Annotated in this window: 52 protein-coding genes (2 of these 52 cut by a window edge); 30 read left to right on the forward strand and 22 right to left on the reverse strand. The window is 72.5% G+C overall.

Translation table 11 applies throughout. The features are described 5' to 3' along the window. Positions 1-100: the start of an oxygenase MpaB family protein gene (locus AB0I82_RS03025; RefSeq protein WP_363255279.1), read on the reverse strand. 803 nt of this gene lie to the left of the window's left edge; only the first 100 of its 903 coding nucleotides appear in the window; it begins with the start codon at positions 98-100; the stop codon falls past the left edge of the window. A gap of 95 nt (positions 101-195) precedes the next feature. On the opposite strand from AB0I82_RS03025, the gene AB0I82_RS03030 reads away from it, so the two are divergent. Then, the gene (locus AB0I82_RS03030) at positions 196-507 is read left to right on the forward strand and encodes a hypothetical protein (RefSeq protein ID WP_363255280.1); all 312 of its coding nucleotides are present in this window, start codon (positions 196-198) and stop codon (positions 505-507) included. 128 nt (positions 508-635) lie between these two features. Further along, positions 636-1,448 carry a hypothetical protein gene (locus AB0I82_RS03035; RefSeq protein WP_363255281.1) on the forward strand — a complete coding sequence of 271 codons (813 nt, stop codon included), beginning with the start codon at positions 636-638 and terminating at the stop codon, positions 1,446-1,448. A 105-nt stretch (positions 1,449-1,553) separates the two neighbouring features. On the opposite strand, the gene AB0I82_RS03040 is transcribed toward AB0I82_RS03035, so the two are convergent. Beyond that, positions 1,554-1,736 (reverse strand): hypothetical protein, encoded by a 183-nt coding sequence (locus AB0I82_RS03040; RefSeq protein ID WP_103834392.1) that lies wholly within the window; start codon positions 1,734-1,736, stop codon positions 1,554-1,556. Positions 1,737-1,883: 147 nt separating this feature from the next. On the opposite strand from AB0I82_RS03040, the gene AB0I82_RS03045 reads away from it, so the two are divergent. From AB0I82_RS03045 to AB0I82_RS03135, 19 genes are all read left to right on the forward strand, one after another. Beyond that, positions 1,884-4,817, forward strand: coding sequence for a DEAD/DEAH box helicase (locus tag AB0I82_RS03045; RefSeq protein ID WP_363255282.1), 2,934 nt, complete (start codon positions 1,884-1,886; stop codon positions 4,815-4,817). Continuing rightward, entirely contained in the window at positions 4,814-6,190 is a 1,377-nt protein-coding gene (locus AB0I82_RS03050; RefSeq protein ID WP_363255283.1) for an SWF or SNF family helicase, read from the forward strand. The genes AB0I82_RS03045 and AB0I82_RS03050 overlap by 4 nt, the downstream gene beginning before the upstream one ends. A gap of 113 nt (positions 6,191-6,303) precedes the next feature. Then, a complete protein-coding gene (locus AB0I82_RS03055) occupies positions 6,304-7,272 on the forward strand; it encodes an aminoglycoside phosphotransferase family protein (protein ID WP_363255284.1) in 969 nt (322 codons plus the stop codon). Between the two features lie 258 nt (positions 7,273-7,530). Further along, positions 7,531-7,638, forward strand: a complete 108-nt coding sequence (locus AB0I82_RS03060; RefSeq protein WP_363256053.1) for a putative leader peptide — start codon at positions 7,531-7,533, stop codon at positions 7,636-7,638. Between the two features lie 190 nt (positions 7,639-7,828). Further along, complete coding sequence (sfnG, locus tag AB0I82_RS03065) at positions 7,829-8,968, forward strand: dimethylsulfone monooxygenase SfnG (RefSeq protein WP_363255285.1); 1,140 nt, start codon at positions 7,829-7,831, stop codon at positions 8,966-8,968. Next, positions 8,965-10,203 (forward strand): acyl-CoA dehydrogenase family protein, encoded by a 1,239-nt coding sequence (locus AB0I82_RS03070; protein ID WP_363255286.1) that lies wholly within the window; start codon positions 8,965-8,967, stop codon positions 10,201-10,203. Before sfnG ends, AB0I82_RS03070 begins: the two co-directional genes overlap by 4 nt. Positions 10,204-10,313: 110 nt before the next feature. Continuing rightward, positions 10,314-10,865, forward strand: coding sequence for an NADPH-dependent FMN reductase (gene ssuE, locus AB0I82_RS03075; protein WP_363255287.1), 552 nt, complete (start codon positions 10,314-10,316; stop codon positions 10,863-10,865). Further along, entirely contained in the window at positions 10,862-12,055 is a 1,194-nt protein-coding gene (locus AB0I82_RS03080; protein ID WP_363255288.1) for an SfnB family sulfur acquisition oxidoreductase, read from the forward strand. Before ssuE ends, AB0I82_RS03080 begins: the two co-directional genes overlap by 4 nt. 92 nt (positions 12,056-12,147) lie before the next feature. Further along, complete coding sequence (locus AB0I82_RS03085; protein ID WP_363255289.1) at positions 12,148-15,069, forward strand: glycoside hydrolase family 2 TIM barrel-domain containing protein; 2,922 nt, start codon at positions 12,148-12,150, stop codon at positions 15,067-15,069. Positions 15,070-15,082: 13 nt separating this feature from the next. Beyond that, positions 15,083-16,003: a homocysteine S-methyltransferase gene (mmuM, locus tag AB0I82_RS03090; protein WP_363255290.1), complete on the forward strand. Its 921-nt coding sequence runs from the start codon at positions 15,083-15,085 to the stop codon at positions 16,001-16,003. A 186-nt stretch (positions 16,004-16,189) separates the two neighbouring features. Then, on the forward strand, positions 16,190-16,987 hold the full coding sequence (locus AB0I82_RS03095) for a basic amino acid ABC transporter substrate-binding protein (protein WP_363255291.1): 798 nt from the start codon (positions 16,190-16,192) through the stop codon (positions 16,985-16,987). A gap of 52 nt (positions 16,988-17,039) precedes the next feature. Beyond that, positions 17,040-17,825: an amino acid ABC transporter permease gene (locus tag AB0I82_RS03100; protein ID WP_363255292.1), complete on the forward strand. Its 786-nt coding sequence runs from the start codon at positions 17,040-17,042 to the stop codon at positions 17,823-17,825. A gap of 5 nt (positions 17,826-17,830) precedes the next feature. Next, positions 17,831-18,655 (forward strand): amino acid ABC transporter ATP-binding protein, encoded by an 825-nt coding sequence (locus AB0I82_RS03105; protein ID WP_363255293.1) that lies wholly within the window; start codon positions 17,831-17,833, stop codon positions 18,653-18,655. Positions 18,656-18,744: 89 nt separating this feature from the next. Then, positions 18,745-19,710, forward strand: a complete 966-nt coding sequence (locus AB0I82_RS03110) for an acetylxylan esterase (protein ID WP_363255294.1) — start codon at positions 18,745-18,747, stop codon at positions 19,708-19,710. Positions 19,711-19,765: 55 nt separating this feature from the next. After that, a complete protein-coding gene (gene xylB / locus AB0I82_RS03115) occupies positions 19,766-21,196 on the forward strand; it encodes a xylulokinase (protein ID WP_363255295.1) in 1,431 nt (476 codons plus the stop codon). 353 nt (positions 21,197-21,549) lie between these two features. Next, positions 21,550-22,983: a family 2B encapsulin nanocompartment shell protein gene (locus AB0I82_RS03120; protein WP_363255296.1), complete on the forward strand. Its 1,434-nt coding sequence runs from the start codon at positions 21,550-21,552 to the stop codon at positions 22,981-22,983. 146 nt (positions 22,984-23,129) lie between these two features. Next, positions 23,130-24,545 carry a family 2B encapsulin nanocompartment shell protein gene (locus AB0I82_RS03125; protein WP_363255297.1) on the forward strand — a complete coding sequence of 472 codons (1,416 nt, stop codon included), beginning with the start codon at positions 23,130-23,132 and terminating at the stop codon, positions 24,543-24,545. A 357-nt stretch (positions 24,546-24,902) separates the two neighbouring features. Then, the gene (locus tag AB0I82_RS03130) at positions 24,903-25,511 is read left to right on the forward strand and encodes a peptidoglycan recognition family protein (protein WP_363255298.1); all 609 of its coding nucleotides are present in this window, start codon (positions 24,903-24,905) and stop codon (positions 25,509-25,511) included. A 148-nt stretch (positions 25,512-25,659) separates the two neighbouring features. Continuing rightward, positions 25,660-26,910 (forward strand): phosphodiester glycosidase family protein, encoded by a 1,251-nt coding sequence (locus tag AB0I82_RS03135; protein ID WP_363256054.1) that lies wholly within the window; start codon positions 25,660-25,662, stop codon positions 26,908-26,910. Between the two features lie 92 nt (positions 26,911-27,002). On the opposite strand, the gene AB0I82_RS03140 is transcribed toward AB0I82_RS03135, so the two are convergent. The 13 genes from AB0I82_RS03140 to AB0I82_RS03200 all read right to left on the reverse strand — a co-directional run bounded on the left by AB0I82_RS03140 (position 27,003) and on the right by AB0I82_RS03200 (position 39,600). Continuing rightward, the gene (locus tag AB0I82_RS03140; RefSeq protein WP_363255299.1) at positions 27,003-27,197 is read right to left on the reverse strand and encodes a hypothetical protein; all 195 of its coding nucleotides are present in this window, start codon (positions 27,195-27,197) and stop codon (positions 27,003-27,005) included. Positions 27,198-27,262: 65 nt separating this feature from the next. After that, positions 27,263-28,030, reverse strand: a complete 768-nt coding sequence (locus AB0I82_RS03145; protein ID WP_363255300.1) for an ATP-binding cassette domain-containing protein — start codon at positions 28,028-28,030, stop codon at positions 27,263-27,265. After that, positions 28,023-29,048 (reverse strand): ABC transporter ATP-binding protein, encoded by a 1,026-nt coding sequence (locus tag AB0I82_RS03150; RefSeq protein ID WP_363256055.1) that lies wholly within the window; start codon positions 29,046-29,048, stop codon positions 28,023-28,025. Before AB0I82_RS03150 ends, AB0I82_RS03145 begins: the two co-directional genes overlap by 8 nt. Further along, complete coding sequence (locus AB0I82_RS03155; RefSeq protein WP_363255301.1) at positions 29,030-29,899, reverse strand: ABC transporter permease; 870 nt, start codon at positions 29,897-29,899, stop codon at positions 29,030-29,032. Before AB0I82_RS03155 ends, AB0I82_RS03150 begins: the two co-directional genes overlap by 19 nt. Next, positions 29,892-30,872, reverse strand: a complete 981-nt coding sequence (locus AB0I82_RS03160; protein ID WP_363256056.1) for an ABC transporter permease — start codon at positions 30,870-30,872, stop codon at positions 29,892-29,894. The genes AB0I82_RS03155 and AB0I82_RS03160 overlap by 8 nt, the downstream gene beginning before the upstream one ends. A 14-nt stretch (positions 30,873-30,886) precedes the next feature. Continuing rightward, complete coding sequence (locus tag AB0I82_RS03165; protein ID WP_363255302.1) at positions 30,887-32,497, reverse strand: ABC transporter substrate-binding protein; 1,611 nt, start codon at positions 32,495-32,497, stop codon at positions 30,887-30,889. 134 nt (positions 32,498-32,631) lie between these two features. Continuing rightward, positions 32,632-34,059: a hypothetical protein gene (locus tag AB0I82_RS03170; protein WP_363255303.1), complete on the reverse strand. Its 1,428-nt coding sequence runs from the start codon at positions 34,057-34,059 to the stop codon at positions 32,632-32,634. A 118-nt stretch (positions 34,060-34,177) separates the two neighbouring features. Beyond that, positions 34,178-35,350, reverse strand: coding sequence for an acyl-CoA dehydrogenase family protein (locus AB0I82_RS03175; protein WP_363255304.1), 1,173 nt, complete (start codon positions 35,348-35,350; stop codon positions 34,178-34,180). Next, positions 35,347-36,564 (reverse strand): acyl-CoA dehydrogenase family protein, encoded by a 1,218-nt coding sequence (locus AB0I82_RS03180; protein WP_363255305.1) that lies wholly within the window; start codon positions 36,562-36,564, stop codon positions 35,347-35,349. The genes AB0I82_RS03175 and AB0I82_RS03180 overlap by 4 nt, the downstream gene beginning before the upstream one ends. Beyond that, positions 36,561-37,559: an NADPH:quinone oxidoreductase family protein gene (locus AB0I82_RS03185; protein ID WP_363255307.1), complete on the reverse strand. Its 999-nt coding sequence runs from the start codon at positions 37,557-37,559 to the stop codon at positions 36,561-36,563. The genes AB0I82_RS03180 and AB0I82_RS03185 overlap by 4 nt, the downstream gene beginning before the upstream one ends. Before the next feature lie 102 nt (positions 37,560-37,661). Next, positions 37,662-38,297: a class I SAM-dependent methyltransferase gene (locus AB0I82_RS03190; RefSeq protein WP_363255308.1), complete on the reverse strand. Its 636-nt coding sequence runs from the start codon at positions 38,295-38,297 to the stop codon at positions 37,662-37,664. Positions 38,298-38,430: 133 nt separating this feature from the next. After that, complete coding sequence (locus AB0I82_RS03195; protein ID WP_363255309.1) at positions 38,431-38,913, reverse strand: hypothetical protein; 483 nt, start codon at positions 38,911-38,913, stop codon at positions 38,431-38,433. A 3-nt stretch (positions 38,914-38,916) separates the two neighbouring features. Continuing rightward, positions 38,917-39,600 (reverse strand): helix-turn-helix domain-containing protein, encoded by a 684-nt coding sequence (locus AB0I82_RS03200; RefSeq protein ID WP_363255310.1) that lies wholly within the window; start codon positions 39,598-39,600, stop codon positions 38,917-38,919. A gap of 110 nt (positions 39,601-39,710) precedes the next feature. On the opposite strand from AB0I82_RS03200, the gene AB0I82_RS03205 reads away from it, so the two are divergent. The 5 genes from AB0I82_RS03205 to egtD all read left to right on the forward strand — a co-directional run bounded on the left by AB0I82_RS03205 (position 39,711) and on the right by egtD (position 45,544). After that, entirely contained in the window at positions 39,711-40,922 is a 1,212-nt protein-coding gene (locus tag AB0I82_RS03205) for a pyridoxal phosphate-dependent aminotransferase (protein ID WP_363255311.1), read from the forward strand. Positions 40,923-41,090: 168 nt separating this feature from the next. Further along, positions 41,091-42,455 carry an ergothioneine biosynthesis glutamate--cysteine ligase EgtA gene (egtA, locus tag AB0I82_RS03210; protein WP_363255312.1) on the forward strand — a complete coding sequence of 455 codons (1,365 nt, stop codon included), beginning with the start codon at positions 41,091-41,093 and terminating at the stop codon, positions 42,453-42,455. Further along, a complete protein-coding gene (egtB, locus tag AB0I82_RS03215) occupies positions 42,452-43,768 on the forward strand; it encodes an ergothioneine biosynthesis protein EgtB (RefSeq protein ID WP_363255313.1) in 1,317 nt (438 codons plus the stop codon). The genes egtA and egtB overlap by 4 nt, the downstream gene beginning before the upstream one ends. Positions 43,769-43,823: 55 nt before the next feature. Continuing rightward, positions 43,824-44,585, forward strand: coding sequence for an ergothioneine biosynthesis protein EgtC (gene egtC, locus AB0I82_RS03220; protein ID WP_363255314.1), 762 nt, complete (start codon positions 43,824-43,826; stop codon positions 44,583-44,585). After that, on the forward strand, positions 44,582-45,544 hold the full coding sequence (gene egtD / locus AB0I82_RS03225; protein ID WP_363255315.1) for an L-histidine N(alpha)-methyltransferase: 963 nt from the start codon (positions 44,582-44,584) through the stop codon (positions 45,542-45,544). The genes egtC and egtD overlap by 4 nt, the downstream gene beginning before the upstream one ends. A gap of 19 nt (positions 45,545-45,563) precedes the next feature. Here egtD and AB0I82_RS03230 read toward each other — a convergent pair whose 3' ends face one another. Both AB0I82_RS03230 and AB0I82_RS03235 read right to left on the reverse strand, forming a co-directional pair. Then, positions 45,564-46,841, reverse strand: coding sequence for a cytochrome P450 (locus AB0I82_RS03230; protein ID WP_363255316.1), 1,278 nt, complete (start codon positions 46,839-46,841; stop codon positions 45,564-45,566). A gap of 188 nt (positions 46,842-47,029) precedes the next feature. Next, complete coding sequence (locus tag AB0I82_RS03235) at positions 47,030-47,515, reverse strand: hypothetical protein (protein ID WP_363255317.1); 486 nt, start codon at positions 47,513-47,515, stop codon at positions 47,030-47,032. Here AB0I82_RS03235 and AB0I82_RS03240 point away from each other — a divergent pair. Then, entirely contained in the window at positions 47,514-48,278 is a 765-nt protein-coding gene (locus AB0I82_RS03240; protein WP_363255318.1) for a hypothetical protein, read from the forward strand. The two genes, AB0I82_RS03235 and AB0I82_RS03240, sit on opposite strands and share 2 nt — an antisense overlap. A gap of 8 nt (positions 48,279-48,286) precedes the next feature. Here AB0I82_RS03240 and AB0I82_RS03245 read toward each other — a convergent pair whose 3' ends face one another. From AB0I82_RS03245 to AB0I82_RS03255, 3 genes are all read right to left on the reverse strand, one after another. Beyond that, positions 48,287-48,790, reverse strand: a complete 504-nt coding sequence (locus tag AB0I82_RS03245) for a VOC family protein (RefSeq protein WP_363255319.1) — start codon at positions 48,788-48,790, stop codon at positions 48,287-48,289. Positions 48,791-48,834: 44 nt separating this feature from the next. Next, positions 48,835-49,377, reverse strand: a complete 543-nt coding sequence (locus AB0I82_RS03250; RefSeq protein ID WP_363255321.1) for a DoxX family protein — start codon at positions 49,375-49,377, stop codon at positions 48,835-48,837. 134 nt (positions 49,378-49,511) lie between these two features. Continuing rightward, the gene (locus AB0I82_RS03255; protein ID WP_363255322.1) at positions 49,512-50,561 is read right to left on the reverse strand and encodes a phosphatidylinositol-specific phospholipase C domain-containing protein; all 1,050 of its coding nucleotides are present in this window, start codon (positions 50,559-50,561) and stop codon (positions 49,512-49,514) included. 136 nt (positions 50,562-50,697) lie between these two features. On the opposite strand from AB0I82_RS03255, the gene AB0I82_RS03260 reads away from it, so the two are divergent. After that, positions 50,698-51,201, forward strand: coding sequence for a DUF2165 domain-containing protein (locus AB0I82_RS03260; RefSeq protein WP_363255323.1), 504 nt, complete (start codon positions 50,698-50,700; stop codon positions 51,199-51,201). A gap of 13 nt (positions 51,202-51,214) precedes the next feature. On the opposite strand, the gene AB0I82_RS03265 is transcribed toward AB0I82_RS03260, so the two are convergent. Together AB0I82_RS03265 and AB0I82_RS03270 are read right to left on the reverse strand one after the other, a co-directional pair. Beyond that, positions 51,215-52,411, reverse strand: coding sequence for an FAD-dependent monooxygenase (locus AB0I82_RS03265; protein ID WP_363255324.1), 1,197 nt, complete (start codon positions 52,409-52,411; stop codon positions 51,215-51,217). Positions 52,412-52,637: 226 nt separating this feature from the next. Further along, positions 52,638-55,805, reverse strand: coding sequence for a cytochrome P450 (locus AB0I82_RS03270; RefSeq protein ID WP_363255325.1), 3,168 nt, complete (start codon positions 55,803-55,805; stop codon positions 52,638-52,640). A gap of 112 nt (positions 55,806-55,917) precedes the next feature. On the opposite strand from AB0I82_RS03270, the gene AB0I82_RS03275 reads away from it, so the two are divergent. Both AB0I82_RS03275 and AB0I82_RS03280 read left to right on the forward strand, forming a co-directional pair. Beyond that, on the forward strand, positions 55,918-56,601 hold the full coding sequence (locus AB0I82_RS03275) for a LuxR C-terminal-related transcriptional regulator (RefSeq protein ID WP_363255326.1): 684 nt from the start codon (positions 55,918-55,920) through the stop codon (positions 56,599-56,601). Positions 56,602-56,786: 185 nt separating this feature from the next. After that, on the forward strand, positions 56,787-56,989 hold the start of the coding sequence (locus AB0I82_RS03280; RefSeq protein ID WP_363255328.1) for a peroxidase family protein. The gene runs 2,659 nt beyond the window's last position; 203 of the gene's 2,862 nt are visible here — the first part of the coding sequence; its start codon is at positions 56,787-56,789; its stop codon lies beyond the right edge, outside the window.

Genomic DNA, 56,989 nt, shown 5'->3' on the forward strand with positions numbered 1-56,989 from the left:
CCCATGGGAACTCATGCGTCACTGTGATGCGGAAGATCCGCAAGAAGTCGCGCTCAGGATCCAGCCGCTGAATCTCCTTGAGGTAGTCGTAACGCCTCATGAGAACACCGTCCCTTTCGTCGCCGAAGGTCCAACCCTACGGGGAGAGTGGAGACTTGAAAGGCTCCATACGCTTCTCTACGGCATGGGGGAATGATGACCGACCTCCTTCGCAGACTCCGGCTCCGTCTCGCCCATGGCCTGTTCGCACGGAGGCCGCCACGTCCGGAGCGGGAGCCGGCCAGGAAGGGCGCGCACAACCTCTTCGAGGCGGCGGCCACACATGTGGCGGCCTGCGCCGAAGGGGACGAGGACCGCAGCGCCGAGGCCGCGGACTGGGTATCTCCGGAGGCGCTCGCCTTCGGCATCAACGAACTGGCGTGCCGGGCGCTGATCGCGCTGGCGCGGGAGCGCCGCCAGTCGCCGCAGGAAGTGGCCAGGGACCTGCTGAGCCTGCCGGCTGCCTGAGCCGCGCCGGATTCGCCAGGAGCGGGCACACGAGCCGTGACAATCGCCTGTCCGGCCAATTAAGGTGCGCCGACGACGTGATCTGTGCGGTCGGCACCTGCCCGGGCCGCGAACAAGTGGGAGGCCCAGTGTCCGCGACGGAGGGCGCCGTCGGCGACGGCAGCGACATCGGCGAGGTCGATGACGACCAGCTGTTCGTACTGACCGCGGTGCTGCTGACGCCCGGACAGTTCCCGAGCGTGCTCGGTGACGACTATCCCGAGGTCTGCGCCAAGCTGCGCCTGGAGCCGTACGAGGAGGGCTACGGGCTGGTGCTCGGCCAGGACGGCCGGGGCGCGCGCTGGACCGTCGCGACGGAGGACGTCTCGCTCGTCGCCTGCGCGATAGCCGCCTGGGACTGCGGTATGGAGTACGACCTCTCCCCCGACGAGAACAGCATCGTCGCGGCGCTGCCGGGCTGGCCGCTCGCGCTCGCGGTGGCGGCGCCCGGGGTGCCGGCGCCGCACGACCCGGCGCCCGAGGAGGGCGATCCGGAGCCGCTGACGCCTCCGGACGCGCTGGAGTGGGGGCCGGCCCAACGGCGCCTCGGAGCGGACGAGATCGCGCTGCAGTGGGCCGCGTGGCGCGAGCAGGTCGAGGGCGAGGTCACGTTCGTCGATCCCGGGACCAAGCCCCACGCAGGGGTGCGGCGGGTGCTGGACGAGGCGCGTGAGTACGTACGGCAGCCTCCTCCGCCGGGACGGGTGCGTTCGTCCTTCGCCGCCGGTGAGGCGCGCACCCTGCGCGTGGACGGGCCGGGCTGGAGCATGGTCGCCCGGACCGACGACATCGCCTTCGTCCTCCTCGACGACGAACCGGGCGAGGTCCTTCCCGTGGGCCGCGGCCCGGAGCTTCCCGGACTGCTGGAGTCGCTGGACGCGATGGCGGCCCGGCCAGCCTGAGGCAGCACAGCGCGCGCGGCGGCGTCACGGCCGTGCCGCGGGCCGCGGTGGCCCCGCGCACGGGTCACCCGGGCGCCGACCGCACCGTCGCGGCGTCCGGGGTGCTCAGCGGCCCAGCTCCTTGCGGGTGACGCGGCGCAGCCGCCGCCGTTGCGAGGGGTCCAGCGTCAGATACGCGACCGCGGGCACCCCGATCATGACCAGCAGCGCCGCCCAGAACGGCAGCAGCCACAGCAGGATCACGCCTGCCGCCACGCCGCCGACGGCGACCTTCGCACGTGTGGACATCCTTCACGCCCTTTCCGCGGCGGATGCCGCGTTCGTTGTCTTCCATTGAACGCCGGATCGGCCCCGGAGGTTCCACGCAGGCGCGGATCGTGCTGTACCCTCGGCCGCTCCGAAGGCAAGTAGTCAAACTTGAGGTGTCGTCGGCACGTGCCAGCACTTCCTGCGCTCACCCTCGATCGGCTCTCCGGCCTCTCCCGGTGCGCCGCCGTGTACGTGCCAGGTGATCCGCCACGTAGGGGACGGCTCGCCTTCTGGCGGCCCGACGGCGAGCCGCTGCTCGACGGTTTCGACGCGGGTGCCGCGTCCGCCGAGAGGCTGACCGTCGCCCTGCCCTCCGATGAGGGCCAGGTCGTCACCCGGGAGGTGCCGGCCCTCTTCTTGCCGGTTGCCGCCGCGCTCCCCGTACTGACCCGAGCGCGCGCGTCCCTTACCGCGCACCCCGCCGCGGCCTTCTGGGGCGCCGCTTCGGTGGTCGCGCTGCACCTCGTGGCGCGGGGCAGGCTGCTGCCCGGGCTGAGCGCCGCGGAGTACGACGCCTGGCGCTGCGGCCCACTGGACCCAGAGGACAGCGCCCGCATACGGGAGCTGGCCACCGCGATGCCTCCGTATGCACACGCCACACCGCTCCCGGGGACCTACCCGGTACGGCTGCCCGCACCGGAGCGGCTGCTGCGCTCCTTCCTGGACGCCGTGGCCGACGGGCTGACACGCTCCCCCGCCGCCGTGACGGCCATCGGCAGTCCTGCCTACGCGGCAGAGGCGCCGCAGCACATCCCCGAGCAGCGGGCCTGGGCGGCCGATGTGGCGGCGGGGCACGACGCCGGCGTGCGCCTGTCCCTCCGTATCGAGATCGCCGGGCTGGACGGCCACGACGGCGCGCTCGGCTCCGACGGCGGCCCCGCCCCTGCGCGCTTCTCCGCCGTGCTCCAGCTGCACAGCCTCACCGACCCGGCTCTCGTCGCCGATGTCTCCGACGTGTGGGCGGGCGACTCACCGGCGGGGCGTGCCTTCGGTGCGCGCGCCCGCACGGACACCTTGCTGACGCTGCGGCGGGCGGCCGCCGCCTGGGCACCGCTGGAGCCGCTGCTCTCCGCCGCCGTACCGGACGCTCTTGAGCTCGCCGAGGAGGAGATCGGCGAGCTGCTGGGCCCCGGCGCACGGGCGCTCGCAGCCGCCGGTGTACAGGTCCACTGGCCCAAGCAGCTCGCCCGCAGCCTCACCACGCGTGCCGTCGTGGGCCCACCGGAGGCGACGGATCCTTCGGAGGCGGCGCCGGACCGTACGGAGTCCGCTCTGCCGTCGCTGCTGTCCGCCGATGCGCTGCTGTCGTTCAGCTGGCGGTTCGCCATCGGGGAGCACGAGCTGAGCCGGGCGGAGCTGGACCGGTTGGCGGAGGCCGGGCGGCCACTGGTGCGGCTGCGCGACCAGTGGGTGCTCGTCGCCCCCGAAGCGCTGCGCACCGCACACGAGCGCAGGGACCGGAAGGTCACGCCCATGGAGGCTCTCGGGGCAGCGCTCACGGGAGCGGTCGAGAGCGGCAGCGGCGAGCGCGTGGAGGTACAGGCGTCCGGCCCGCTGCGGCAGTTGCGCGACCGGCTCGCCGATCCGGAGCGTCCGGGGGACGACGCGCCTGACCAGCCGGCCGCGCTCACCGCGACGCTGCGCGACTATCAGTTGCGCGGCCTCGGTTGGCTGCACCGTATGACGTCGCTCGGCCTCGGGTGCTGTCTGGCCGACGACATGGGACTGGGCAAGACGATCACGCTGATCGCGCTCCATCTGCATCGCCAGGCCGCACCCGAGACCGCGGGCCCGACTCTCGTGGTCTGCCCGACCTCACTGATGGGCAACTGGCAGCGGGAGATCGAGAAGTTCGCGCCGGGCACCCCTGTACGCCGGTTCCACGCGGAGCGGCGCAGTCTCGCGGATCTCGCGGCCGGCGAGGTCGTGCTGACGACGTACGGGACGATGCGGGTGGACGCCGAGAAGCTGGCCGGAGTGGGCTGGGGCATGGTCGTGGCCGACGAGGCCCAGCACGTGAAGAACCCGTTCTCCGCGACCGCCCGGCAGCTGCGGACGCTGCCGGCCGGTGCCCGTGTGGCGCTGACCGGCACCCCGGTGGAGAACAACCTCTCCGAGCTGTGGGCGATCCTCGACTGGACCACGCCGGGGCTCCTGGGCCCCCTGGGCCGCTTCCGCACGCGCTACGCGCAGGCCGTCGAGGGCGGCGCCGATCCGGCCGCAGCGGAGCGGCTGGCGCGGCTCGTACGGCCGTTCCTGCTGCGCCGCCGCAAGTCGGACCCGGGCATCGCGCCCGAGCTGCCGCCGAAGACGGAGACCGACCGCGCGGTGGGCCTCACCGGGGAGCAGGCCGCGCTGTACGAGGCGGTGGTGCGTGAGGGGCTCGCCGGCATCGCCGGCACGGACGGCTTCGCCCGCCGCGGCCTCGTGGTCAAGCTGCTGACCTCGCTCAAGCAGATCTGCAACCACCCCGCGCAGTACCTGAAGGAGGACGGCGTCGAGCAGGGCCGTGGGCGGCGCTTCGCGGAGCGCTCGGGGAAGGTGGAGCTCCTGGACGAGCTGCTGGACACGCTGCTCTCCGAGGGGGCCGGGGTGCTCGTGTTCACCCAGTACGTGCGGATGGCGCGGCTTCTGGAAGCGCACTTGGTGGCGCGCGGCGTGCCGAGCCAACTGCTGCACGGCGGTACGCCCGTCGCGCGCCGGGAGGAACTGGTGCGCCGCTTCCAGGACGGCGACGTGCCGGTCTTCCTGCTGTCTCTGAAGGCGGCGGGCACCGGGCTGAACCTGACCCGTGCCTCGCACGTCGTGCACTTCGACCGGTGGTGGAACCCGGCCGTCGAGGCGCAGGCCACCGACCGCGCGTACCGCATCGGCCAGACCCAGCCGGTGCAGGTGCACCGCATGATCACCGAAGGCACGGTGGAGGACCGGATCGCCGACATGCTCGCCCGCAAGCAGCGGCTGGCGGACTCCGTACTGGGCTCGGGAGAGGCCGCGCTCACCGAGCTGACCGACGCGGAACTGGCGGACCTGGTGGAGCTTCGAGGGGGCGAACGATGAGCGTTTTCCACGGCGCCGAGGGCGCGTTCAACGACGAGACCGATGGCACGTACGGCGACGAGCACACGGGGCGGCCCGAGCGGACGTTCGCTGCGCTGCCGCCCGTCCGTGGGGGCGGCTTCGCGCGCACATGGTGGGGGCAGGCATGGCTGAAGGCGCTGGAGGACACGGCGCTGGACGTCGCGCAGCTGAAGCTGGGGCGCCGGCACGCCCGTGCGGGGGCGGTGGGCGCGGTGTCCGTAAGGCCGGGACGGATCACCGCCGTCGTTCAGGACCGCGACCGCACCGCGCACCGTTCGGATGTGCTGCTTCAGGAGCTGGGCGCGGCGGACTGGGACCGGTTCCTGGACATGGTCGCCGACCGGGCGGGGCATATCGCCGCGCTGTTGGACCGTGACATGCCGCCGCAGCTCGTCGAGGACGCGGCGGCGGCCGGCGTCGAACTGCTGCCGGGAATCGGCGATCTGGAGCCGTCCTGCGGCTGCGAGGCATGGGACCACTGCGCCCATACGGCCGCGCTCTGCTATCAGATGGCGCGCCTGCTGGACCAGGATCCGTTCGTACTGCTCCTGTTGCGCGGGCGCGGTGAGGAGGAGCTGCTGGGCGAGCTCCAGGCGCGCAGTGCGGCGCGTGCACAGGCGTACGCGCCGCATCAGAACGACGAGGGCACCGCCACGCCAGGTGGTGCGCCGGACGCCGATGCCGGTGTGCCGGCGGCGGAGGCGTTCGCGGCCCAAGAGGGCTTGCCGCCGGTGCCGCCGCCTCCGCCCCCGGTGAGCGAGGCCGGCGCCGCTCCCGCGCTGGGCGGCGGCACCCCGCCGGCCCTCGGAGTCGACGTACCGGCCCTGGAGTTCCTCATCGGGGACACCGCGGAGCGGGCCAGGAGGCTGCTCGGCGAGGCGCTGTCCGCCTGGCACGCGGACACTCCGCCGGCGAGCGGACCGACGCCCGCCGAGGACCTCGTACGGCTCGCTGCGGCCGGCCCGCCCGCACCGGTCGCCGAACGGCTCGCGGCGGCCTCGGGGCGGGACGCCAGGGGCCTGGCGGCGGCCGTACGGGCATGGCGGCAGGGCGGTCCGGCCGGACTCGCGGTCCTGGAGGAGGAGTGGGCACCGGCCCCCGAGGCGCTGGCCCGCGCCACCACGGGGCTGGCCGCCGCCTGGGCGGACGAGGCGGACCGGCCCCGGTTCCGGGTCACCCGCAACCGGTGGACGGTCGTCGGCGGCGACGCGCAACTGCGGCTGGGGCAGGACGGCCGCTGGTGGCCGTACCGAAAGGAGCAGGGCCGCTGGCTGCCTTCGGGGCCGCCGGACGAGGACCCGGCAGCGGCGCTCGCGTCCCTTGCGGCAGAGGAAGGGACGTACACGGGGTAGGCAGTACGCGGCCCAAAGCTCGGTCTACGCAACTCCGAGGGGCCGGCTCCTCAAGGCCCGCCCCTCCCCAAAAATGCGTCGACATCGCCCACATCGGTCGTCATGATCGAACCATGGCGAATCCGAGCTCGGACTCCTCCGGCGGCCCCCTCAGCGAACGCGCCGAGCGCGCCGTGCGCATCGCGGTCAGAGCGGCGCGACGGCTGGGTCTGCGGGCGGACGAACCACGGGTCCTGCACGACGTGTTCAACGTACTGGTGCATCTCGCGCCGGACCCGGTGGTCGTCCGCGTACCGTCGCTCGCCCTGGTGTCCGCCGAGGAGCAGGCGGTCAAGCAGCGGCGTGAGCTGGACGTGGTGGGCTGGCTGGCCGACGCGGGAGCGCCGGTCGTACGGCCCAGCCCGCTGGTGCCCCGGGAGCCCGTCGCGTGCGACGGGCGATCGCTGACCTTCTGGGAGTTCGTCGACGAGAAGGATCCATTGCGCGAGGCCCTCGCGGCCGGTCCGGAGGCGCTGGAGGACCGCTTCGTCGAGCAGACGGGCTGGACGGCACACCTGCACGACTTCCTGGCCCGGTATCCGGGCGAGCTGCCCGCGCTGTCCCCTGTTGTGCCCACCGTCGGGCCGCTGCTGGCCGCGCTGCGGAAGGAGCCGCAGGGGCTGACGACCGCCGAGCTGGACCGGGCGGAGCAGGAGTACGCGGTCCTCGAAGCGCTCGCGGCCGACCTGCCCGGCCACTTTCCCGGGGCCCGCATACAGCCGCTGCACGGGGACGGGCCGTCGTACAATCTCCTGCGAACCTCCGAGGGGCATCTCTTCAGCGACTTCGAGGATGTCACCCGCGGCCCCGTGGAGTGGGACCTGGCCATGGTGGCGCCGCGAGCGACAGCGGAGTACGAGCGCGCGAGCGGCCGCCGCCTGGACCGCTCGCTGCTGAACGTCATGGAGCGAGCGCGGCTGCTGCAGGTGGTGGGGGCGCTGGCGGTCGTGCCCGCGATGCCGGAACTGGGCCCGATGATGGCCCCCATGATCGATCAGTGGCGTGAACGCGCTCCGCTCGGCCCGGACATCCTCACTCGGTAACGAAGACCTGCGCCCTCCGGAGTTCGGCCGCCTACCACAGCAGGCGGCTTTCCTTTCGGTGGACCGGGAGCATTCCCACATACCCGACAGCCGGTGCCGAACTACCGCTGGATATTGACGCGGCACCACTTCACGGGGGAACCTGTCACCACCTAAAAGGACGCCGAATCGACCGACCCGGCGACTTGACGGTAAACTCGCCCCGGAGGCTGTTCGCAGCCTGTTCCGGAAGAAATGTTGCAGGGAGGTGACGTGTTGATGAAGCCGCGAGCGAGTCTGCCGCATCGCCTGGCAGAGCGCCTGACGGAGCGGCGCCACGTCGACCTCGTCCGGGTCTCCAGCGCCCTGTGTCGCCCCTCGGCCTGAGCGCCGCCTTCTCTTTCCACGGACACTCACCGGTCCGGTAATTCCGCGTACGCGCGCCGCACTTCCCCAACGGTTCACGCCTGTTCGCGCACGCCGCGGCCTCTTTTCCCGCTGCCTTTCCGCGGGCTTTCCGCGCATTTCCCCTACCGGTGATTCCGCCTGCCCATTTTCAGCGATCCGGAGTTCTTCCATGTCCGCATCCGCTCATGTTCCACAACCCGCCGGCGGCCCGGCGCGGTTCGCCTACTGGGTGCCCAATGTCAGCGGTGGCCTGGTCACCAGCACCATCGAGCAGCGCACCGACTGGGGCTACGAGTACAACCGCAAGCTCGCCCGGCTCGCCGAGGAAAACGGCTTCGAGTACGCGCTGAGCCAGGTCCGTTACATGGCCAGTTACGGCGCCGAGAACCAGCACGAGTCGACCTCGTTCAGCCTGGCACTGCTGCTCGCCACCGAGCGCCTGAAGGTCATCGCCGCCGTCCACCCCGGGCTATGGCACCCAGGTGTGCTCGCCAAGTTCGGGGCCACCGCCGACCACCTCTCCGGCGGCCGGTTCGCCGTCAACGTGGTCAGCGGCTGGTTCAAGCAGGAGTTCACCGCGCTCGGCGAACCGTGGCTGGAGCACGACGAACGCTACCGGCGCGCCGAGGAGTTCATCCGCGCCCTGCGGGCGGTGTGGACCGAGGACCACGCCGAACTGGCCGGCGACTTCTACCGGATCCGGGACTTCTCGCTGAAGCCGAAGCCGCTGAACACCGAGGAGCGCCCGCACCCGGAGATCTTCCAGGGCGGCAACTCCACGGCGGCCCGCGCGATGGCCGGCCGGGTCTCCGATTGGTACTTCAGCAACGGCAAGGACTTCGACGGGGTCACCGAGCAGCTCACCGACGTCCGGGCGGCCGCCGCGGCCGCCGGCCGTACGCCGCCGAAATTCGGCCTCAACGGCTTCCTGATCGCCCGGGACACCGAGAAGGAGGCCCGGGAGGTCCTGCGCGAGATCGTCGCTCAGGCGGACGCTCAGGCGGTCCGCGGGTTCGGTCAGGCGGTCCAGCAGGCGGGCAACTCCACCGCCGACGGCAAGGGCATGTGGCAGGACTCCTCGTTCGAGGACCTGGTGCAGTACAACGACGGGTTCCGTACCGGACTGATCGGGACACCGGAGCAGATCGCCGAGCGCATCGTCGCCTACAAGCGGCTCGGCGTCGATCTCTTCCTGCTCGGCTTTCTGCACTACCTGGAAGAGGTCGAGTACTTCGGCGAGCGGGTGCTGCCGCTCGTACGCGAACTGGAAGCCCAGGACGAGAACCTTTCCGAAGGAGCACTGGTATGAGCACCGCCGCGCACACCGACTGGCAGCACCGCCCCGCACCCGCCACCTCCGACGCCTGGGTCGACCGCGCCGCCGAGGTCGCCGCCGTCCTCGCGACGGACGCCGCCGCCCGGGACCGGGCCGGCGCCACCCCGTACGACGAGGTCCGGCTGCTCAAGGACTCCGGACTGGTCACCCTGCTGGGCCCGGTCGAGCACGGCGGGGGCGGTCAGGACTGGCCGACCGCGTACCGGGTGGTGCGCGAGGTCGCCAAGGCCGACGGGTCGATCGGCCAGCTGCTCGGCTACCACTACCTGTGGAACTGGGCGGCCCGGCTGGTCGGCACTCAGGAGCAGTGGGAGCACGTGGAGGCCGAGGCCGCCCGCAACCGCTGGTTCTTCGGGGGCGCCGTGAACCCGCGCGATCAAGACGTCGTCGTACGGGACGAGGGCGACACCTTGACGTTCACCGGGCGGAAATCCTTCTCCACCGGGAGCAGGGTCTCCGACGTCACCGTGCTGGAGGGCGTCCTGGAGGGCAGCGTGGGGCCCGACAACCCCGAGGGCGACCATGTCTTCGCCATCGTGCCGTCCGACAGCGCGGGCCTGACCTTCCACGACGACTGGGACAACATCGGGCAGCGGCTCACGGAGAGCGGCAGTGTGACGATCGACGGGGTGCGTGTCCCGTGGAGCGCGGCGGCGGGCTACATCGACAAGTCGTTCCAGCGACGTGTCTACAACACGCTCAACGTGCCCACCATCCAGCTGGTGTTCGCGCACTTCTACCTGGGGATCGCGGCCGGCGCACTGGAGACCGCAGGGACCTACACCCGTACCAAGGCCCGCTCGTGGCTGCACGGCGGTCACGAGCGGGCCGTCGACGAGCCGTACGTCATCGACACGTACGGGGATCTGACGGCGAAGCTGTGGGCCGCCGAGGCGCTGGCCGACCAGGTGGCCGAGGAGGGCTGGGCGCTGCATGCCGACCCCGATGCGGTGACCGAGCGGGACCGCGGTGAGCACGAGGTGCGGGTGGCGGCCGTGAAGGCGCGGGCCACGGACGTGGCCCTGGAAGTGGCGAACCGGATCTTCGAGGTGACCGGCGCGCGGTCCACGGCGACCGCCGAGGGCCTGGACCGCTTCTGGCGCAACATCCGCACGCACACCCTGCACGACCCCGTCGCCTACAAGCGCCGCGAGGTCGGCCGCTTCGTGCTCACGGGCGAGCTGCCGCAGCCCACCTGGTACTCGTAAGCCGCCCGCCACCCGGTACTCGTAGGCACACCGCGGCGGGCCCGAACCGGGCGGGCCCGCCGCTCCTCTCATACGTGTTCGCACCACCACACACCCCGAGGTGAATCTCCATGGCCACCGTGCTGTCCCTCTCCGGAAGCCCCTCCCCCACGTCCCGTACGGCGCGACTGTTGCGCCATCTGGATGCCACGCTCACCGCACAGGGACACGAGGTGATCCCGCTGGACGTCCGGACGCTGCCTGCCGAGGCCCTGTTGCGTGCCGACTTCGGGCATCCGGCGATCGTCCGGGCCACCCGGCTCGTCGAACAGGCCGACGGCGTCGTCATCGGCACGCCCGTCTACAAGGCGGCCTACTCCGGCCTGCTGAAGTCCCTGCTCGACCTCTTGCCGCAGTACGCGCTGGCCGGCAAGACCGTGCTCCCGCTGGCCACCGGCGGGTCCACGGCGCATGTCCTCGCGATCGATTACGCGCTGCGGCCCGTGCTGTCCTCGATGGGCGCCTCGCACATTGTGCAGGGCTGGTTCGTTTTGGACCGTGACATCACTGTCCAGGAGGGCGGCGGCGTCCATGTGGCATCGGGGACGCGCGAGGCGCTGGACGGTGTGCTCGGCCAGTTCGCGGCGGCGCTGGACCGCGCACCCCTGAGGGTCGCGGCGTGACCGGTCCCGTCGCCCATGTGATCGCCGACGACGCGGAGGCGCTGGCGGTCGCGGCCGCACTGGCGGCGGAGTTCCGCACCGGCGCGGCGCGGCGGGACGCCGAGCGCCGGCTGCCGCGCCTCGAGCTGGACCGGCTCTCCGACAGCGGCCTGCTCGGCATCACGGTGCCGCACGCACACGGCGGCGCGGACGTGCCGGCCGAAACGCTCGCCGGGGTCTTCCGGCTGTTGGCGAGCGCCGACGCGAGCCTGGCGCAGATTCCGCAGAGCCACTTCGTGTACGTGGCGGTGCTGCGCCGCCAGGGGAGCGCGGAGCAGCAGAAGTTCTTCTTCGAAGAGGTGCTGGCCGGGCGGCGGCTGGGCAACGCACAGTCGGAGGCGGGCACCCAGCACGTCCAGGACATTCGCACGCGGCTCGTACCGCAGCCGGACGGCTCGTACGTCCTGGAGGGCACCAAGCACTACTCCACGGGCGCCCTGTTCGCCGACTGGATCCCGGTGCTGGCACGCGGCGCCGACGAGGAGCTGCACGTCGCCTACGTACCGCGCCACGCGCCCGGCGTGACGGTCCTGGACGACTGGGACGGCATGGGCCAGCGCACCACCGCCAGCGGCACGGTGCGCCTGGAGTCCGTCCTGGTCCCGCGCGACCGTGTGGTGCCGCACCACCTCACCTTCCGGGGCCCGCAGCTGCACGGCGCTCTTGCCCAGTTGCTGCACGCGGCCATCGACACCGGGATCGCCGAGGGTGCGCTCACAGAGGCGGCGGAGTTCGTCCGGGCCAAGAGCCGGCCGTGGTTCGAGAGCGGGCTGGAGACCGCGGCCGAGGACCCGCTGCTGATCCAGCAGTTCGGCGAGCTGGCGCTGACCGTACGGGCCGCGGGCGCGCTGCTGTCCGAGGCGGCACGTACGGTCGACGCCGCGGCCGGTGGCCTCACCGACGACACGGCAGCCGAGGCGTCCATCGCGGTGGCCGCCGCCAAGGTGCAGGCCGCGCGGGCGGCGGTGGAGGCCGGCAGCGCGCTCTTCGAAGTGGCCGGTACCCGCGCGGCGCTGAACGGCCTGAACCTGCACCGGCACTGGCGTGACGCGCGTACTCATACGCTGCACGACCCCGTGCGGTGGAAGGTGCAGCACCTCGGGCGGTACGTGCTGAACGGCACCCGGCCGCTGCGCCACGGCCTCCTCTGAACGGCGGGGGCACATCCGGTGAACAGCCGGATGTGGTCGCAATCGGGAGGCGTGCGTGCTTCGCTGGCGGCATGGTGTCGTACGAGGAAGACGTGCCGCATTCCGAAGAAGACGTGCCGTACTACGAAGACGTGACGCCGGGCAGCGGCTGTCTGCCGCCCGGTGCCTGGCTGCCCGGGACGGACGCCGCCCGGCTGTCTCTCGGCGGGACCTGGCGGTTCCGGCTGTCGCCGGCCGCGACCACCGAGGACGAGACGTTCGCCCGCCCCGAGTACGACGACTCGGCATGGGAGGAGCTGCGGGTGCCGGGCCACTGGGTACTCCAGGGGCACGGCGCCCCGGCGTACACCAACACCGGGTATCCGTTCCCCGTCGACCCGCCCCGGGTGCCCGACGAGAATCCCACCGGCGACCACCGGTACGCGTTCGACCTTCCGGCCGACTGGCCGGCGGGCTCCGCCGTGCTCCACTTCGGGGGCGTCGAGTCCTGTGCCCGGGTGTGGCTGAACGGCAGCGAGCTGGGTCACTTCAAGGGCAGCAGGCTGCCGCACGAGTTCGAGGCGGGACCCTTGCTGCGGCCCGGGCGCAACGTCCTGGCCGTCCGCGTCCACCAGTGGTCGTCCGGCAGTTACCTGGAGGACCAGGACCAGTGGTGGCTGCCGGGCGTCTTCCGCGAGGTGGAGCTGCGGCACCGCCCCGAGGGCGCCGTGCGGGACGCCTTCGTGCACGCCGAGTACGACCACCGCACCGGGCAGGGCACGCTGCGCGTGGACAGCGCCCCCGCGGGGCGGGTGACCGTACCGGAGCTGGGCCTGGATCTGGCGACCGGGGAGAGCTTGACGGTGCCGGTCGAGCCGTGGACGGCGGAGACGCCCCGGCTGTACGACGCGGAGCTGGCCACCTCCGGGGTGCGGGTGCCGCTGCGCATCGGGTTCCGCACTGTCGTCGTCGAGGACGGGTTGCTGAAGGTCAACGGGCGGCCGATTCTGCTGCGCGGTGTCAACCGGCACGAGTTCGACCCGGCGCACGGGCGCGCGGTGGGGGCGGACCTCATGCGGCGCGATCTGCTGCTGATGAAGCAGCACAACATCAACGCCGTGCGCACCAGCCACTATCCGCCCGCCCCGGCCTTCCTGGCGCTCTGCGACGAGCTGGGGCTGTGGGTGGTCGACGAGTGCGATCTGGAGACGCACGGCTTCGCGCAGCAGGGCTGGCGGGCCAATCCCGTCGACGACGAGCGCTGGACGCCGGCGCTGCTGGACCGGGCCCGCCGGATGGTCGAGCGCGACAAGAACCACCCGTCCGTCATCATGTGGTCCCTCGGCAACGAGTGCGGCACCGGGCGCGGGCTGTCCTCGATGGCCGCGTGGATGCGGGAGCGCGACCCCTCCCGACCGCTGCACTACGAGGGCGACGCCAGTTGCGCCGACACCGACGTCTACTCCCGGATGTACGCGGACCACGCCGAGGTCGAACGGATCGGGCGGCGTACGGAGGAGCCGCTCCCGGACGCCGCTCTGGATGCCCGGCGCCGCGGCCTGCCCTTCGTGCTGTGCGAGTACGCGCACGCCATGGGGAACGGCCCCGGCGGGCTGAGCGAGTACCAGCGGCTGTTCGAGAACTACGAGCGCTGCCAGGGCGGCTTCGTGTGGGAGTGGATCGACCACGGGCTGCGGCAGTACACCGCGAACGGCGTCCGGTACCACGCGTACGGCGGGGACTTCGGTGAGGAGTTGCACGACGGCAACTTCGTGTGCGACGGGCTGGTCTTCCCGGAGCGCGAGCCCTCCCCCGGGCTGATCGAGTACAAGAAGGTCATCGAGCCGGTCCGCTTCGAGGCGATCGGTCCGGACGGCGCACCCGGGGCGGTGCGCGTCACCAACCTGCAGGACTTCGCCGACCTCTCCGCGCTCGCCTTCCCCTGGAGTTACGAGGTGGAGGGCCGGCCGGTCGCGGAGGGGAAGCTCGCGGTGCCGCCGCTGCTGCCCGGCGAGAGCGCCGAAGTGAAGCTCCCCGCGCCGCCCGAGGACGCCCCACGGGACGGCGAGGCGCTGTGGACGGTACGGGCGGTGCTGGCCGAGGACGCCGCCTGGGCCGAGGCCGGGCACGAGGTCGCGTGGGGACAACTGTCGGCCGCGCCGCTTCCGGTGCCGCGGCCGTGGGAGCCGAGCGCGGCTCCGTCGCGGGGCGCGGACCGGTCCTTCGTTCTCGGTCCGGGTCTCTTCGACGCCACGACCGGGGTGCTGAGCCGTCTCGGTGGCTCCCCCGTGACCGGCCCCCGGCTGGACCTCTGGCGGGCGCCCACGGACAACGACGAGGGCGCGCCCTGGCAGCCCGGGCAGCGCTGCGGGCCCGAGTGGCGGCGGATGGGGCTGCACCGGATGCGGCACCGCACGGACGCGGTGACGGCGGAGGGGGACGCGCTGGTCGTCCGTACCAGGGTGGCGGCGGCCGCCACGAGTCCGGGCTTCGCCGTGGTGCACCGCTGGACATCGGACGGGGCGGCGCTGCGGCTGGAGTTGGCGGTGACGCCCGAGGGCGAGTGGCCGGCGCCGCTGCCGCGGCTGGGGGTACGGATGGGCCTGGACGGCGAGCTGAGCGCCGTTCGGTGGTTCGGTGGCGGTCCGGGTGAGGCGTACCCGGACACATCCGCAGCGGCCCGCGTGGGCCGCTGGTCGCTGCCCGTCGATGCGCTCCAGACCCCGTACGTACGGCCGCAGGAGAACGGCGCGCGGATCGGTGTGCGGTGGGCGGAGCTGACGCGTCCGGACGGGACGGGGCTGCGTATCGAAGGAGAGCCGCACTACTTCTTCACCGCACGGCGCTGGACCTCCGAGGAGCTGGACGCCGCCCGGCACACTCCGGACCTGGTGGCCGGTGACCGGGTGTGGCTGAACCTCGATCACGCACAGCACGGGATCGGCAGCGGGTCGTGCGGCCCGGGCGTGCTCCCGCAGTACCGCCTCGAAGCGGCTCCCGCCGCGTTCGCTTTCACCTTCCGGCTACTGGAATGACAGGCTTCATGGCATGAGCACTTCCTTCCCCTCGTTCGCGGAAGCCCTGGCCGGCGGCCCCGTCGTCCTCGACGGCGGGCTGTCCAATCAGCTGGAGTCGGCCGGGCACGACCTCAGCGACGAGCTGTGGTCGGCCCGGCTGCTCGCCGAGCAGCCGGACGCGATCACCGCCGCGCACCGTGCGTACTACGAAGCGGGCGCCCAGGTCGCCATCACGTCCAGCTACCAGGCCACCTTCGAGGGCTTCGCGCATCGCGGCGTCGGCCGGGAGGAGGCGGCCGGGCTGCTGCGCCGCAGCGTGGAGCTGGCCCGGGAGGCCGCCGGACTCGCCATGAAGGGCGGCGTTCCGGGGCCGCTGTACGTAGCGGCCTCCGCCGGTCCGTACGGTGCGATGCTCGCGGACGGCTCCGAGTACCGGGGCCGGTACGGTCTGAGCGTCGCCGAGCTGGAACGGTTCCACCGGCCGCGGCTGGAGGTGCTGGCCGCCGCGGAACCCGATGTGTTCGCGCTGGAGACGGTGCCGGATGCCGACGAGGGCCAGGCCCTGGTGCGCGCGGTGCGCGGCCTCGGAGTACCGGCGTGGCTGTCGTACAGCATCGACGGCGACCGGACGCGGGCCGGGCAGCCGCTCTCGGAGGCATTCGCCCTCGCCGCCGAGGCGGAGGAGATCGTGGCCGTCGGGGTCAACTGCTGTGTACCGGAGGACGCGGACGCGGCGGTGGAGCTGGCGGCGCGGGTGACCGGCAAGCCGGTCGTGGTCTATCCGAACAGCGGTGAGGAGTGGGACGCGCAGGCGCGTGCCTGGCGCGGGCGGGCAACGTTCACTCCGGAGCGCGTGACGGCCTGGACGGCGGGCGGCGCGCGCCTCATCGGTGGCTGCTGCCGCGTGGGCCCCGACTCCGTCTCCGCCCTCGCCGGCCTCGTCTCACCCTGACGCGCCCTCTGATGTGCCGCGGCCCCGCCCGTACGTGGCGGGGCCGTTTCATGCGTGTGACGGATCAAGGTCGTTATGCAGACGCAACCCCCACGGCGGAGACAGCGGACACGGCCGGTGGCAGGATTCAGCCCAACTCGCCATCGGCAGGTCACTGTTGATCTTCGAACTTTCCCTGGAGGACCGGTGTCAGCTCGCTCGTCGCTGCCTGTCATAGCCGTCGTCACGGCCGTCGCCCTGGCGTCCGGCTGCACCAGCACGAAGTCCGAGGGAAAGCAGGGTTCCGGATTGCAGCTGGTGTCCAAGGGGACGCTCAAGACCTGCACGCACTTGCCGTACCCGCCCTTCCAGGTGAAGAAGGGCGACAAAATTGTCGGTTTCGACGTGGACCTCGTCGACCTGGTGGCCAAGGACATGAAGGTCAAACAGGAGATCGTGAACACGCCCTTCGAAGGCATCGAGACCGGCCAGGACTTCAATATTCGCAAGTGCGACCTGGCCGCAGCGGGTATGACCATCACGCCCGAGCGCAAGAAGGTCATGGACTTCTCGGACCCGTACTTCAACGCCACTCAGGCGCTGATCACGAAGAAGGGCAAGCCCTACAAGAAGGTCGAGGACCTCAAGGGCCGCAAGCTCGGCTACCAGAAGGCCACCACCGGCGGCATCTATGCCAAGAAGCACGCGGGCAAGGACGTGGACCTCGTGGAGTACGAGGACCTCGGTCTGCTGCTGACCGCCGTGAAGACCGGCAAGGTGGACGCCGGCATCAACGACAACGGTGTGCTGCTCGACTACGTCAAGTCCAACCCCGACACCGAGGTCACCGCGGAGTTCGACACGGGTGAGCACTACGGGATCGGCATGGCCAAGGGCAACGACGCGCTGCGCAAGAAGGTCAACGCCGCGCTGAAGAAGGCCAAGTCCGACGGCAGCTACGACAGGATCTACAAGAAGTGGTTCGGTACCGCGCCGCAGAGCTGACCCCGTCCGCCCCCGAGGAGCGCGTCGTCCACCCCTGAGGAGTTCTGCACGCATGTCGCTGTCCAAACGGCAACGGACCCGGGTGTTCCGTGGGTCGCAGTACGCCCTTCTGGCCGTCATCGTGGCCGTCGTCGCGCTGGTCGCCGACTGGGGGCAGCTGCGGCGGGCGTTCTTCGATGTCGGCATCGCCCGCGCGCTGTTCCCGGACATCCTCGCCACGGCGCTGGTCAACACGGTCCTCTACACGCTGCTCGGCTTCGGGTTCGGGCTGTTGCTCGGGCTGATCCTGGCGCTGATGCGGCTGTCGTCGGTGCCTCCGTACCGCTGGATCGCCGTCACGTACATCGAGTTCTTCCGCGGCGTGCCCGCCCTTCTGGTCTTCATCGCGCTCGGCTTCGGTGTGCCGCTCGCCTTCGAAGTGGCGCTGGACCAGTACGTCACCGTGATGCTCTCTCTGGGGCTCGTCGGCGCCGCCTACATGGCGGAGACCATCAGGGCGGGCATCCTGGCGGTGCCCAAGGGGCAGACGGAGGCGGCCCGTTCGCTCGGCATGTCGCACGGCCGGGCGATGGTCTCCATCGTCATCCCGCAGGCGTTCCGCATCGTCCTGCCGCCGCTGACCAACGAGCTGATCCTGCTGACGAAGGACTCCTCGCTGGTGTACCTGCTGGGGCTGTCGCTCGGCCAGTACGAGCTGGCCAACTTCGGCCGGGACGCGCTCAACGAGTACAAGAGCCTGACGCCGATCCTGGTCGCGGGCCTGCTCTACCTCGTGATCACCCTCCCGCTCGGGCACCTCGTCCGGCGGCTGGAAGCCCGTACGGCGAAGGCCAGGTGACCCGCATGACAACGGACAAGGTGCCGGCCGCGTACTCCCGGGCCATCGAGGTCTCCGGCCTCCACAAGTCCTTCGGAGAGCTGGAGGTGCTCAAGGGCATCGACTTCTCGGTCGGACGCGGCGAGGTGGTGTGCGTCATCGGGCCGTCCGGCTCCGGCAAGTCGACGCTGCTGCGCTGTGTGAACCTCCTGGAGGAGCCGACCGCGGGGAAGATCACCGTGGCCGGTACGGAGGTGACCCACCCGGACGTGGACATCGACCGGGTACGGCGCCGGATCGGCATGGTCTTCCAGTCCTTCAACCTCTTCCCGCACCTGACCGCCCTGGAGAACCTGACGATCGCCCAGCGGCGGGTGCTGCGCCGGGACAAGGCGGGCGCCGAAAAGATCGCCCGGGCGAACCTGGCGCGGGTGGGCCTGAGCGACAAGGCGGACTCGTACCCGGCGCAGCTCTCCGGAGGACAGCAGCAGCGGGTGGCCATCGCCCGCGCGCTGTCGATGGACCCGGAACTGATGCTCTTCGATGAGCCGACCTCGGCGCTGGACCCGGAGCTGGTGGGCGACGTGCTCGCCGTCATGCGGTCGCTGGCCGACGAGGGCATGACGATGCTCGTCGTCACCCATGAGATGAGCTTCGCCCGGGAGGTCGCGGACCGGGTGGTCTTCATGGACGGCGGAGTCATCGTCGAGGAGGGCGCCCCGGAGCGGGTCGTGGGCGACCCGCAGCACGAGCGGACGCGGACGTTCCTGGCGCGGGTGCTGGATCCGGCGGCGGCGGAGGTGGGCGAGGTCCCCGACACGGGGCCGAGCGGCAAACGCGTCGACCGGTGAGAACGCGGTGCGGACCGGGCGGTGACGTCGGGCCCGCAACGGGGAATGGTGAGCGGTGATCGGTTTCCCCGAGCCTCAGGAGCCCGCCGGTGTTCGTCGACATGCCCCTCGAAGACCTGCGCACCTACCGCCCCGAACGGCCCGAGCCGGCCGGCTTTGACGCCTTCTGGCAGCGCACCCTCAAAGAGGCGCGCGCCTGCCCGCTCGACGCCCGCTTCACCCCGGTCGACGTGGGCCTGGACCTGCTGGACACCTACGACGTGGAGTTCTCCGGCTTCGGCGGGCACCGCATCCGCGGCTGGTTCCTGCTGCCGCGCGGCGCGGGGCGGCCGCTGCCGTGCGTCGTGCGGTATCTCGGCTACGGGGGCGGGCGCAGCCTGCCGCACGACTGGCTGCTCTGGCCGGCCGTCGGGTACGCCACGTTCGTGATGGACCCGCGCGGCCAGACCGGGCCCAACCGGCCCGGTGACACGCCCGACCCGGTCGGCTCCGCCAATCCGTCCGTCGGCGGGATGATGACGCGCGGCGTCCTGGACCCCGACGAGTTCTACTTCCGGAGGCTCTACACGGACGCCGTACGGGCCGTGGAGGCCGCCCGTGAGCACGCCGGGGTGGACCCGGACCGCATCGTCGTGGAGGGCAACAGCCAGGGCGGCGCGCAGGCGCTGGCGGTGGCGGGACTGGTGCCGGGACTCGCGGCCGCGCTCATCCGGGTGCCGTTCATGGCGCACATCCGGCGCGCCGTCGAGGTGGCCGAGGCCGGCCCGTACACCGAGCTCGCCGCCTACTTTGCCGGGGAGCGGCTGCACATCAATGCCGCGCTGGACACTCTGGACCACTTCGACGGGCTGAACTTCGCCGCCCGCGCCGAGGTCCCCGCCCTCTTCGGTACGGGCCTGGCGGACACCATCACGCCGGCCTCCACGGGCTTCGCCGCATACCACCACTACGCGGGGCCGAAGGACCTTCGGGTGTGGCGGTTCAACGGCCACGAGGGTGGCGGGGTGCACCATCAGGCGGACGAGGTCATATTCGTGCGGGAGCTGTTCGCATGACGCGGTGTCAGCGGGCTGTCCGCCCGAGTGCCGGGCACGTGAGTGAGGAGTGGTGATGGGCGCGTGGGGAGCGGGGCCGCTCGTGGTCGGCGTGGACAGTTCCACGCAGTCCACGAAGGTGTTGGTCGTGGACGCCGCGACAGGAGAGGTGGCGGCACGCGGCCAGGCGCCGCACACCGTCTCCGCAGGGCCCGGCAAGGAGAGCGACCCCGAGGAGTGGTGGGAGGCGCTGGGGAGGGCGCTGGCGGCCTGTGGTGACTCCGCCCGGCAGGCGTCCGCGGTCTCCGTGGCGGGCCAGCAGCACGGACTGGTCACCCTGGACGCGGCCGGGCGTCCGGTGCGCCCCGCGCTGCTGTGGAACGACGTACGGCCGGCGCCGCAGAGCCGCCGCCTCATCGAGGAGCTGGGCGGCCCCGAGGGCTGGGCCGAGCGGACGGGCGGCCTGCCCGGGCCAGCGTTCACGGTGGCCAAGTGGGCATGGCTGCGAGCGCAGGAGCCGGCGGCGGCGCGAGCGACCGCGGCGGTGCGGCTGCCGCACGACTACGTGACCGAGCGGCTGACGGGCGAGGCGGTCACCGACCGCGGCGACGCCTCGGGGACGGGCTGGTGGTCCTCGGCCACCGAGTCCTACGACGCGGAGGTCCTGGAGCACGTGGGGCTGCGTACGGAGATGCTGCCGCGGGTGGCGCGTCCCGGAGAGGCGGCCGGGACCGTGCGCCCCGAAGGGCTGCCGCTGCCCCATGGGGCGCTGGTCGCGGCCGGTACGGGGGACAACATGGCGGCGGCCCTGGGGCTGGGTCTGCGCCCGGGGCGCCCGGTCATCAGCCTCGGCACCTCGGGAACGGTGTACGCGGTGACCACCCGGCGCCCGACCGACCCGACGGGCACGGTGGCGGGTTTCGCGGACGCGCGCGGCGACTGGCTGCCGCTGGCCTGCACCCTGAACTGCACGCTCGCGGTGGACCGGGTGGCGGCGCTGCTCGGCCGGGACCGGGAGGCGGTGGAGCCGGGCGGTTCGGCGGTGGTGCTGCCGTTCCTGGACGGCGAGCGCACGCCGAACCTCCCCGATGCCACGGGCCTGCTCCACGGGCTGCGGCACGACACCACGGGCGGGCAGGTTCTGCAGGCCGCCTATGACGGCGCGGTGTTCGCACTGCTGCGGGCGCTGGACCTCGTGGCGGGGCCGGAGACCGCGGCGGACGAGCCGCTGCTACTGATCGGCGGCGGGGCTCGCGGGCGGGCCTGGCGGGACACCGTACGGCGGCTGTCCGGGCGGGCCGTCGTCGTGCCGCGGGAAGGGGAACTGGTGGCGCTGGGCGCCGCGGCGCAGGCGGCGGGGCTGCTGCTGGGCGAGGACCCGGCCACGGTGGCGCGGCGCTGGAGGACGGACCGGGGCGAGCGCTATGAAGCGGTGGAGCGGGACGCGGCGGCGTGGGAGCGGCTGACGGGGACACTCACTGCGGCGGGCCCGCTCTTCGGAGCTTGAGGCCCGCCCTTCGGGTGGGTCGTAGGCACCGCCCTTCGGGTGGGTCGTAGGCACCGCCCTTCGGGTGGGTCGTGGGCACCGCCCTTCGTGGCCCGCGACGGCCCGCCCCGAAGCGAGCCCGATCGCGGCGCCCTTCAGGGCGAGTACTCCCGCGGGCCCCGTAAGCGCCGTCATGCGCCCCCGCGCGGCATTCATCCGGAGCGTGCGTTCCGCGCGCCCGAGAGATAGCTGTTCCGCTGAGCCTATCCACTCAATTCCCTTTCTACGCCACTCATTTGAGGGATTGTGCGGATAAAATCAGTGCGACTACCTTCTCTGTTCGGCGGATAGGCCGATTTCAACTTCTTCCAGAGATGGGTGGGGCAGCTGTGACGGTTCCGGAAGAAACTCTCTCCGACACCGGAGGCGAAAGCCAAAATACGAACCTGACCAGTCTGGCCACGACCGCGGCGCGCAATCTTGCGACCACCACCAAGACGCAGCCGCAGATGCAGAACGTCACCTCCCGGTGGCTGCTGCGCCTGCTGCCCTGGGTGCAGGTGTCCGGCGGCACGTACCGGGTGAACCGCCGCCTGACGTACAGCGTCGGCGACGGCCACATCGACTTCGCCGCGGACGGCGCCGAGCTGCGCGTCATCCCCGACGAGCTGCGCGAACTGCCCGCGCTGCGGGACTTCACCGACACGGAGGTCCTCACCGCGCTCGCCGAGCGCTTCGAAAGCCAGGAGTACGCGGCGGGCGAGCTGATCGCCGAGGCGGGCGCGCAGGCCGACCGCGTCGTGCTGATCGGGCACGGCAGGGTGGACCGGATCGGCACGGGCAAGTACGGCGACGAGACCACGCTCGGCGCGTTGGCCGGCGGCGACCACCTCGGCGACAAAGCGCTCACCACGCCGGACGCGACCTGGGAGTTCACCTACCGCGCCGTGACGCGGGTCACCGTACTGACGCTGCCCGCGAGCGCGGTCGGCGAGATCACGGGCCGCTCGGAAGCGCTGCGGGCGCATCTGGAGGCGGCGCGGTCCGGCACCCCGGCGCCGCACAACGAGAGCGGCGAGGCGGCCATAGAGATCGCCTCCGGTCACCACGGCGAGCCGTCCCTCGGCAGCACGTTCGTGGACTACGAGCTGGCGCCGCGGGAGTACGAACTGAGCGTCGCGCAGACCGTGCTGCGCACCCACACCCGCGTCGGCGACCTGTACAACGACCCGATGAACCAGGTCGAGGAGCAGCTGCGGCTGACCATCGAGGCGCTGCGCGAGCGGCAAGAGCACGAGATGATCAACAACCGCGAGTTCGGGCTGCTGCACAACGCCGATCCGCGCCAGCGCATCCCCGCCCGCAGCGGCTCGCCCACCCCCGACGACCTGGACGAACTCCTCGCGCGGGTCTGGAAGGAGCCGTCCTTCCTGCTGGCCCACCCCAAGGTCATCGCGGCCTTCGGGCGGGAGTGCAGCCGACGCAGCCTGTACCCGACGGCCGTGGACTTCATGGGGCACTCCCTGCCGTCCTGGCGCGGCGTGCCGATCTTCCCCTGCAACAAGATCCCGGTCAGCAAGGAAGGCACCAGCTCCGTCCTCGTGATGCGCACCGGCGAGGAACGCCAGGGTGTCGTCGGGCTGCACCAGACCGGAATTCCCGATGAATACCAGCCAAGCCTTTCCGTCCGTTTTATGGGCGTTGACAACAAGGCTGTTCTGAACTACCTCGTGAGCGCCTACTACTCCGCGGCCGTCCTGGTCCCGGACGCACTCGGAATTCTCGACGACGTGTCGATCGGCCACTGAACCGCGAATTCAAGCCACGCCCGCGGCAATTCAAGCCGCAGATGTGACGCACATCACCAAGGGGCCGCGCCGAATGGTGCCCGACCCCGCCGGTCGGGCCTTCGGCCGCACGTTTCACACTGGCACAGGAATAGGTGAGCATCTCCATGACCACTTCGCTCGACCCGACGTCCGGCCTCGGCGACTCCGCGAACGACCAGGCCCGGTCGAGCCTCGCCACGGCGGCGGCACGGAACCTGGCGACCACCACGAAGACCGTGCCGCAGATGCAGGGGATCTCCTCCCGCTGGCTGCTGCGCGTCCTGCCCTGGACGGAGGTCTCCGGTGGCACGTACCGGGTGAACCGCCGGCTCACCCACACCCTCGGCGACGGCCGGGTGGAGTTCACCAGCACCGGCAGCGACGTCCGCGTCATCCCCGTCGAGCTGCGTGAACTGGCGCCGCTGCGCGGGCTGACCGACCAGGCGGCGCTGGAGGGGCTGGCCGACCGCTTCGAGCAGCGCGACTTCGCCCCCGGTGACGTGCTCGTCGAGCGCGGCACGCCCACGGACCAGGTGGTGCTGATCGCGCACGGCAAGCTGGAGCGCGTGGGCCAGGGCAAGTACGGCGACGACACCGTCCTCGGTGTGCTCGCCGACGGCGACCACACGGGTGCCACGGCGCTGCTCTCCGGAGAAGGCACCTGGGAGCACACCGTACGCGCCGTCACCCGGGGCACGGCGCTGGTGCTGCCCCGCTCCGCCTACGAAGAGGTGGCCGGCCGGTCCGAGGCGCTGCGCAGCCACATCGAGCAGTTCCGCGCCGCGCTGATCCCCGCGCAGAACAAGCACGGCGAGGCGGCCATCGAGGTGGCGTCGGGCCACGTGGGCGAGCCGCAGCTGCCGGGCACGTACGTGGACTACGAGCTGGCGCCGCGGGAGTACGAACTGAGCGTCGCGCAGACCGTACTGAAGATTCACAGCCGGGTCGCCGATCTCTACAACGACCCGATGAACCAGCTGGACCAGCAGCTGCGGCTGACGGTCGAGGCGCTGCGCGAGCGGCAAGAGCACGAGATGGTCAACAACAAGGAGTTCGGCCTGCTGCACAACGCCGATCTCAAGCAGCGCATCCACACCCGTTCCGGCCCGCCCACCCCGGACGACCTGGACGAGCTGATCTCGCGCCGCCGCAAGACCCAGGTCCTGCTGGCGCACCCGCGCACCATCGCGGCCATCGGCCGGGAGTGGAACGCCCGCGGCATCTACCCCACGGGCGTGGAGTTCGGCGGCCAGGAGGTGCGGGCCTGGCGCGGCATCCCGCTGCTGCCCTGCAACAAGATCCCGATCAACGCCGACCAGACCAGCTCCATCATCGCCATGCGTCTGGGCGCGGACAACCAGGGCGTGGTGGGCCTGCACCAGACGGGCATCCCGGACGAGTACCAGCCCGGCCTGTCGGTGCGCTTCATGGGCATCAATGAGCAGGCGATCATCAAGTACCTGGTCAGCGCGTACTTCTCGGCCGCAGTGCTGGTGCCGGACGCGCTGGGTGTCCTGGAGGACGTCGAGATCGGGCACTGAGGGGCCCGCCGGTCCCTGCGGAGGGGGGTTCGCCGCAGGGACCGGTCCCTGCCCGGAGCGTGACGGCGATGGCTGCTGCGGCGGCGTCGCCGCGTCCGTTCGGGCGGGCGCCGCGGGAGCGGACCGCCACGCAACTGCGCTGAGCGGGCCAACTGCGGCGAGGGGCACGGCAGTACCGGCCGGAAGATTTTCCGCCGTTCTTGGTCGAGCCATGAGCGGACCGGGCAGAACGTGGGCAGAGGCCGTGCGGTTCCTGACGATGAGGGACCGCATGCGTGTGTCCTCATGCCACGGCTCGCAGGCCGTGGCAGGTTCGCGAGCATCCCCCTCCCCCCATGAAGACCGGCAGGAGATCGCATGCAGCACGACATCCCCCGGCCGTCCCGCCGCCGCCTGCTGACCGGCGCAGCGGCGGCGGCCGCCGCCCTCGTCCCCCTCGGCACCGGCCTGGCGCAGGCCGCCCCCCACCGCACCCGCGCCGCCTATCCGGACGTCCACTGGACCCCGGCCGCTCCCGCCAACTACACCGCGGCGAACCGCCCGACGCAGTACCCCATCGACATGGTGATCATCCATGTCACGCAGGAGACGTACGCCGACACGGTCAGGATCTTCCAGGACCCGAAGAGGAAGGTCTCCGCGCACTACTGTGTGCGCTCGGCCGACGGCTACATAGGCCAGTTCGTCCGCGAGGACGACGTCGCCTGGCACGCGGGAAACTGGAACTACAACACCCGCAGCATCGGCATCGAGCACGAGGGCTGGGTGGACCAGCCGAGGTGGTTCACGGACGTCATGTACGAGCAGTCCGCGCAGCTCACGGCCGCAATCTGTGCGCGGTACGGCATTCCGAGAGACCGTAAGCACATCATCGGACACGTCGAGGTGCCCGGGACCGATCACACGGACCCGGGCCGTTACTGGGACTGGACGCGCTACATGAGCCTGGTGAGGGCCGCCTCCTGACGTCCGGGCGGCTGTCGGCCGGGGGTGCCCCGGAACGGCGGCCGCCACCGGAGCGGCACACACCGGTGCCACGGCGCTTCTGCGCGCGTGCGCGCCCCGCCAGTGGTGTACTGCGTTGGCCCAAGGAACAGTCGGCGTGCCATCTGGGGTGATCGTGAGGCAGCGATTCGGTCGTGTCCGCGCGGTACTGACGGTCCTGCTGGCGGCCGGGGCACTGGCCGGCGGAGGAGCGGCGAGCGGCGGGAGCGCCGCCGTCTCGGCGGATGTGCTCCGTACTGGCCGGGCGGCCCCGGCGGCCTCCGGGGTGACGTACACCCAGTTCTCGATGGCGGTGCCGCGCGGCATCGCACGCGGTCATCTGCTGACGGTGGACCTCGCGAGACCGGGCGTCTCGGTCGACCTGCTGTACGCGGGCGCGGTCGGCGCCCGTAAGGCGGTGTCCGCGATGGCCGGCGCGCAGGACGCGGTGGCCGGCGTCAACGGCGACTTCTTCAACATAACGGAAGGTCAGCACCCAGGTGTCGAGCCGACGGGCGCGTCCAATGGGCCCGCGATCGCGGCCGGGCGGCGGCTGAAGTCGGCGGTGCCGGACGGGCAGCGGTTCGGGCCCGCGTTACCGCCCGGCACGACGGCCGAGGACGTCCTCGCGGTGAGCCCGGACCGGCGGGCCCGGCTGGACCGGCTGTCGCTGCGCGGCTCGGTGGCCACGCCGGACGGCAGGCTGCCGCTGCGCGGGCTGAACCTGTATGCGCTGCCGGTCGGCGGCATCGGCGCGTACACCTCGGACTGGGGCCCCACTTCACGGGTGCGCGCGACGTGCGGCACGGACACCGACCGGGCGGCACCGTGCAGTGAGGACACCACCGAGGTCACGGTGCGCGGCGGCCGGGTCGAGAAGGTCGCGGACGTGCCGGGGCGCGGCGGCGTGCCCGAGGGCTCGACGGTACTGGTCGGGCGCGAGGAGGGCGCGCGGCAGCTGCGGAAGCTGTCGGTGGGCGAGCGGGTGCGCGTCAGCGACCGGTTGGTGGGGCAGCGGCCGGGGGCCACACGGTTCGCGGTGGGCGGCTTTCCGGTCCTGCGGGACGGGGCGCCGCTGCCGGGCCTGGACGCCGTCGCGTCGGCGGTCCGTACCGCTGCGGGCGTCGGCGGGGACGGGCGGGTGCTGTACCTGCTCGCGCTGGACGGCAGGAAGGGGAACGCCGGGCTGACGATCGGCGAACTCGCCGGGCTGATGACGCGGATCGGCGCCCGGGACGCGGTGAATCTGGACGGCGGCGGGTCCTCGACGCTGGTTCTGCGCGAGCCGGGGAGCGGCGCGGCGACGGTGCGCAACCATCCTTCGGGCGGCGCGGAGCGACCGGTACCGAACGGGATCGGGGTCTTCGCGCGGCAGCCCTGACGGGGCTTCTGGCGGGCTCTGACGGGCCCTGGGAGGTCCTGGACTCGGGTGGGGCCCTTTGTGCGGGCCCTGAGCGGGCCGTTGAGCGCCACTCAGGGCCGCACGCTGCTGACCAGGTCGGCGGCGCCGGAGAGGCCGTTGCTGATGTCGGGGGCGAGGCTGCTGCCGGCGAGGAAGAAGCCGAGGAGCATGCATACGAGAGCGTGCGAGAGCTTCAGTTGCCCGCTGCGCAGAAAGACGACGGCCAGCACGACGAGCAGCAGGACGACTGAGATCGAAATAGCCATGGCGAACCTCCCTCGGTGGCCCGAATGGGCCATCACCGGCGCCAGTTTGGCGTATTTCGCGGCCTTCACCCGGCTGTCAGGCGTCCTCCGAACGGGTGATCACTCCGGGTCACCGGACGGCTGCCGGGGCCGACGAGCAGGGTCGACCGCGCCGATCGCCACGCCCCTTCAGACGCATGCTGCGCCAGCGCCTCCCACCGCACCGCACGGTCGCACCACCGTTCGAGCAGTACTCGATCGTGGCCGACGGCGAGCAGGCCGGCGCCGGACTCCGCGCGGTACTCCTCGACCACCGCGACCAGCGCGGCCGTCGTCGAGGCGTCGAGCATCGCGGTCATCTCGTCGCAGATCAGCCAGCGCGGCCGCAGCACCAGTGCGCGGGCGAGGCAGGCGCGCTGCAGCTGGCCGTCGCTGACCTCGTGCGGGCGGCGGCCGAGCAGTTCGGCGCCGAGGCCGACGCGCGGTACCAGCTCCGCGAGGCGTTCCGCCGCCTCACCGCGGCGGCCGGCCGCGCGCAGCGGCTCGGCGATCAGGTCGGCGAGCCGCAGCCGGGGGTCGGCGGCGAGCCGGGGCTGCTGGAAGACGACGCCGAAGGCGGTGCGCAGCTCGCGCGGGGCGCGGTGCCGCCAGCCGGGCGCGGCCCGTCCGTCCACGACGACGCTGCCCCTGTCAGGCCGGTGCAGTAGCGCTGCCACCTTGGCGAGGGTGGATTTGCCGCAGCCGCTGGGGCCGAGCAGCCCGACCGCCTCACCCGGTGCGACGCGCAGGGAGACGCCGCGCACGACGGGCCGGGCGCGGTCGTATCCCGCGGTGATGTCCATGAGGTCAAGCATCGGCGGTCTCTCCAGTGGCCAGGGCGGCTACCGGTACGTGGTGGCAGGCCACCCCGTCGACCGGCTCGGGCACGACCTCGCACGCGGCCGTCGCGTGCGGGCAGCGGGCGGCGAACGCACAGCCTTCGGGGAGCGCGCCGAGTTCGGGCGGCTGGCCCGGGATGGGCGTGAAGGCGCGTTCGGGAAGGGCGTCGAGCAGACCGCGCGCATACGGGTGCCGCGGTCCCGGCGTCCCGAAGAAGTCCGCAGCGAAGGCGAGTTCGACGATGCGGCCCGCGTACATGACGGCGACCCGGTCGGCGATCCGCTCGGCCGCCGCGAGGTCGTGCGTGATCATCAGCAGCGCGCGCCCGTCGTCCACGTGCCGGCGCAGCTCGTCCACCGTGCGGTCCACGAGGTCGCGGTCCAGGCCGGTGGTCGGCTCGTCGGCGATCAGCAGCGGCGCCTCGCCGACCAGCGCGAGCGCGGTCGCCGCGCGCTGGGCGAGGCCGCCGGAGAGCTGGTGCGGGTACCGGTCGAGGTGGTCGGCGGGGAAGGCCGCGCGCTCGGCTGCCCCCTCCGCAGCCGAGCGCAGTTCGTGGCGGGGGACGTCCGTCAGTTCGCGGACGGTCTCCTCCAGCTGGGCCCGTACGGTGCGGACGGGCGTGAGGTGCGCGGCGGGGCTCTGCGGGACCAGCCCGGCCCGGCGGCCGCGCACGCTGCGGGCGAGTTCCTTCTCGTTGGCGGTGAGCAGGTCGATGCCGGGCAGCGGTACGCCACCGGGCGCCGTCCCCGCGAGCCGCGCCGAGCCTGCCGTCCGCGCGTTGCCGGGCAGCAGGCCGAGCAGCGCGGAGGCCAGTACGGACTTGCCGCAGCCGCTCTCCCCGACCAGGGCCAGGCACTCGCCGGGCGCGAGTGCGAAGGACGCGTCGGTGACGGCGGCGACGTGCCGGCCGCCGCGCATCCGGAAGCGTACGGAGAGCCCTTGCACGGACAGCACGGGAGGCGCTTCTACGGTGCTCACAGCATCAGCTCCGATCGGCGGCGCGGGTCGAGCCGTTCCCGCCAGGCGCCCGCGAGGCCGGCGACGGCGAGGGTGGGAACGATGATGAACAGGCCGGGGAAGAGCGTGGGCCACCAGTCGCCCGCCAGCAGGGAGCTGCGCGCGGAGTTGACCATGATGCCCAGGCTCGCTTCATGGGCGGGCAGGCCGAGGCCCAAGAAGGACAGCGCGGACTCGTGCCAGATGGCGTGCGGCACCATGAGGACGGCGGCGAGCCCCGCCCGGGGAAGCACGCCGGGCAGCAGGTGCCGTACGGCCACCCGCCACCGCGAGGCGCCCCCTGAGACCGCGGCGTCGACGAACGGACGGCCGCGCAGCGAGAGCACCTCGGCCCGCACGATGCGCGCGGTGGACAGCCAGTGGGTGAGTCCCACCGAGATGATCACCGGCCAGACGCCGGGCCGGAACATCGCCACGATGAAGATGCCCAGCAGCAGGTGCGGCACGGACGAGAAGAGGTCAACGACCCGCATCACGGCCCGGTCCGCCCAGCCGCCGAGCGCGCCCGCCAGCGCGCCGACCGCGGTGCCGATGACCGTGGCGGTGAGCGCGGCGACCACGCCGACCAAGAGGGAGACGCGCAGTCCGTAGACGCAGCGCAGCAGCAGATCCCGGCCGACCTCGTCGGTCCCGAAGGGGTGCGCCAGGGAGGGTGCGTGCAGCTTGGCGGCGAGGTCGACGGCCTGCGCGTCCATCGGGACGAGCGGCGGCACAAGAAGGACGGCGCACAGTACGGCGGCCATGATGACGGCCGAGGCGCCCACCCTCAGGGAGCGGTGGTCCCGGCCTGTATGGGACCGCGCGGGGTGCCAGGTGAGGTCAGCCATCGAACGCCACCCTCGGGTCGGCGAGTCCGTACAGCAGGTCCGAGAGCAGGTTCCCGGCCAGCACCGCCACCGTGGCCAGCACGGTCAGCGCGGCCAGCAGCGGGAAGTCGACGCTGGTGGCGGCCTGGACGGTGGCCGCCGCGATGCCCGGCCAGCTGAAGACGGTCTCCACCAGCAGCGCGCCGGTGATCAGTTCGGGCACCCGGGAGCCGATCAGGGTCAGTACCGGCAGCAGACCGCTGCGCAGCGCGTGTTGCAGCAGTACGGTGCGCTCGCTCAGGCCCCGGGAGCGCGCGCCGCGCACCGGGTCCTCGGCGAGCGCGTCCCCGACGCCCTGGCGTACGTACAGCACGAACCACGGGAGCTGCGAGACGGCCAGCACGAGGGCGGGCAGGATGACATGGCGCGCGACCTGGCCGGCGGTGGCGGTGCCGCTCCCGGTGTCGGTGAGGCCGCCGGCCGGCAGCATCCCGAGCTTCAGCGCGCACAGCCAGATGGCGAGCAGGCCGAGCCAGAAGGGCGGCGCGGCCTCCAGTGCGTACGCGGCGCCCGTCACCGTACGGTCGAGCAGGCCGCCGCGCCTACGGGCCGCGAGTACGCCCAGCAAGGTGCCGAGCAGGACGGCGAGTACGAAGGCGAGCGCGCACAACAGGACGGACCAGCCGATGCGTTCGCCGATGACCTGGGAGACCGGCGCGCGCAACGTGGCGGAGTCGCCGAGGTCACCGGTGAGGGCGCCGGTCAGCCAGTCCCACCAACGGGTGATCAGGGGCTGGTCGACGCCGAGGTTGTGGCGGATCTGGTCGAGGTTCTCCTGCGAGGCGGTCAGCCCTGCGGTCCCCGCGTACGCCTTGACCGGGTCGAAGGGCGAGGCCGCCGCGATGGCGAACACCCCGAAGGTGACGGCGAGGAGAACGGGGACGGCGAGCAGGGCCCGCCGTCCGGTCATCCGCGCCATCGGCCCCCAGGGCATGGAGGTACGGGCGCTCACTTCTTGGGCTGCCAGTCCTTGACGTTCCACCAGGGGCCGGAGGCCAGGCCGTGGTCGTGCGGCTCGACCTGAGTGGTCAGCCGCTGCTCCCCCGGGACCTGCCACGCGTCGTTGACCACGTACAGGTGGTCGATGTGGGTCAGGAAGATGTACGCGGGGTCCTTCTGCAGCTCGCGTTGGACGGTGTCGTACCCGGCCTTGCGGCGGTCGTGGTCGTCGGTGCGGCGCGCGTCGACGAGCGCCCGGTCGATCTTGTCGTTCTTGTACCGGGACATGTTGTTGAAGCCGTCGCCCGCGAGCGAGGAGTGCAGCAGCAGGTACTGGTCGAAGTCGGGGTCGGCGGGGCTGCCGCCGCCCGCGAGCACCGCGTCGTGCTTCATCCGCGGCTCGATGACCTCCCACGTACCGGACTCGACCTTGGCCTCGATGCCGGCCTTCTTGGCGTCGGAGGCGAAGGCGAGGGCGTGCTCCTGGCGGAGCTTGTCACCGGAGAGGTACCAGAGGGTGAAGGAGGCGCGCTGCTTCCCCTTTGTGCGGATGCCGTCGGCGCCCTTCTTCCAGCCCGCGTCGTCGAGGATGCGCTCGGCCTTCTTCAGGTCGTGCGCGCGCTCGGTGCCCTTGGCGAACCACGGGCTGTCGGTGGGCACGGGCCCGTAGGCGGGCTTGCCCGCCCCGTTGAGGATGCCCTTGACCATGGCGTCGCGGTCGACCGCGAGGTCCAGGGCGCGGCGGACGGCCTTGGCGCCGGTGACCGGATTTGCGGTGGGCAGCGTGACGTTGCGGTAGTCGAAGGTCTTCGCCGTGTACGTCTTCTTGTCCTGGGCGGACTTGAAGGTGGCGGCGAGGTTGGGCGGGAGGATCGCGCCGTCGAGGTCGCCGGAGCGCAGCCGGGTGGCGCGGACGTCGTCGTCCTTGATGATCGCCATGGTGAACTTCTTCACCTTCGGCGCGCCGCCCCAGTAGTGCGGGTTGGCCTTGAAGCTGAGCTTCTCGCCCTTGGACCAGTCGGTGAGGACGTACGGGCCCGTGCCGACCGGGTGGGTGGTGAAGGAACCGTTGTTCACGTCCTGCTTGCCGGCGACGTGCTGCGGGGCGATGGGCAGGACGGTGCGCTCGGCGAACGGCGCGTAGGCGTACTTGAGGTGGAAGACGACGGTGCGGTCGTCCTTCTTCTCGACGCTGTCGATCGCGTCGAGCTCGGCCTTGGAGGCGTTGTTGGTCTTCTCGTCGAGGATGGTCCGGTAGGTGAAGACCACGTCGTCGGCGGTGAAGGGCTTGCCGTCGCTGAACTCCACGCCCTTGCGCAGCGTGTAGGTATACGTCCGGCCGTCGTCGGAAACCTCGGGGAGCTTCTCGGCGAGTGCGGGCTTGAGCCGCATCTCGGCGTCGTGGGTGAGCAGCCCGTCGAAGATCTTGGAGTTGCCGTCCTTGCCGTAGCCCAGCAGCGGGCTGAGGCTGTCCGGCTCGTAGGCGATGCCGACCACCGCGGAGTCCTGGGCGCCCGCGGCGCCCTTGCCGTCGGACGGCGTGGCGCAGGCCGCGGCGCCGAGGGCCAGCGTCGTCGCCAGGGCCACCGCGGCCACTCCTCGTATCGACCGGGCGGACATGCACCACTCTCCTCTTGCGTCAGCCGTCTCACGCCGCCTCATGCCGAGGCAAAGCTTTTGCGAACAGCTTGCAATTAAACAACATGTAAGAGAGTGCAGACAGCCGCGGTCCTTACTGGTTGGCGGGCGGGCGGTCAGTCGCCGAAGCCGCCGCCGAAGCCCCCACCGTCGCCCCCGAAGCCCCCGCCGCCCCCGAAACCGCCCCCGAAGTCCCCGCTGCTGAAGTCGCCGCCCGAGTAGTCCCCGCCGCCGCTGCCGTCCCCGAAGTACGCACCGTCGCCCCACCCGTAGGCGGCCGGGCCCATCATCGAGGAGCCGAGCATCGTGCCGAGGAACAGACCGGGGAGCAGCCCGCCGCCGAGCATTCCGTAGTAGCCACCGACCCAGGGCCCGTATACGGGGCCCGCGTCCCAGTAAGGACGGTCCTCGCCGTACGGAGTGCGGACCGTGCGGGCCATCGGTTCCTGGCCGTCCGCCAGCCGTGCCTGATCGGCCGCGCACACCGGGACCGTGCGCTCCGTGCCCCCGGGAGGCGCCCACTGCGCGTCGGCCACGGACGGGCCGTGCCGCGGGTCGAAGAAGCACGGCGGGCGGCGCTCCGGGAGCTCGCGGCCTTCACGCCGGGCCGCCAGCGTGGCCAGCGCGAACCGGCCGCCCTCCAGTACCTCGGTCACCTTCCGCACGTCCTGGGGGTGCCGCGCCTGCGCCATCGTCTGCTTGGCGTTCTCGTACGCGTCCAGGGCCTGCGTGTAGTCGGCGCGCATCGCGTCGTCGGCGCCCGGCTCGCCGGGCCGGAAGTCCAGCCGGTCCAGCTCCTCCCCGTAGGCCGTGATGTCCTCGTCCACCACCACCCGCAGCGCGTCCAGCGCGGCCTGCTCCTCGGCCTCACGGCGGCGCTTAGTGCGCCGGTGGACTGTGTACGCGCCGCCCGCCCCGAGGACCACGAGCACCCCGAGTCCGACCAGCGCGCCGCTGCTGACCCCGTCCCCGCCCGTGCCCTGCCAGGAGTCCGGTGTGCCCTTGCCGACCTGCCTCTCGGCCTGCGCGACAAAGTCCTTCAGCTGCGCGGTCGCGTCCCCCGGGTGCGCACGCTGGGCGGCGCCTACGAGGTGGCGCACCGACTCCCGGGACATCACGTTCCCGTCGGCGCGGGCGTCGAACCGGTCGCCGAGCTGGACCGCGTACACGCCCTGGATGCCGACCCGGGTGCGCAGGTCTTCGAAGAGCGTCGCGGGCGGGTAGTCGGAGTTCGCGGGCAGTACGGCCACGAAGACCGGCTTCCCGGCTTCCTCGATGTCGCTCGCCAGCGCGTCCGCCTGCCCGCCCGGCAGCTGTCCCTCCGCCCGCGGGTCGACGTACACGGGCCCCTTGGAGAGTGCGTCGGCCGCCGCGTCCAGCCCCCCGTCGGCCCGCGCCTCGGAGGCGACGACGGACCCCGTCGGCGCCCCGTACGCGACCGCCCCGGGAGCCGCGACGGGCGCCACCGCAAGCAGCAGCGCCGCACCGGCGGCCGGCAGGGCCGGCACCGACGGGAACGCGGGTCGTCGGGGTGCGACCTTCATACGTACGACGCTACCCGAACTTCACTTTTCCGACATGCCCAGTCGGACTCGGCTGACGTACGACGCCGGCCGACGGCCCCCACAGCCGTCGGCCGGCATCCGGTGTGCCCGTCGGCTCCTACGGAGCCGTGAGGTCCACCAGCTCGGCGAGGGACGCGCGGTGGCGGCCGGGGGCGCCCAGGGCGATCTCGTCGCTCTTGGCGCGCTTCAGGAAGACGTGGACCGGGTGTTCCCACGTCATGCCGATGCCGCCGTGCAGCTGAAGGCATTCCTGTGCCGCGCGGACCGCGACCGGGGCGCAGTACGCCTGGGCGACGGCCACCGCCACCGGGGCGTCCGCGCTGTCGGTGGCCAGCGCGTCCGCCGCGTTGCGCGCTGCCGCCCGCGCCGACACCACCTCCAGCCAGAGCGCGGCCATCCGGTGCTTGAGCGCCTGGAACGAGCCGACCGGGCGGCCGAACTGGTGGCGCTGCTTGGTGTACTCGACGAGCTCGGTCAGGCACCACTCGGCGATGCCGAGCTGTTCTGAGGCCAGCAGCCCGGCACCCGTGAGCAGGGCCTTCCGTACGGCCGCGCCGGCCCGGTCGGAGTCGGCCAGCCGACGGCCCGCCGCGCCGTCGAAGGTGACGCGGGCGAGCGGCCGGGTGAGGTCCAGCGGGGTGACCGTCTCGATGTGCAGCCCCGGCGCATCGGTGTCCACGGCGTACAGCTCGATGCCGTCCGCCGCGCGCACCGGTACGAGCAGTACGTCGGCGGCTGCCGCGTCGGCGACCGAGGCGACCGTGCCGAGCAGCGCGCCGTCGGCGCCGGCCCGTACGGACGGCTCCAGCGGCCCGGCGGGCGCGGTCGGCAGCGGCAGCGCGAGCACGCCGATCCGCTCGCCGGCGGCCAGCGCGGCGAGCAGCCGTGCGACGTCGTCCTGGCCGGTGTCGCAGCCGAGCAGGGCGGTGACCGACAGGACGGCGCTCGTCAGGTACGGCACGGGCGTCACGGCCCGGCCCAGCTCCTCGAGAACGACGGCGGCCTCCCGGGGGCCCGCGCCCTGCCCGCCGAGCTTCTCGGGGACCAGCAGCCCGGCCGCCCCGATGTCGGCGGCGAGCGAGCGCCAGAGGGCGGCGTCGTGCGTGCGGCCCGATTCCAGCTCGGCGAGGACCGCCGTCGGACCGCCGCGGTCGGTCAGCAGGGACCGTACGGCGGCGCGCAGGTCGTCCTCGGGCTCGGAGTAGAGCAGGTCCGGGCCCTCGGGCAGCTCGGACGCCGTGGCATCCGCCAGAGTCTGCTGGTCGGTCATCGGGGCAGGTCCTTCCACGCGACGTCCTTGTCGGTGCGCGGCTCGGACGGCAGGCCGAGCACGCGTTCGGCGACGATGTTGAGGAGCACTTCGGAGGTGCCGCCCTCGATGCTGTTGCCCTTGGCGCGCAGGTAGCGGAAGCCCGCCTCGCGCCCGGTGAAGCTCAGTACCTCGGAGCCGGTGTACGTCCAGCTGTCGTACGTGAGGCCGTCCGCGGCGAGGAACTCCACCTCCCAGCCGCTGATCTCCTGGGCGAGCCGCGCGAACGACAGCTTCATGCCGCTGCCTTCGGGGCCGGGCTGGCCCTGAATGAGCTGCTGGCGCAGCCGTTCACCGGTGAGGCGGGCCACCTCGGCCTCCACCCAGAGGCGCAGCAGCCGCTGGTGCAGATCGTGCGTGCGCAGTTCGGGGCGCTCGCGCCAGTCGGCGGCGGCGACGCCGATCATGCCGCCTTCACGGGGGATGCGGTTGCCCCCGATGGCGACGCGCTCGTTCATCAGGGTGGTCTGCGCGACCTTCCAGCCCTCGCCGACCTCACCGAGGCGCCGGCTGTCCGGAATCCGCACGCCGGTCAGGAAGACCTCGTTGAACTCCGCCTCGCCGGTGATCTGGCGCAGCGGCCGCACCTCGACACCGGGGTCGGTCATGTCGCAGAGGAAGTACGTGATGCCGCGGTGCTTGGGTGCGTCCGGGTCCGTACGGGCGATGAGGATCGCCCATCGGGCCTTGTGCGCGCCGGACGTCCACACCTTCTGGCCGTCCACGATCCAGTCCGCGTCCGGGCCGTCACCGTCGCGCACGGCACGGGTGGCGAGCCCCGCGAGGTCGGAGCCGGCGCCGGGCTCGCTGAAGAGCTGGCACCACACCTCCTCGCCGGTCCACAGGGGCGGCAGGAAGCGCTGGCGCTGCTCCTCGGTGCCGTAACGCAGGATGGTGGGCGCCGCCATGCCCAGGCCGATGCCGATCCGTCCCGGGTCGTTGTCGGGCGCCCCGGCGGCCGCCAGCTCCTCGTCGACGACGGCCTGGAGGGCGCGTGGCGCGCCCAGGCCGCCGAGGCCCTCGGGGAAGTGCACCCAGGCGAGCCCGGCCGCGAAACGGGCGCGCAGGAAGTCCAGGCGCTCCGTGGTGGCCGGCGGATGGGCGGCGAGCAGCTCGGCGGTGCGCCGGCGCAGCTCCTCGGCGTCGACCGGGCGTGCGGTGGTTTCCGCGGTCATCGGGCACCCGCCTCTCCGGGGAGGACGACCAGGCGTCCGGTGGTGACGCCGTCGGCGACCCGCTGCACCGCGTCGGCGGCGCCGTCCAGCGGTACCCGGTCGCCGATCAGCGGCTTGATGACGCCCTGTGCGGCGAGCTTGGTGAGCTCCTCGTGGCAGGCACCGATGGCGGCCGGCTCCTTAGTGGCGTACAGGCCCCAATGGAGGCCGAGGATCGCGTAGTTCTTGACCAGCGCGTGGTTGAGCGCCGGGCTGGGGATGGTGCCGCTGGCGAAGCCGATGACGACGATGCGGCCTTCGAAGGCCACGCACTTGGCGGACTGGGCGTACGCGTCGCCGCCCACCGGGTCGTAGATCACGTCGGCGCCACGGCCGCCGGTGGCTTCCTTCACGGCCTTGATGACGTCCTCGGAGCGCCGGTCGATGACCACGTCGCAGCCGAGTTCCCGGGCGACCGCGGCCTTCTCGGGGCCGCCGACGACCCCGATGACGCGGGCGCCGGCGGCCCGGCCGAGCTGGACGGCGGCGCTGCCGACGCCGCCCGCCGCCGCGTGCACCAGCAGCGTCTCGCCGGCCTGCAGGTGTGCGCGGCGGTGCAGCGCGAACCAGCCGGTCTGGTAGCCGATGTGCAGCGCGGCGGCCTCTGCGTCGTCCAGCGCGTCCGGTGCCGGGAGGACGGACTTGGCGTCCACCACGGCCAGTTCGGCGAACCCGCCGTCCGGCAGCGGCGGCTGTGCCAGTACGCGGGTGCCGACGGCGACGTCGGCACCCTCACCGGCGGCGAGCACCTCGCCGCAGATCTCCACGCCCGGCGTGAACGGCAGCGGCGGGCGTACCTGGTACTGGCCGCGGCAGAGCAGCGCGTCGGGGAAGTTGACGTTCGCGGCCTTCACCCGGAGGAGCAGCTGTCCGGGGCCCGGCTGTGGGTCCGGGACCTCGTCCAGCCGCATCACCTCGCGTGGCTCGCCGTTCGCGTGTACCCGCCATGCCTTCACTGAGCTTCCCCTCACGACGTGGGTGACCTCGATGCCATCGGCATACTAAGCGGTCGGTATCCGTGAGGGAACAGCTATCGGAGGGGCAATCGTGAGCCGTGGTCAGCCGGCCAGGCGGCGCGCCTTCACCGTGTTGTCGGTCCGGACCACCTCCTGTCCGTCCGGCGCCGTCTGGATGCGCTCGTGCTCCTCGCAGACGAGCACCTCCCACTCCCCCTCCGTCAGCCGCAGGTCTTCCAGGACCTCGCGCGCTACGGGGAGGTGCACATCGGGGTGCGCGTCGGGCTCCCACGGGGGCGGCCCGGAGTGGCCCACTACGAGGAGCACCCCGCCCGGCGCCACCGCACCGGCGGCGGTCCGCAGCACCTCTTCGCGCGGCAGCTCGCCGAGGGTGTGCAGGAAGTGGGACGAGACCAGGTCGAAGGTGCCTTCGGGGAAGGTCTCGCCCAGGGTGTGGCGCTGCCAGTCGATGCGGTCCGCGACGCCTTCCGCCGCCGCGTGCCCGGCGGCCCGCTCCAGCGCCACGCCGGAGACGTCGACAGCGGTGACCCGCCAGCCCTGCTTGGCCAGCCAGATCGCGTCGCCGCCTTCCCCGCAGCCCAGGTCCAGGACCCGGCCCGGGGTCAGGCCCGCGACCTCCCGGACCAGTGCCGCATTGGGCTTGCCGCTCCAGATCCGGTCGCTCTCGGCGTACCGGGTGTTCCAGAACTCCTCGTCCGAGATCTGCGTATCGGTCATCGGCACACACGCTCCTTCGTCAGCGGCTACTCACTGCCTCTGCGCCGATACTCGGACCGCCGCCGCCGGCTTGACAAACTTTCTTGCCGAAACAGCAAAACGCTGCCCGAAGGCGCCTGACCGGTGCGCTTCCTCAGGTGCGGCCCTCGCGCTCCTGGGCGTCCTTCAGGGCGGCGGAGTGGGCGGCCCAGCCGGCCCGCACGACGGGGAAGCCGGCCGCCTGGACCGCGTCGCAGACCAGCTCGTCGTCGTCCACGACGACGCGGACGTCGCGGCCGCGGGCCAGTTTGCGCAGCAGTTCGAGCTTGGTGTGGCGGGCCGGGCGGCGGTCACCGGAGGGGCGCATCCAGACCCGGCCCTCGGGGAGGCCGTGCCGGGCCAGCCACTCCAGAGTGTCGGCGCGGCACCGCTCGGGCCGCCCGGTCAGGTACACGATCTCGCACTGCGCGGCGCTCTCCAGGGCCAGCGCGATGCCTTCGGGGAGCGGCGGGTCATCGGGGGCCGCGGCGAAGAACCCGTCCCAGTCGCGCGGCCGTTGCTCCAGGAAGTGCTGCCGGTGCGCCGTGCCCGCCAGGGTGTTGTCCAGGTCGAAGACCGCCAGGGGTGCGTTGCGCATGTGTCATCCCGTCGCTGTGCGTGCGGTCGCCGCCGGGACGCCGGCCGGTCCGTCGCCGGCCGTCACCCGGATGCGGCCGGTGCCGATGCCGTGGGCGAGTGAGAGCCGATCGTAGATCACCTCGGCGCAGGCCGCCGCGTCCAGCTCCAGTACGGCGTCCGGCGCCGGGGCGGGGCCGTCCGCGTAGCCCCGATCCGCCCGAGCGTCCGTCTCCGCGCCCAGCGTGACGTGGAACGTCCCCTCGTCCAGCCGGACCTCCACGACCCGCACAGGGGCCCCCTGCGGCCGTTGCGCGGTGAAGTACCGGGCGAGCCGGGGCATGAGCGGTACGGCGAACCAGTGGGCGCGGACCGCGTCGGTCGGCCGCGGCGCGCCGAGGTCCGCCGCGCCCCAGTCGGCCAGCGCGGTAAGGACGGGGAGCAGGGCGCGGCCGCGTGGGGTGAGTTCGTAGACGAACGCGGCGGCGGGCGGGTCGAGTCTGCGGCGGACGGCCAGGCCGTCGCGCTCCATGTCCTTAAGGCGGCCCGCGAGCATGTCCGTGCTGACGCCCGGCAGGTCGGCGTGCAGGTCCGTGTAGCGCCGGGCCCCGGCCAGCAGCTCCCGGACGATCAGCAGGGTCCAGCGGTCGCCCACGGCGTCCAGGGCGCGGGCAACGGCGCAGTACTGGTCATAACTTCGGCGCGGCATGATCCCAGCATAGACAAGAGGTTGGACTTTCCAAGTTCGTGCTTGGTAAAACCAAGGAGAACCACGGATGCGCCGCGCCGCGGCGAGCGAGGTAACCGGGAGGCCGCCGCATGGAGTTCAAGCAGTCGAGCAAGATGGCCGACGTCTGTTACGAGATCCGGGGGCCGGTGATCGAGCACGCCGACGCGCTGGAGGAGGCCGGGCACAGCGTGCTGCGGCTGAACACCGGCAACCCCGCGCTCTTCGGCTTCGAGGCGCCCGAGGAGATCCTGCAGGACATGGTGCGCAACCTCTCGCGGGCGCACGGCTACACGGAGTCCCGCGGCATCCTCTCGGCGCGCCGGGCCGTCGCCCAGCACTACCAGTCGCTCGGCCTCACCGAGGTCGGCGTGGACGACGTCTACCTGGGCAACGGCGTCTCGGAGCTGGTCTCGATGGCGGTCCAGGCGCTGCTGGACGACGGCGACGAGGTACTGATCCCCGCCCCGGACTTCCCGCTGTGGACTGCCGTGACCACGTTGGCGGGCGGCAAGGCGGTGCATTACGTGTGCGACGAGTCCGCCGACTGGCTGCCGGACCTGGACGACATGGCCGCGAAGATCACCGACCGGACGCGGGCGATGGTCATCATCAACCCCAACAACCCGACGGGCGCCGTCTACCCGCGCGAGCTGCTGGAAGGGATGCTCGATCTGGCCCGGCGGCACGGCCTGATGGTCTTCGCGGACGAGATCTACGACCGCATCCTGTACGACGGCGAGGTGCACCACAACGCCGCGGTGCTCGCCCCCGACCTGGTCTGCCTCACCTTCAGCGGGCTCTCCAAGGCGTACCGCGTGGCCGGCTTCCGGTCCGGCTGGCTGGTGATCTCCGGGCCGACGCAGCACGCCGCCGACTACCTGGAGGGGCTGGGCACGCTGGCCTCCATGCGGCTGTGTCCGAACGCCCCGGCGCAGTACGCCATTCAGGCGGCGCTCGGCGGCCGCCAGTCGATCAACGACCTGGTGCTCCCCGGCGGCCGGCTGCGCGAGCAGCGCGACCGGGCATGGGAACGCCTGAATGAGATCCCGGGCGTGTCGTGCGTAAAGCCCAAGGGCGCGATCTACGCCTTCCCGCGCCTGGACCCGGCCGTGCACAAGATCCACGACGACGAGAAGTTCGTGCTGGACCTGCTGCTGCGGGAGAAGATCCAGGTGGTGCAGGGCACCGGCTTCAACTGGCCGCGCCCTGACCACTTCCGTATCCTGACACTCCCGTACGCCGACGACCTCGACGCCGCCATCAGCCGCATCGGACGCTTCCTGGCGGGGTATCGGCAGTGAGAGACTCCCCGTGCGGGCGCGCCGTCGTGCTCCGGCGCGACGCCCCGCGGGCCGTGCGCGGCGCGTGCTCTGCCGGGCGCTGATGCGCCCTTGAGTGCGCCGCTCGCACCCGCTTAGGTGGGAGCCTGCGTCCGGCCGTCCGGCCGGACACGGAGGGAGTGGAAGTCCATGCCCGTACAGCGCGCGGTCACAGAAGAGGAGCTGGCAGCCCACCTGCACGGCATCTGCTTCAAGACCGGGCCGCCGCGGCGCATCGGGGTCGAGATCGAGTATCTCGTCCACGACGCGCGCAACCCCCGATGTCCCCTGCCGCGCGAACGCGCCCGCAGCGCGATGACCGCCCTGCGCGCGCTCCCTCTGCGGTCCCTCCTGACCTTCGAGCCGGGCGGGCAGCTGGAGCTCAGCTCGCTCCCCGCCGCCTCCCTCACCGAGTGCATCACGACCGTCTCGGCCGACCTGGCACTGGTACGCACCGCGCTGCGGGCCATGGACCTGAGCCTGGCGGGCCACGGCCACAACCCCTGGCATCCGCCGCACCGCATCCTCGACGAGCCCCGCTACGACGCCATGGAGGCGTACTTCGACCGCTGGGGGCAGGCCGGGCGGTCCATGATGTGCGGCACCGCCTCCGTGCAGGTCTGCCTGGACGCCGGATACGAGGAGCCGGGGCCGCTCGGGCACGGCCGGCGCTGGCGGCTGGCCCACCTCCTCGGTGCCGTGCTCGCCGCGGCCTTCGCCAACTCCCCCACCAGCGAGGGGTGCCCGACGGGCTACCGCTCCACCCGCCAGGCCGTGTGGAGCCGGCTCGACCCGGCCCGCACCCTCGCCCCCGCCGACGGCCCCGATCCGCGCGCGGCCTGGACGGCGTACGCGCTGGACGCGCCCGTGATGTGCCTACGGGAGGCGGACGGGCCCTGGGACGCACCCGAAGGGCTGTCCTTCCGCGACTGGACGCGTACGAAGGCACCGCGGGCGCCCACCGCCGAGGACTTCGACTACCACGTCACCACGCTCTTCCCGCCGGTCCGGCCGCGCGGCCACCTCGAACTGCGCATGATCGACGCGCAGCCGGGTGACGGCTGGATCGTGCCGCTCGCCGTGACCGCGGCCCTGTTCGACGACCCCGAGGCCGCCGAGACCGCGTACCGCGCCGTCAAGCCGCTCGCCGAGACCGCGGGCGACCGCCCCGCGCCGCGCAACCCCCTGTGGCGGCGCGCCGCCCGGCACGCGCTGACCGACCCCGAGCTGGCCGCCGCCGCGACGGCCTGCTTCGCGGCGGCCCGCGCGGCGCTGCCCCGGCTCGGCGCCGGGCCCGACGTGCTCGCCGCCGTAGAGGAGTTCACCGAGCGCTATGTGGCGCAGGGCCGCTGCCCGGCCGACGACCTCCTGGACGCGGCGTACGCGGCGCCGGAGTACGCGCCCGCGCCCACGGAGAGCCCGGCGGCCCGGCGCGCCGCCGATGCCCAGGAAGCGGCGCTCGCCGCGGAGTACGCCCGCACCGTCGAGCGCATCCCAGGGAAGGACAGCCAGTGATCCACGATCCCGAAAAGCTCCGGGACCGCGCGGCGACGGCGCTGCTCGCCGCCCGCACCCGTACGCAGGCGCTGACCACCTGTGTCGACGAGCCCGACCTGACCGCCCAGCACTCGCCCCTGATGTCACCCCTGGTGTGGGACCTCGCCCACATAGGCAACCAGGAGGAGCAGTGGCTGATGCGGGCGGTCGGCGGGCTGGAGGCGCTGCGCCCGGAGATCGACTCGGTTTACGACGCGTTCGAGCACCCTCGGGCCGAGCGGCCCTCGCTGCCCCTGTTGGCCCCTGCCGAGGCGCACAACTATGTCGCCGAGGTGCGCGGCCGGGTGCTGGACGTCCTGGAGAAGACCCCGCTGCGCGGCGACCGGCTGGTGGAGCAGGCGTTCGCGTTCGGCATGGTCGCGCAGCACGAGCAGCAGCACGACGAGACGATGCTCATCACCCACCAGCTGCGGCGCGGCCCGGCCGCACTCACCGCTCCCCCGCCGCCGGACACCGCGGACGGCACGGTGGGCCCCGAGGTACTGGTGCCGGCCGGCCACTTCACGATGGGCACCTCCCGGGAGCCGTGGGCGCTGGACAACGAACGTCCCGCGCACCACCGGCTGCTGCCCGCCTTCCGGATCGACACGATGCCGGTGAGCAACGCCGCGTATCAGTGGTTCATCGAGGACGGCGGCTATCGGGAGTCGCGCTGGTGGGCCCCCGAGGGCTGGCGAATGGTGTGCGAGCACCACCTCGAAGCGCCGCTGTTCTGGCGGCGGGAGGGCAGCGGATGGGTCCGCCGCAGCTTCGGCGTCACCGAGCCGGTCGCTCCTGAAGAACCGGTTCTGCATGTGAGCTGGTACGAGGCGGACGCGTACGCGCGCTGGGCCGGGCGCCGGCTGCCCTCGGAGGCCGAGTGGGAGAAGGCAGCGCGCTGGGACCCGCGTACCGGATACAGCCGTCGCTACCCCTGGGGCGACGAGGACCCCGGCCCCGAGCACGCCAACCTGGGCCAGCGCCATCTGCGCCCCGCGCCCGTGGGCAGCTACCCCGAGGGCCAGTCGCCGCTGGGCGTCCGGCAGCTCATCGGGGACGTGTGGGAGTGGACCTCCGGGGACTTCCTGCCGTACCCGGGCTTCCAGGCGTTCCCGTACGCGGAGTACTCCGAGGTGTTTTTCGGCGGCCCGTACAAGGTGCTGCGCGGCGGGTCGTTCGCGGTGGACCCGGTGGCCTGCCGCGGCACGTTCCGCAACTGGGACCTGCCCGTCCGGCGGCAGATCTTCGCCGGCTTCCGTACCGCCCGCGACGCGGGCCCGGAGGACGCGTGAGGGCCCCGGCGCACCCCGTGTGCCCCGTGCAGCCCCCTGCCAGGGGGCGCGCCTGATGTGCCGTCATCTCGCCTACCTCGGCCCCGACGTCCCGCTCGGCGACCTCCTCACCGCGCCCGAGCACAGCCTGTACCGGCAGTCCTGGGCGCCCCGCCGGCAGCGGTACGGCACGGTCAACGCGGACGGCTTCGGCGTCGGCTGGTACGCGCCCGGCGATCCCGTACCGGCCCGCTACCGCCGCACGGGGCCCATCTGGGCGGACGCCTGCCTGCCCGACCTCGCCCGGGTCGTCCGCAGCGGCGCCGTGCTGGCCGCCGTACGGGACGCCACCCTCGCCTGCCCGGACGGCGAGGCAGCGGCGGCGCCCTTCGGGGGCGGCCGATGGCTGTTCAGCCACAACGGCGCCGTCAGCGGCTGGCCCGGCACGCTCGCCCCCCTGACCGCCGCGCTGCCCTCCGAGGCGCTGCTCGGCCTGGAGGCGCGCTGCGACGCCGCGTTCCTCTGGGCGCTCGTGAAGCACCGCCTGGAGGAAGGCGCCGACGCCTCCGAGGCGCTGTCCGAGACGGTGACCGAGGTGGCCGCCGCGGCCCCCGGCTCGCGGCTGAACCTGCTGCTCACCGACGGCGCCACGATCACCGCCACCACCTGGGGCGACACGCTCTTCCACCGCCCGCTGCCGGGCCCCGCGCCCGGCATGCTGGTCGCCTCCGAACCCTCCGACGACGAAGCCGACTGGACCGAGGTCCCCGACCGCACGCTGCTGGCCGCCACCCGTACCGATGTCCTGCTCACCCCGCTCAAGGAGCCCGTCGCGTGAGTCCCCTCGCCATCACCCGTACGCTGCCCCCCGACGCCACCACCGCCGCCCTCCGTACCGACGTCGCCCACGGCCTGACCAGCAGCCCCAAGACCCTGCCGCCGAAGTGGTTCTACGATGCCCGGGGCAGCGAGCTCTTCGAGGACATCACCGCGCTGCCCGAGTACTACCCGACGCGCGCCGAGCGGGAGATCCTGCTGGCCCGCGCCGGGCAGATCGCCACCGCCACCGGGGCCCGCACCCTGGTCGAGCTGGGCTCCGGCTCCTCGGAGAAGACCCGGCACCTCCTGGACACGCTCACCAGACTGCACACCTACGTGCCCGTCGACGTCAGCGAGAGCGCGCTGGCCGCGGCGGGCGAGGCGCTGCTCGCCGCACACCCGGGGCTCACCGTGCACGCGCTGGTCGCCGACTTCCAGGGCGGCCTGGAACTGCCAGACACGCCAGGGCCCCGGCTGCTGGCCTTCCTCGGCGGCACCATCGGCAACCTGCTCCCCGCCGAGCGGACCGGCTTCCTGCACTCCGTACGCGACCTCCTGGAGCCCGGTGACGCGCTGCTGCTCGGCACGGACCTGGTCAAGGACGAGCGGACGCTGCTGGCCGCGTACGACGACAGCCAGGGCGTCACCGCGGAGTTCAACAAGAACGTGCTCGCCGTCATCAACCGCGAGCTGGCCGCCGACTTCGACCCGGCGCAGTTCGCGCACCGCGCGGTGTGGGACGCCGAGCGGGAGTGGATCGAGATGCGGCTGCGGTCCTTGAAGGAGCAGACCGTGAAGATCCCGGCGCTGGACCTCGCGGTGCACTTCGCCGAAGGCGAGGAGGTGCGCACGGAGGTCTCCGCGAAGTTCCGCAAGGAGGGCGTGCGCGCCGAACTGGATGCCGCGGGGATGGAGTTGCGCGACTGGTGGACGGACGGCACAGCGCGTTTCGCGCTGTCGCTGGCGGTACGGCGCTAGCGCCTCCCGCGAGGGCCTCTCAGGCCCGTACGGGCAGGTGCTTGAGCCCGTTCTGGAAGTTGGAGACGAGCCGGACCGGCTCCCCGGCGAGTTCGAGGCCGGGGAGCCTGTCCAGTACGTGCCGCAGCACGGCCCGCATCTGTACTCGGGCGAGGTGCGACCCGAGGCAGAAGTGCGGTCCGTAGCCGAAGCTGACGTGGTCGTTCGGGCTGCGCGTGATGTCGAAGCGGTCGGGGTCGGCGAAGACCGTTTCATCGCGGTTGGCGGAGGCGTGGTAGACCACGACCTTCTCGCCCGCCCTGATGCGCCGGCCGCCCAGCTCCACGTCGCGTACGGCGGTGCGCCGGAAGTCCATCACCGGCGGCCAGTAGCGCAGCATCTCCTCTACGGCCGCGGGGACCAACTCGCGCTCCTCCTGGAGCCGTTCGAACTGCTCCTGATGGCGCAGCAGCGTGTACAGCCCGCCCGGAATGCCGTTGCGCAGCGTTTCGTTCCCGGCCACCGCGAAGAGGAAAAACATGTTCTCGAACTCCTCGCGGGTCAGGCCGCCCTCCCGCATGTGGGCCATCACCGTGCCGGGCCGCGGCCGTTCGGCGAGCGCGTGGGCGTACGCGAACATGTCGGCGAGCGCTTCACGGGAGCGCGGGTTCATCGGGCGGCCGTCCGGGCGGACCAGGGTGCGCGGACGGCGGTCCAGCGCGGCCCGCCCCATGGGGCTCAGCGTTGCGGGGTCGGCCGTGCTCAACTGCGCGTACTCGCTGTCCTGGTAGCCGATGACGCGGCTCGACCAGTCGAAGAGCAGCCGCCGGTCCTCGTCCGGTACGCCCATGACGTGCGCCAGCGTCCAGACCGGCAGATCGGCCGCGACCTCGACGAAGTCCGCCGTGCCCGCCTCGGCGACCTGCTCCACGAGCTCGGCGGCGCGGGCGTCGATGACGGCCTCCAACTCCCGTACGGCGCGCGGGGTGAAAGCCGCGGCGACGACCTTGCGGATACGGGAATGGTCCGGCGGATCCTGGTTCAGCATCATCGCCCGGACGAACTCCAGGTCCCGCGCGCTGTCGGGGTCCCGGATCTGCGTCGCACCCGCGTACGAGGAGAACACCTCTGGGCTACGCAGGACGTGCTTCACATCCGTGTGCCGCAGCACCGCCCAGTAACCGGGACCGGCCGGCCAGCCGTCCACCGCGGGCTCCTCGATCCAGCAGACCGGGCTGGTCAGCCGCAGTTCGCGGAAGAGCGCGTAGGGGACGCCGGTGGCATAGGTCTGGGGTGTGAACACCTCGGCAGCCGTCACGCACCCGACCGTACGGTAATCCCCACTATCAGGGGAATCACCCGCACGAAACGCTTGATGGCGGGCGGGGCTGCGCAGCCTCTCGGCGTGTACCGATCGCATCGCGCCGGACTGGCCCTGGTGGCCGCCGCGTTCGTGGCAGGGGTGGGCTGGGCGCCGTCGGCGGCCGCGCACGGCGACAACTGTTCCTACGCCGGGACGAAGCCGCCGGTGACGGCCCCGACCGGGGTACCCGGTCTGCCGGACGGCTGGCGCTGGCCCTGTACGTCGCCGACGCCCCGGCCACCCGCGCCGAAGCCGCCTCCGAAGCCGGCCCCGCCGCCACCGCCGCGGCCCGCACCACCGGAGCCGGCGCCGGTCACCACCCCGCCCGCGCCGCCACCACCCGCGCCGAAGCCACCGCCCGCCCCGAAGCCGAAACCGCCTCCAGAACCGCCGCCGACCTCCGAGCCGCCGAAGCCCAAGCCCTCGCCCTCCCTGACGCCCCGGTCGTACGCGATCAGCAGCCGGCCACCGGAGGGCGGCCGCTCGCTGGTCACCAACATGCTGCTGCTCACCGCTCCGGCCGTGCTGGCCGCCGCCGCGCTGCGCCCCCGCCCCTCGTCCGGATCCGGCGGCAGCCGCTCCTGATCACGGGCCCGCTCCCCCACCACTTCTCTCTGGAGGTTTCTCATGCCGGACTGGCTCGTGCTGGCCATCGCCATGGCCGCGACGTGCGGTGTCGTCCTGCTCGTCACCGTGCTGAACCAGCGGCGGATCAACGAGGAGGAGGACGACCCGAGCGAGACGCCGGACGTCATGGAGTACATGACGATGATGGTCGGGGTGGTCTACGCGATCGTGCTGGGCCTGGCCATCGCGGGCGTATGGGAGGCACGCAGCGCGGCGGAGGACACGGTCCGTACGGAGGCACAGGCGCTGCACGAGGTGAGCGCGCGGGCGCGGGCGTATCCGGAGCCGGTGCGCGACCGGATCCGGGCCGACGTGGACGCCTACGTCACGCACGTCGTGCACAAAGAGTGGCCGGTGATGACCGAGAAGGGCGAGCTGACGCCCCGCGGGGACGCGCTGCTCCTGAAGGTGCGCGCCGACGTGTCCGACTACCACCCGCGCGACGACTTCCAGAACCAGAGCTACCAGCCGCTGGTGGACCAGGTCGCCGTGGCGGACGGCGCGCGGTCGGCCCGCGGGCTGAGCGCCGGGCCGACCATGCCGCCGGTCGTGTGGTTCGGCCTGCTCGCGGGGGCCGTGGTCACGGTCGGCCTGATGTTCACCCTGCAGATCAGGCGGTCAGGACGGGAACTGCTGATGGCGGGGGTCTTCACCGCCCTGATCGCCTTCTTGCTCTTCCTGGTGTGGGACTTCGACGATCCGTGGCTGCGCAGTACGGACGCGATCCAGCCCTTGAAGAATCTGCTTCCCTCGGGCCGGGGCTGACCCCGCGTTCAGGTGGCGGAGCCAGCGGCGGCCCCGGTCGGCAGGTCGGGGCCCCAGCGGCGCAGCGCGTCCTCCAGATCGAGCGGCAGGACCTGGGCGCCGCCCTCCTCGGGGCCCGGCCAGTCCTCGCGCGGCACCCGCCACATCACTTCGAACTCGATGCCGTCCGGGTCCTTGGCGTACAGGGACTTGGAGACGAGGTGGTCGCTGGCGCCGACGAGCGCGCCGGCGGCCCGCAGCCGCCCGGCGGTCTCGGCCAGCTCACCGAGGGTGCCGACCTCCCAGGCCAGGTGGTACAGGCCCGCCCGCCCCTTCTCGGGGCCCGGGGCCTGGTCGCCGAGGGCGAACAGACCGAGGTCGTGGTCGTTGTCGGTGCCCTCGGCGCGCAGGAAGGCGGCCCGGCCGGGGATCTCGGTGTCCACGGTGAAGCCGAGGACGTCGGTGTAGAACGCGACGGAGCGCGACAGCTCACGTACGTAGAGGACCGCGTGGTTCAGGCGGCGTACGGACATGGGTTCCTCCCTATGGGGTCACTTGCGCAGCATCCCTGTGGGGGTCACTTGCGCAGCAACAGGACGACGAAGGCCACGATCACACCGAGGGCGACGGCGGCGACGCCGTAGGCCGCGCGCTCGCGGCGCAGGCCGGGCAGCAGCCGGTCGACGGCCCAGCGGCCGGGCCCGGTGAGGGTGAGCGCGGCGGCGGCCACGGTGAGCAGCAGCTCGTACTCGATGCCCTTGGGCGCGAAGAAGCCGCCGCCCCACTTCACGGCGAGCGCGTTGACCATCGTGCCGAGGACGGCGGCGCCGGCCAGCGGGGTGAGCAGGCCGAGCGCGAGGCCGAGGCCGCCGAAGGTCTCGGTGAGGCCGGCGACCACGGCCATGGCCTTCCCGGCGGGGTAGCCGCTCATGGTGAAGAACTGGCCGGTGCCGTCCAGGCCGGGGCCGCCGAACCAGCCGAAGAGCTTCTGCGAGCCGTGTGCCGCCATGGTGAGGCCGACGGCGAGCCGCAGGACCAGCAGCCCCAGGTCGTGGGCGGGCCGGGGTGCGGGCGCGGCGGACACGTCGGAGCGGAGGACGGTCATGGCGGGGGACGTCATACGTGCTCTCCCAGTGAGTCGGAAACAGTCGGGGACGGAAGTACTCAAGGAAGTACTTGAAAGTTCAAGCCAAGCTCGACCATACACAGTGCTTGAAAGCTGTACAACAACCCCGGGCCCGGCGCGCCCCGGTTTCAGCCGCGTGGCACCACCTCGCCCAGCACCTGCGGCAGCGGGTACCAGTCGGCGGTGAGCACGCTGGCGTGCGCCTCGGCCAGCAGCGCCACCCGGTCTCTGGCCTGCTGCTCGGTCGGCTTAATGGCGTCGATGGCCGGGGCCACCTTGTGCGCGTCGGTCATGATCACGAGGTAGTGCCGGGTGTCGTACCAGCCGGTGTCGATGCCGCCCGCGTACGCGGTGGCATCGCCGTCGAAGACCACGAACCAGGGGCGCAGCGCGGGGTCGGTGTAGCGGGAGCGGGGGTCGCCGGACTCGGCGCCGTGCACGGCGGGGAAGGCGGTGGCGGAGCTCAGCTGCCCCTGGCCCGCGAGGGTGCGCAGATGGGTGGCGTACTCGCGGTCGGTCCAGAGCTTGTCGGCCGGATTCCCTTCCTCGACCGTGCCCGGGATCAGCTCGATCAGGAACTTGCCGGCCAGCGCCGACCGCTCCGGCCAGCCGTCGGCGCGTACCGCCTCGTCCAGCGTCGCGTGGTCCCCGATCAGGTCGCCGGGCCCGAAGACCGCGTCCCCCAGCTTGCCGCGCACCAGCGCGTCGAACTCGTCCGGGCCACGGCCCCCCTTGTCGTTGAAGCCGTCCTTCAGCTCCATCTTCAGCAGCACGGGCCGGTGGCCCGGGTGCGCCTCGTGCCAGGCCCGCAGGTCGGCCAGGCAGCCGCCGAGGTCCTGGTTGCGGTCCTTGGTGCGCAGCTCGGCTGGGGTGGCGGCGTTCTCGCAGTTGTTGTCGTTGCCGAGCGGATTGCCGTGCGAGACCCGCCAGGACCTGCCCAGGCCGTTGGTCCACACGTCCAGCTCCAGCAGACCGGCGCCGGAGTCCAGCGCGTCCGCGAAGTAGGGGTACTTCGCCTTCTCGTACGCGTTGTGCACGCCCACCGCCGTGGTCGTGTCGTATGTCGTGCCCGCCGCGGCCGGGGTTCCGGCGCCCGCCGGCCAGGCCACCACCCCCACCGCCAAAGCCGCTCCCGCCACACCCGCTGCCATGGCCCCCGTACGCCACTGCCTACCCATGTGTCCCTGCTTTCTCGTTGGTCAGACGAATCAGCGGGCAGCGTACGGGACTTGAGGGGCGGACAGACCGTCCTGGGGCCCTTACGATGTCGTCCTGGGCACGACAAAACAGCGGACACTCCGGGTGGGAGCTGACATGGCCGGCGGCAGACGAGCAATGGCGGTATCGCACCTCGCTCCGGGGCTCCTCACGGGCACGGTCGCGCTGTACATGGCGCTCGTCGCCTTCGGCAACATCACCGACTTCGACACCAACCGCGCGTTCGTCCAGCACGTCCTAGCGATGGACACCACCTTCAAGGACCCCGACCTGATGTGGCGGGCCATCACCTCGCGCCCGCTCCAGGACGCCGCCTACATCGCGATCATCGCCTGGGAGACGGCCGCCGCTGCCGTACTCGTCGTGGCCACCGTGCTCTGGGCGCTGCGCCGGGAGCGGGCCCGCCGGCTCGCCACCCTCGGCCTCCTGATGGTCCTGCTGCTCTTCGGGGCCGGCTTCCTCGCGATCGGCGGCGAGTGGTTCGCGATGTGGCAGTCCGAGGACTGGAACGGCCTGGACGCCGCCACCCGCAACGTCGTGCTCGCGGGCATCGCCCTGCTCGTCGTCCAGCTGTCCCCGGGACGGCCCGCCGCGGACTGACGGGCCGGCCGCGTCACCACTCGATCCGGTACGACGTCAGCCAGTTGGCGGCGCCGGCCTCGGTGCGGACGACGCGGTGCGGGAGGACGGTGTCGCGGACGACGCGGCGTACGGGGCCGACGGCCGTGCGACGGGCCATGTTGGCGCTGGCCGCGACGACCTTCTCCACGCGCTCGCGGCGGAGTTCCTCGTACGCGCGGAAGGCGCGGCGGTTGTCGGGCTGGTCGCGCAGCGACTTGGCCAGCACGATGGCGTCCTCGATGGCCATCGAGGCGCCCTGTGCGGCGTTCGGTGCCGCGGCGTGCGCCGCGTCCCCGATGATCACCATGGTGTCGGTGTACCAGCGCGGAGTGGCGGCGATGTCATAGGAGTTGGAGCCCACGATGGTCTCGCCGGTGGACCGGATGATGTCGGCGGCCGGGGAGTTGTCCTCCTCGAAGAGCGCGCCCAGCCGGTGCCGCCACTGGTCGGCCGTGGAGGCGGCCAGATCGTCGCGGGAGAGCTCGGGGCCCGGCGCGTTGGCGAACCACCAGGTCTCGCCGTCGGGGGCGCGGGTGCACCCGAAGAACGCCTTCTTGCCGAAGATCATGGTGTACGTGCCGTGTTCGGGCGGGTTCTTCGCGTCGCGGGTGTAGCCGCAGACGGTGTTCTGGCCGGTGTACCGGGGCCGGGCCGCGGCCGGGTCGATGAGCTTGCGGGTGACGGAGTGGATGCCGTCGGCGCCGATCAGCAGGTCGCCCTCGGCGCGGGTGCCGTCGGAGAAGGTGGCGACGATCCGGCGGTTCTCCACGGTCTCGGCGGCCACCAGCCGCTTCCCGTGCTGGACGGCGATGCCGCGGCGGGTCGCCTCGTCGTGCAGGGCCCGGTAGAGCGTGGCGCGGCGCATCGTGCGGGGCCCGGGGCCGTCCGGCGCGCCGCCCTCGGCGTCCCGGTCCGCCGTCCCGGCCATCGGGCGCTCGCCCAGCCGCTTCCCGGTGTTGCTGAGGAACTCCACCCGGCCGGCGGGGAAGGAGTTCTCGATGACGGACCGGTCGGCGTCGATGACGCGCAGCGCCGACAGGCCGTTCTCGAAGAGGACGAGGAAGGCCCCGACGTCGTCGGCGCCGGTCGCGTACGCCTCGTAGACCTCCGATTCGATGCCGGCTTTCTGCAGGGCCATCGCGGTCACCGCTCCCGCGATGCCACCGCCGATGATCAGGGCGTTGGTCATGACGCTCCAAGGTCGAACGGCCGGTCTCCTGGGGGCGCCTGGCTGCGCCCCGGCGGGTGCGGCGCCCGCAGGGCCTGTGCCGCATCCGTCGCACGGGTCCACCTTGGCGTGCCGGGGGCGCCGGGGCCAGAGCGGGAACCGTCATGTCGTCCGCACGACCGTACTTGTCGTCGTACGGATGCCGGTTCCCGCCGTCGTCAGCAGCGCGCACGCCCCCGGGGGCCGGTCAACTCGCCGCGTACACGTCCTCGATGTAGCGGCCCTCGGTGGTCAGCCCGGTGAGCCAGGTCTCGGCCTCCTCGGCCGTGCCCCCGCCGTGACGTACGTACAGCTCACGGAAGGCCGCGCGGACGCCCGGCGCCATCCGGCTGCCGTCGCCGCAGACGTACACCCGGGCGCCCGACTCCAGCAGCCGCCAAACCTCTTCGCCGTCGGCCTCGATGCGGTGCTGGACGAACCGGCGGCCGTCCTCGGGCCGTTCACTGAAGGCCGGGCGTACGCCGATGACGCCGGCCGCCTCCGCGGCGCGCAGCTCGTCGGCGTGCAGGAAGTCCGCGTCGGGCGCGTCGCAGCCGAAGAAGAGCAGCGCGGGGGCGAGCGGTCCGGCGGCCGCCGTGCGGTCGGCGACGGCGCCGCGGAAGGGCGCCAGCCCTGTGCCGGCCGCCACCATGATCACCGGGGTGTCGTCGGCCGGATCGATGCGGAAGGCGTCCCGGCAGGGCTGGACGCGGGCGAGCACCGTGTCACCGGCCTTCAGGGTGTGCAGATGGCTCGAACCGGTGCCACCGGGAAGCAGCGAGACCATCAGGTCCGCGTGCCGGCCGTCCGCCGCCGGGGAGGACGAGACGGAGTAGTGCCGGGTGCGCATCGGGGGCAGCAGCTCCAGGACGACCGGCCAGGGCAGCGCGCCGCGCAGCGCCGGGTACGCCTCGATCAGCTCCAGCGTCGTACGAGTGTCGTCCGCGCCGGACGCTTCGAGGGCCGCGCGCTCGGGCGGGCAGGGGTTGTGCGCGGCGAGCAGCGCGCGCTGTTCCGCGGTCGGCCGGGCGTTCAGCTCCAGGTGGTGGGTGAGGAGCGCGTGGACGGTGAGCGGACGGTCCACGGGGAGCGCGTCGCGGCCCGCGCCCGGCTGCCGGATGCTGAGCACCATCGCCGGGTCCACGCCGAGCGCCTGGGCGGCGCGGGCGACCCGCTCGGGGCTGTTGGCGGGCAGCACGCTCAGGTGGTCGGCGGTGCGGTAGGTCACGCCCTCGGGGAGGGCCAGCCGCAGGAACCGCTTCTTGCGCGGGTAGTCCTCGGCGGTGAGGTCGTACGCCTCGGTCACGGTCATCGAGGTGAGGCCGTGGCGGGCGGCGAGCGCGTCCAGGGGGCCGCCGGTGATCTCGGTGACGGTGCACGCGGTCTCGTCGGGCGACACGGTGGCGCCGATGCTTGCGGGGTCGCCGTACCGGGTCAGCAGCTCCGTACGGAGCGCGGCGGTGAAGTCCTTGACCGTGCCGGCCATGTCGCCGGAGGCGTCGGCCGCGGCGCGCGGCAGCAGCCGGTCGCCGCCGAGCTCCGCCAGCCGGTCGTCGAGGAGGGTGGGGACGCGCTGGTAGGTGGCGGCCCAGTTGCGGTCGCCGACACCGAGGACGGCGTACGGGACGCCGTCCGCGGCGCCCTCGGGCGCGTCCTGGAGCCACGTGACGAACGCGGCCGCGTCGTCGGTCGGGCGGCCGTTGTAGGAGGCCGCCACGAGGACCGTGGGGCGGTCCGTGGGCAGTCCGCCCGCATACGCGTCCAGCGGCGCGACCTCGGCGCCGCAGCCGAGCCCGGCGGCCTCGTCGGCCAGCCGCTCGGCGAAGTCCTTGCAGGTGCCATAGTTGGTGCCGTGCAGGAGCAGCAGCCCGGTGCCCTGGCGTACTCGGGTGGGCAGCCCGTCGTCGGCGGCGGGCGCCTCGTCCGCGGTACCGGTGCCGGGGAGCACGGCGAGCGCCGCCCGGTCGGCGGTACGGTGCGCGGCGGTGCGCTCGGCGAGCCGCACGGTGAAGCCGTCCGGCTTCAGCGTCAGCGTCTCCTTGACGTTCAGCGCGTAGTCGCCGTGGTCCTCGAAGCGGTAGCGGTGCACGAGGAGCGCCAGCAGCATGGTCGCCTCGTGCAGCGCGAACTGCCGCCCGATGCAGGCGCGTTCGCCGGTACCGAAGGGCTTGTACGCGTGCGGGGAGCGGGCCGCCTCCGCCTCGGGCGCGAACCGCGCCGGGTCGAACAGCTCGGGGTTGTCGCCCCAGACCGGGTCGCGGTGCAGCATCGGGGTCAGGACCGTGATGACTTGCCCGGCCTTGACCGGGTACCGGCCGCCGAGCACCGTGTCCGTCTTCGCCTGCCGGCTGAACGCGGCAGCGGTGGGCCACAGCCGCAGCGCCTCGTTCAGCACCTGGCGGGTGAAGGCCAGCTTTCCGATGTCCTCGAAGGACGGGTCGGGGTCTGCCGCGTCACCGAACAGCTCGTCGGCCTCGCGGCGCGCGAGCCGCAGCGCGACCGGGTCCTTGAGCAGGTGGTACAGCGCGAAGGAGAGCGCGCCCGAGGTGGTCTCGTGACCGGCGATCAGGAAGGTGATGACCTGGTTGCGGATGTTCTCCGGGTCCAGCGTCGTGCCGTCCTCCGGGTGCGGCGCGCCGAGCATCAGCCCCAGCAGGTCGTCGGCGGAGGTGTCACCGGAGGCGGTGCGGGCGCTGATCACGTCGTCGACGACCGACGCGAGGTAGTCGGCGTCCGCGCGGAACGCCTCGTCCTTCTCGCTGTAGTCCACGCCCGGCTTACGGGCCAGCCGCGTCATGCTCCACTCCAGGCAGCGCACCATCGCGTCCACGAAGGGGTGCGGCGTCGCGCGCCCGAAGGACTCGAAGTCGAAGCCGAATCCGGCGAGTCCGATGGTGTCCAGGGTCATCCGGGTCATGTCGTCCGGCACGTCCACGGCCGCGCCCTCGGCGACCCGGCGGTCCCAGCTCGCCATCAGGCGGCGGGCGACCGTGAGCATGGCCGGGTGGTAGGTGCGCATCGAGCCGAGCGCGAAGGCGGGCATGAGGATGTCGTGCGCCTTGGCCCAGTTCGGCTCGTCGTTGTAGGCGGTGAAGAGGCCGTCGGCGGCGAACTCCCGTACGTTCTCCAGGGCCGGCCCGACGGCCTTCTCGAAGCGGGTCTCGTCGGCGAGCTCGGTCACCAGCTCCAGGGAGGTGACGAAGGTGGCGTCCCGGCCGTGCAGCCGGCGCCGGAAGATCGGGCCGTGCTCGCGCGCGAGGCCCATGGCGCGCTGGAGGGGGGTGCGGGAGAGGCCGGCGGCCGTGATGTCCACCACGGGGATGCCGTCGTCGCCGAGGGTGACGGTGTCGGCGCTCTGCAGCTGCGTTTCGCTCATGACTCCACAGTGACCGGCCCGGTGTAGCGTGTGCCGCACGGTAACTACATGATCATGTAGTGGTTTTTCGCGTCCGCCTCTTGCGGATCACAGGGAAGGATGACGCGGCCTCATGGGGCACGAGCGGCACGAGTCGTATGACATGTTCGACGCTTCTCACGTGCCGAGCGCCGCCTCCTCCTGGCACAACTACTTCCTCATCCTCCTGGACCGGATGCCGCTGCCGGTCGCGGTCTGCCGCGCCGACGGCGAGGTCCTGATCGCCAATCCGGCGATGGCCGCCGTGTGGGGCACCACGCGCGGCCGGCTGCGCGGCCGCAACCTCCTGGACCACTTCAGTCCCCGGGCGATCTCCCAGGTCGGCCGGCTCGTCGAGGCCGTACGGATGGGCCGCCGCTCCCGGTACCCGGTCGAGGTCCGCTGGCGCGAGGGCACCGACGGGCCCGAACGCGAGGGCATGCTCACCCTCGACCCGGTCGGCGACCCCTCCGACGAGCCGCCCGCGCTCCTCGCCATACTCCGCGTCCACGAGGACCGCCCCGCGCCCCCGCAGCCCGCCGAGCGCCTCTCCCCCGTCGAGTCCCGCATCCTCGCCCTCGCCGCTTCGGGCGCCACCACGGCCGCCATCGGCAAGGACCTCGGCCTCACCGTCGACGGCGTCAACTACCACCTCACCCGCCTGACCCGCCGCTTCCGCGTCCCCAACCGCACCGCCCTGATCGCCCGCGCCTACACCCTCGGCCTCCTCTCCCCCACGGCATGGCCCCCGGCACCGGCAGAGGACGGGGACGCCTGAGCGCCCGTACGGCGGTCACAGGGGGCCGGGCCGGTACGGATGCCGGAGGCCGGACTGGACGCCGGTGACCGACCCCGGAAGGCCGCCAGCGACGGGGCGGAATCGGCGCGAATCGGACCGTGCCAGGGCCGCCCCCGGGCGAGTAGCGTCGGCCGCTCTTCTTCCCGTTCGGAGGGTGCGGACCCATGGCCGACACCGTGAGTTACGTGCAGTACGAGACGTACGAAGGCGGCAGTCCAGAGGCGGAGCGGCTGCTCTTCGAGAAGCTGGCGCGCGAACTGATGCGCGTGCAGTCGCGGAACAAAAAGAGCAGCGGAGCACCAGGTGTCCAGCGCACCGTCCATGCGAAGGGCATCCTCGGCGTGGAGAACGCCCGGCTGCGCTTCAA

Origin of the sequence: Streptomyces sp. NPDC050315 (genome assembly GCF_040655775.1) — a bacterium.
Taxonomy (GTDB): domain Bacteria; phylum Actinomycetota; class Actinomycetes; order Streptomycetales; family Streptomycetaceae; genus Streptomyces.

Coding starts and splice junctions, on each gene's coding strand:
- AB0I82_RS03030 (WP_363255280.1), top strand. CDS start 196: ATGACCGACCTCCTTCGCAGACTCCGGCTCCGTCTCGCCCATGGCCTG.
- AB0I82_RS03040 (WP_103834392.1), bottom strand. CDS start 1,736: ATGTCCACACGTGCGAAGGTCGCCGTCGGCGGCGTGGCGGCAGGCGTG.
- AB0I82_RS03050 (WP_363255283.1), top strand. CDS start 4,814: ATGAGCGTTTTCCACGGCGCCGAGGGCGCGTTCAACGACGAGACCGAT.
- AB0I82_RS03055 (WP_363255284.1), top strand. CDS start 6,304: ATGGCGAATCCGAGCTCGGACTCCTCCGGCGGCCCCCTCAGCGAACGC.
- AB0I82_RS03060 (WP_363256053.1), top strand. CDS start 7,531: ATGAAGCCGCGAGCGAGTCTGCCGCATCGCCTGGCAGAGCGCCTGACG.
- sfnG (WP_363255285.1), top strand. CDS start 7,829: ATGTCCGCATCCGCTCATGTTCCACAACCCGCCGGCGGCCCGGCGCGG.
- AB0I82_RS03070 (WP_363255286.1), top strand. CDS start 8,965: ATGAGCACCGCCGCGCACACCGACTGGCAGCACCGCCCCGCACCCGCC.
- ssuE (WP_363255287.1), top strand. CDS start 10,314: ATGGCCACCGTGCTGTCCCTCTCCGGAAGCCCCTCCCCCACGTCCCGT.
- mmuM (WP_363255290.1), top strand. CDS start 15,083: ATGAGCACTTCCTTCCCCTCGTTCGCGGAAGCCCTGGCCGGCGGCCCC.
- AB0I82_RS03100 (WP_363255292.1), top strand. CDS start 17,040: ATGTCGCTGTCCAAACGGCAACGGACCCGGGTGTTCCGTGGGTCGCAG.
- AB0I82_RS03105 (WP_363255293.1), top strand. CDS start 17,831: ATGACAACGGACAAGGTGCCGGCCGCGTACTCCCGGGCCATCGAGGTC.
- xylB (WP_363255295.1), top strand. CDS start 19,766: ATGGGCGCGTGGGGAGCGGGGCCGCTCGTGGTCGGCGTGGACAGTTCC.
- AB0I82_RS03120 (WP_363255296.1), top strand. CDS start 21,550: ATGGGTGGGGCAGCTGTGACGGTTCCGGAAGAAACTCTCTCCGACACC.
- AB0I82_RS03125 (WP_363255297.1), top strand. CDS start 23,130: ATGACCACTTCGCTCGACCCGACGTCCGGCCTCGGCGACTCCGCGAAC.
- AB0I82_RS03130 (WP_363255298.1), top strand. CDS start 24,903: ATGCAGCACGACATCCCCCGGCCGTCCCGCCGCCGCCTGCTGACCGGC.
- AB0I82_RS03140 (WP_363255299.1), bottom strand. CDS start 27,197: ATGGCTATTTCGATCTCAGTCGTCCTGCTGCTCGTCGTGCTGGCCGTC.
- AB0I82_RS03145 (WP_363255300.1), bottom strand. CDS start 28,030: ATGCTTGACCTCATGGACATCACCGCGGGATACGACCGCGCCCGGCCC.
- AB0I82_RS03155 (WP_363255301.1), bottom strand. CDS start 29,899: ATGGCTGACCTCACCTGGCACCCCGCGCGGTCCCATACAGGCCGGGAC.
- AB0I82_RS03160 (WP_363256056.1), bottom strand. CDS start 30,872: ATGCCCTGGGGGCCGATGGCGCGGATGACCGGACGGCGGGCCCTGCTC.
- AB0I82_RS03165 (WP_363255302.1), bottom strand. CDS start 32,497: ATGTCCGCCCGGTCGATACGAGGAGTGGCCGCGGTGGCCCTGGCGACG.
- AB0I82_RS03170 (WP_363255303.1), bottom strand. CDS start 34,059: ATGAAGGTCGCACCCCGACGACCCGCGTTCCCGTCGGTGCCGGCCCTG.
- AB0I82_RS03175 (WP_363255304.1), bottom strand. CDS start 35,350: ATGACCGACCAGCAGACTCTGGCGGATGCCACGGCGTCCGAGCTGCCC.
- AB0I82_RS03180 (WP_363255305.1), bottom strand. CDS start 36,564: ATGACCGCGGAAACCACCGCACGCCCGGTCGACGCCGAGGAGCTGCGC.
- AB0I82_RS03190 (WP_363255308.1), bottom strand. CDS start 38,297: ATGACCGATACGCAGATCTCGGACGAGGAGTTCTGGAACACCCGGTAC.
- AB0I82_RS03195 (WP_363255309.1), bottom strand. CDS start 38,913: ATGCGCAACGCACCCCTGGCGGTCTTCGACCTGGACAACACCCTGGCG.
- AB0I82_RS03200 (WP_363255310.1), bottom strand. CDS start 39,600: ATGCCGCGCCGAAGTTATGACCAGTACTGCGCCGTTGCCCGCGCCCTG.
- AB0I82_RS03205 (WP_363255311.1), top strand. CDS start 39,711: ATGGAGTTCAAGCAGTCGAGCAAGATGGCCGACGTCTGTTACGAGATC.
- egtA (WP_363255312.1), top strand. CDS start 41,091: ATGCCCGTACAGCGCGCGGTCACAGAAGAGGAGCTGGCAGCCCACCTG.
- egtC (WP_363255314.1), top strand. CDS start 43,824: ATGTGCCGTCATCTCGCCTACCTCGGCCCCGACGTCCCGCTCGGCGAC.
- AB0I82_RS03240 (WP_363255318.1), top strand. CDS start 47,514: ATGCCGGACTGGCTCGTGCTGGCCATCGCCATGGCCGCGACGTGCGGT.
- AB0I82_RS03235 (WP_363255317.1), bottom strand. CDS start 47,515: ATGAGAAACCTCCAGAGAGAAGTGGTGGGGGAGCGGGCCCGTGATCAG.
- AB0I82_RS03245 (WP_363255319.1), bottom strand. CDS start 48,790: ATGTCCGTACGCCGCCTGAACCACGCGGTCCTCTACGTACGTGAGCTG.
- AB0I82_RS03250 (WP_363255321.1), bottom strand. CDS start 49,377: ATGACGTCCCCCGCCATGACCGTCCTCCGCTCCGACGTGTCCGCCGCG.
- AB0I82_RS03255 (WP_363255322.1), bottom strand. CDS start 50,561: ATGGGTAGGCAGTGGCGTACGGGGGCCATGGCAGCGGGTGTGGCGGGA.
- AB0I82_RS03260 (WP_363255323.1), top strand. CDS start 50,698: ATGGCCGGCGGCAGACGAGCAATGGCGGTATCGCACCTCGCTCCGGGG.
- AB0I82_RS03265 (WP_363255324.1), bottom strand. CDS start 52,411: ATGACCAACGCCCTGATCATCGGCGGTGGCATCGCGGGAGCGGTGACC.
- AB0I82_RS03270 (WP_363255325.1), bottom strand. CDS start 55,805: ATGAGCGAAACGCAGCTGCAGAGCGCCGACACCGTCACCCTCGGCGAC.
- AB0I82_RS03275 (WP_363255326.1), top strand. CDS start 55,918: ATGGGGCACGAGCGGCACGAGTCGTATGACATGTTCGACGCTTCTCAC.